This window comes from Nostocoides veronense, from assembly GCF_039531185.1.
GTDB lineage: Bacteria > Actinomycetota > Actinomycetes > Actinomycetales > Dermatophilaceae > Nostocoides_A > Nostocoides_A veronense.
In genome coordinates this window covers 5,564-62,028 of the sequence record NZ_BAAAPO010000047.1, presented here as the reverse complement: position 1 = coordinate 62,028, position 56,465 = coordinate 5,564, and the positions used below count along the sequence as shown (strand labels likewise).

General features: G+C 68.1%; 55 protein-coding genes (1 of these 55 cut by a window edge). 16 read left to right on the top strand and 39 right to left on the bottom strand.

Annotated elements, in window-relative coordinates; all coding sequences use genetic code 11:
- The 6 genes from ABD225_RS15715 to ABD225_RS15690 form a co-directional block, all read right to left on the bottom strand.
- On the bottom strand, positions 1–1,273 hold the 5' portion of the coding sequence (locus tag ABD225_RS15715; RefSeq protein WP_344087604.1) for an AAA family ATPase. It extends 1,169 nt beyond the left edge of the window; only the first 1,273 of its 2,442 coding nucleotides appear in the window; the start codon lies at positions 1,271–1,273; its stop codon lies off the left edge, out of view.
- Positions 1,274–1,343: 70 nt separating this feature from the next.
- On the bottom strand, positions 1,344–2,993 hold the full coding sequence (locus tag ABD225_RS15710; RefSeq protein WP_344087602.1) for a TniQ family protein: 1,650 nt from the start codon (positions 2,991–2,993) through the stop codon (positions 1,344–1,346).
- Entirely contained in the window at positions 2,990–3,541 is a 552-nt protein-coding gene (locus tag ABD225_RS15705) for a hypothetical protein (protein ID WP_344087599.1), read from the bottom strand. Before ABD225_RS15705 ends, ABD225_RS15710 begins: the two co-directional genes overlap by 4 nt.
- Positions 3,538–3,846, bottom strand: coding sequence for a hypothetical protein (locus ABD225_RS15700; RefSeq protein ID WP_344087596.1), 309 nt, complete (start codon positions 3,844–3,846; stop codon positions 3,538–3,540). The genes ABD225_RS15705 and ABD225_RS15700 overlap by 4 nt, the downstream gene beginning before the upstream one ends.
- 118 nt (positions 3,847–3,964) lie before the next feature.
- Positions 3,965–4,219: a hypothetical protein gene (locus tag ABD225_RS15695; protein WP_048548096.1), complete on the bottom strand. Its 255-nt coding sequence runs from the start codon at positions 4,217–4,219 to the stop codon at positions 3,965–3,967.
- Positions 4,216–4,425: a hypothetical protein gene (locus ABD225_RS15690; RefSeq protein WP_048548097.1), complete on the bottom strand. Its 210-nt coding sequence runs from the start codon at positions 4,423–4,425 to the stop codon at positions 4,216–4,218. Before ABD225_RS15690 ends, ABD225_RS15695 begins: the two co-directional genes overlap by 4 nt.
- Positions 4,426–4,499: 74 nt before the next feature.
- Here ABD225_RS15690 and ABD225_RS15685 point away from each other — a divergent pair, with 74 nt between their 5' ends.
- Positions 4,500–4,628 carry a hypothetical protein gene (locus ABD225_RS15685; RefSeq protein ID WP_268806971.1) on the top strand — a complete coding sequence of 43 codons (129 nt, stop codon included), beginning with the start codon at positions 4,500–4,502 and terminating at the stop codon, positions 4,626–4,628.
- A 64-nt stretch (positions 4,629–4,692) separates the two neighbouring features.
- A complete protein-coding gene (locus ABD225_RS15680) occupies positions 4,693–5,340 on the top strand; it encodes a DUF488 family protein, N3 subclade (RefSeq protein WP_201329103.1) in 648 nt (215 codons plus the stop codon).
- Here ABD225_RS15680 and ABD225_RS15675 read toward each other — a convergent pair.
- From ABD225_RS15675 to dnaB, 8 genes are all read right to left on the bottom strand, one after another.
- The gene (locus tag ABD225_RS15675; RefSeq protein WP_344087583.1) at positions 5,328–6,029 is read right to left on the bottom strand and encodes a hypothetical protein; all 702 of its coding nucleotides are present in this window, start codon (positions 6,027–6,029) and stop codon (positions 5,328–5,330) included. The genes ABD225_RS15680 and ABD225_RS15675 overlap by 13 nt on opposite strands.
- A 136-nt stretch (positions 6,030–6,165) precedes the next feature.
- Positions 6,166–6,981: an abortive infection family protein gene (locus ABD225_RS15670; protein ID WP_344087580.1), complete on the bottom strand. Its 816-nt coding sequence runs from the start codon at positions 6,979–6,981 to the stop codon at positions 6,166–6,168.
- Complete coding sequence (locus ABD225_RS15665) at positions 6,978–8,627, bottom strand: TniQ family protein (protein ID WP_344087577.1); 1,650 nt, start codon at positions 8,625–8,627, stop codon at positions 6,978–6,980. The genes ABD225_RS15670 and ABD225_RS15665 overlap by 4 nt, the downstream gene beginning before the upstream one ends.
- The gene (locus ABD225_RS15660) at positions 8,617–10,062 is read right to left on the bottom strand and encodes a TniQ family protein (protein WP_344087574.1); all 1,446 of its coding nucleotides are present in this window, start codon (positions 10,060–10,062) and stop codon (positions 8,617–8,619) included. The genes ABD225_RS15665 and ABD225_RS15660 overlap by 11 nt, the downstream gene beginning before the upstream one ends.
- Positions 10,059–11,081, bottom strand: a complete 1,023-nt coding sequence (locus tag ABD225_RS15655) for a TniB family NTP-binding protein (RefSeq protein WP_344087571.1) — start codon at positions 11,079–11,081, stop codon at positions 10,059–10,061. The genes ABD225_RS15660 and ABD225_RS15655 overlap by 4 nt, the downstream gene beginning before the upstream one ends.
- Before the next feature lie 80 nt (positions 11,082–11,161).
- Positions 11,162–13,450 (bottom strand): hypothetical protein, encoded by a 2,289-nt coding sequence (locus ABD225_RS15650; protein WP_344087568.1) that lies wholly within the window; start codon positions 13,448–13,450, stop codon positions 11,162–11,164.
- The gene (locus ABD225_RS15645) at positions 13,447–14,061 is read right to left on the bottom strand and encodes a TnsA-like heteromeric transposase endonuclease subunit (RefSeq protein ID WP_162199978.1); all 615 of its coding nucleotides are present in this window, start codon (positions 14,059–14,061) and stop codon (positions 13,447–13,449) included. Before ABD225_RS15645 ends, ABD225_RS15650 begins: the two co-directional genes overlap by 4 nt.
- A 350-nt stretch (positions 14,062–14,411) precedes the next feature.
- Positions 14,412–16,520, bottom strand: coding sequence for a replicative DNA helicase (dnaB, locus tag ABD225_RS15640; RefSeq protein ID WP_344087634.1), 2,109 nt, complete (start codon positions 16,518–16,520; stop codon positions 14,412–14,414).
- 497 nt (positions 16,521–17,017) lie between these two features.
- Here dnaB and ABD225_RS15635 point away from each other — a divergent pair, with 497 nt between their 5' ends.
- From ABD225_RS15635 to ABD225_RS15620, 4 genes are read left to right on the top strand one after another with little or no spacing between them, the layout of a single operon-like run.
- Positions 17,018–18,247, top strand: a complete 1,230-nt coding sequence (locus ABD225_RS15635; RefSeq protein WP_344087561.1) for an acetyl-CoA hydrolase/transferase family protein — start codon at positions 17,018–17,020, stop codon at positions 18,245–18,247.
- A 43-nt stretch (positions 18,248–18,290) separates the two neighbouring features.
- Entirely contained in the window at positions 18,291–19,859 is a 1,569-nt protein-coding gene (locus ABD225_RS15630; RefSeq protein WP_344087558.1) for an RCC1 domain-containing protein, read from the top strand.
- A gap of 56 nt (positions 19,860–19,915) precedes the next feature.
- On the top strand, positions 19,916–20,191 hold the full coding sequence (locus ABD225_RS15625) for a DUF2277 domain-containing protein (protein WP_344087555.1): 276 nt from the start codon (positions 19,916–19,918) through the stop codon (positions 20,189–20,191).
- Positions 20,192–20,201: 10 nt separating this feature from the next.
- Positions 20,202–20,903 carry a DNA alkylation repair protein gene (locus ABD225_RS15620; protein WP_344087552.1) on the top strand — a complete coding sequence of 234 codons (702 nt, stop codon included), beginning with the start codon at positions 20,202–20,204 and terminating at the stop codon, positions 20,901–20,903.
- 15 nt (positions 20,904–20,918) lie between these two features.
- On the opposite strand, the gene ABD225_RS15615 is transcribed toward ABD225_RS15620, so the two are convergent.
- Both ABD225_RS15615 and ABD225_RS15610 read right to left on the bottom strand, forming a co-directional pair.
- On the bottom strand, positions 20,919–21,911 hold the full coding sequence (locus ABD225_RS15615; protein ID WP_344087549.1) for a polysaccharide deacetylase family protein: 993 nt from the start codon (positions 21,909–21,911) through the stop codon (positions 20,919–20,921).
- An 81-nt stretch (positions 21,912–21,992) separates the two neighbouring features.
- On the bottom strand, positions 21,993–22,733 hold the full coding sequence (locus ABD225_RS15610) for a hypothetical protein (protein WP_344087546.1): 741 nt from the start codon (positions 22,731–22,733) through the stop codon (positions 21,993–21,995).
- Positions 22,734–22,904: 171 nt separating this feature from the next.
- Here ABD225_RS15610 and ABD225_RS15605 point away from each other — a divergent pair, with 171 nt between their 5' ends.
- The gene (locus ABD225_RS15605) at positions 22,905–24,239 is read left to right on the top strand and encodes an MATE family efflux transporter (protein WP_344087543.1); all 1,335 of its coding nucleotides are present in this window, start codon (positions 22,905–22,907) and stop codon (positions 24,237–24,239) included.
- Positions 24,240–24,401: 162 nt separating this feature from the next.
- Here ABD225_RS15605 and ABD225_RS15600 read toward each other — a convergent pair whose 3' ends face one another.
- From ABD225_RS15600 to rpsF, 6 genes are all read right to left on the bottom strand, one after another.
- On the bottom strand, positions 24,402–25,928 hold the full coding sequence (locus tag ABD225_RS15600; RefSeq protein ID WP_344087540.1) for a gamma-glutamyltransferase: 1,527 nt from the start codon (positions 25,926–25,928) through the stop codon (positions 24,402–24,404).
- A 180-nt stretch (positions 25,929–26,108) separates the two neighbouring features.
- Positions 26,109–26,675 carry an RNA 2',3'-cyclic phosphodiesterase gene (gene thpR / locus ABD225_RS15595; RefSeq protein WP_344087537.1) on the bottom strand — a complete coding sequence of 189 codons (567 nt, stop codon included), beginning with the start codon at positions 26,673–26,675 and terminating at the stop codon, positions 26,109–26,111.
- A 223-nt stretch (positions 26,676–26,898) separates the two neighbouring features.
- Positions 26,899–27,345 carry a 50S ribosomal protein L9 gene (gene rplI / locus ABD225_RS15590; protein ID WP_344087534.1) on the bottom strand — a complete coding sequence of 149 codons (447 nt, stop codon included), beginning with the start codon at positions 27,343–27,345 and terminating at the stop codon, positions 26,899–26,901.
- Positions 27,346–27,434: 89 nt separating this feature from the next.
- Positions 27,435–27,671: a 30S ribosomal protein S18 gene (gene rpsR / locus ABD225_RS15585; RefSeq protein WP_344087531.1), complete on the bottom strand. Its 237-nt coding sequence runs from the start codon at positions 27,669–27,671 to the stop codon at positions 27,435–27,437.
- 126 nt (positions 27,672–27,797) lie between these two features.
- Complete coding sequence (locus ABD225_RS15580) at positions 27,798–28,424, bottom strand: single-stranded DNA-binding protein (protein WP_344087528.1); 627 nt, start codon at positions 28,422–28,424, stop codon at positions 27,798–27,800.
- 25 nt (positions 28,425–28,449) lie between these two features.
- Positions 28,450–28,737, bottom strand: coding sequence for a 30S ribosomal protein S6 (gene rpsF, locus ABD225_RS15575; RefSeq protein WP_344087525.1), 288 nt, complete (start codon positions 28,735–28,737; stop codon positions 28,450–28,452).
- 198 nt (positions 28,738–28,935) lie between these two features.
- Here rpsF and ABD225_RS15570 point away from each other — a divergent pair, with 198 nt between their 5' ends.
- Positions 28,936–29,907: a phosphotransferase family protein gene (locus ABD225_RS15570; protein WP_344087522.1), complete on the top strand. Its 972-nt coding sequence runs from the start codon at positions 28,936–28,938 to the stop codon at positions 29,905–29,907.
- A gap of 104 nt (positions 29,908–30,011) precedes the next feature.
- Here ABD225_RS15570 and ABD225_RS15565 read toward each other — a convergent pair whose 3' ends face one another.
- From ABD225_RS15565 to ABD225_RS15555, 3 genes are all read right to left on the bottom strand, one after another.
- Positions 30,012–31,346 (bottom strand): hypothetical protein, encoded by a 1,335-nt coding sequence (locus ABD225_RS15565; protein WP_344087519.1) that lies wholly within the window; start codon positions 31,344–31,346, stop codon positions 30,012–30,014.
- Between the two features lie 4 nt (positions 31,347–31,350).
- Complete coding sequence (locus ABD225_RS15560) at positions 31,351–33,666, bottom strand: transglycosylase domain-containing protein (protein ID WP_344087516.1); 2,316 nt, start codon at positions 33,664–33,666, stop codon at positions 31,351–31,353.
- Between the two features lie 133 nt (positions 33,667–33,799).
- Positions 33,800–34,018: a hypothetical protein gene (locus ABD225_RS15555; protein WP_344087514.1), complete on the bottom strand. Its 219-nt coding sequence runs from the start codon at positions 34,016–34,018 to the stop codon at positions 33,800–33,802.
- 58 nt (positions 34,019–34,076) lie between these two features.
- On the opposite strand from ABD225_RS15555, the gene ABD225_RS15550 reads away from it, so the two are divergent.
- Positions 34,077–34,289, top strand: coding sequence for a hypothetical protein (locus tag ABD225_RS15550; RefSeq protein WP_344087511.1), 213 nt, complete (start codon positions 34,077–34,079; stop codon positions 34,287–34,289).
- A gap of 56 nt (positions 34,290–34,345) precedes the next feature.
- On the opposite strand, the gene ABD225_RS15545 is transcribed toward ABD225_RS15550, so the two are convergent.
- The 10 genes from ABD225_RS15545 to iolC all read right to left on the bottom strand — a co-directional run bounded on the left by ABD225_RS15545 (position 34,346) and on the right by iolC (position 45,133).
- Positions 34,346–35,353 (bottom strand): Gfo/Idh/MocA family protein, encoded by a 1,008-nt coding sequence (locus tag ABD225_RS15545; RefSeq protein ID WP_344087508.1) that lies wholly within the window; start codon positions 35,351–35,353, stop codon positions 34,346–34,348.
- Positions 35,354–35,434: 81 nt separating this feature from the next.
- Positions 35,435–36,088, bottom strand: coding sequence for a response regulator (locus tag ABD225_RS15540; RefSeq protein ID WP_344087505.1), 654 nt, complete (start codon positions 36,086–36,088; stop codon positions 35,435–35,437).
- Positions 36,085–37,398 carry a sensor histidine kinase gene (locus ABD225_RS15535; RefSeq protein ID WP_344087502.1) on the bottom strand — a complete coding sequence of 438 codons (1,314 nt, stop codon included), beginning with the start codon at positions 37,396–37,398 and terminating at the stop codon, positions 36,085–36,087. The genes ABD225_RS15540 and ABD225_RS15535 overlap by 4 nt, the downstream gene beginning before the upstream one ends.
- A gap of 10 nt (positions 37,399–37,408) precedes the next feature.
- Positions 37,409–39,505, bottom strand: a complete 2,097-nt coding sequence (locus ABD225_RS15530) for an MMPL family transporter (RefSeq protein ID WP_344087498.1) — start codon at positions 39,503–39,505, stop codon at positions 37,409–37,411.
- Positions 39,506–39,579: 74 nt separating this feature from the next.
- Positions 39,580–39,777 (bottom strand): hypothetical protein, encoded by a 198-nt coding sequence (locus ABD225_RS15525; RefSeq protein WP_344087494.1) that lies wholly within the window; start codon positions 39,775–39,777, stop codon positions 39,580–39,582.
- Positions 39,778–39,797: 20 nt separating this feature from the next.
- Positions 39,798–41,306: a CoA-acylating methylmalonate-semialdehyde dehydrogenase gene (locus tag ABD225_RS15520; protein WP_344087491.1), complete on the bottom strand. Its 1,509-nt coding sequence runs from the start codon at positions 41,304–41,306 to the stop codon at positions 39,798–39,800.
- Positions 41,307–41,352: 46 nt separating this feature from the next.
- Positions 41,353–42,360: a Gfo/Idh/MocA family protein gene (locus ABD225_RS15515; protein WP_344087487.1), complete on the bottom strand. Its 1,008-nt coding sequence runs from the start codon at positions 42,358–42,360 to the stop codon at positions 41,353–41,355.
- Between the two features lie 37 nt (positions 42,361–42,397).
- Positions 42,398–43,291, bottom strand: coding sequence for a 5-deoxy-glucuronate isomerase (gene iolB, locus ABD225_RS15510; protein ID WP_425564463.1), 894 nt, complete (start codon positions 43,289–43,291; stop codon positions 42,398–42,400).
- The gene (locus tag ABD225_RS15505; RefSeq protein ID WP_344087481.1) at positions 43,281–44,180 is read right to left on the bottom strand and encodes a Cgl0159 family (beta/alpha)8-fold protein; all 900 of its coding nucleotides are present in this window, start codon (positions 44,178–44,180) and stop codon (positions 43,281–43,283) included. Before ABD225_RS15505 ends, iolB begins: the two co-directional genes overlap by 11 nt.
- Positions 44,177–45,133 (bottom strand): 5-dehydro-2-deoxygluconokinase, encoded by a 957-nt coding sequence (iolC, locus tag ABD225_RS15500; protein ID WP_344087631.1) that lies wholly within the window; start codon positions 45,131–45,133, stop codon positions 44,177–44,179. The genes ABD225_RS15505 and iolC overlap by 4 nt, the downstream gene beginning before the upstream one ends.
- Before the next feature lie 122 nt (positions 45,134–45,255).
- Between iolC and ABD225_RS15495 the strand changes: the two genes are divergently transcribed.
- A complete protein-coding gene (locus ABD225_RS15495; protein ID WP_344087478.1) occupies positions 45,256–45,993 on the top strand; it encodes a GntR family transcriptional regulator in 738 nt (245 codons plus the stop codon).
- Between the two features lie 9 nt (positions 45,994–46,002).
- On the opposite strand, the gene ABD225_RS15490 is transcribed toward ABD225_RS15495, so the two are convergent.
- Complete coding sequence (locus ABD225_RS15490) at positions 46,003–46,809, bottom strand: TIM barrel protein (protein WP_344087475.1); 807 nt, start codon at positions 46,807–46,809, stop codon at positions 46,003–46,005.
- 73 nt (positions 46,810–46,882) lie between these two features.
- A complete protein-coding gene (locus ABD225_RS15485) occupies positions 46,883–48,070 on the bottom strand; it encodes a Gfo/Idh/MocA family protein (protein WP_344087472.1) in 1,188 nt (395 codons plus the stop codon).
- Positions 48,071–48,183: 113 nt separating this feature from the next.
- On the opposite strand from ABD225_RS15485, the gene ABD225_RS15480 reads away from it, so the two are divergent.
- The 4 genes from ABD225_RS15480 to ABD225_RS15465 all read left to right on the top strand — a co-directional run bounded on the left by ABD225_RS15480 (position 48,184) and on the right by ABD225_RS15465 (position 52,023).
- On the top strand, positions 48,184–49,269 hold the full coding sequence (locus ABD225_RS15480; RefSeq protein WP_344087469.1) for a transaldolase family protein: 1,086 nt from the start codon (positions 48,184–48,186) through the stop codon (positions 49,267–49,269).
- Between the two features lie 48 nt (positions 49,270–49,317).
- The gene (gene iolD / locus ABD225_RS15475) at positions 49,318–51,249 is read left to right on the top strand and encodes a 3D-(3,5/4)-trihydroxycyclohexane-1,2-dione acylhydrolase (decyclizing) (RefSeq protein WP_344087466.1); all 1,932 of its coding nucleotides are present in this window, start codon (positions 49,318–49,320) and stop codon (positions 51,247–51,249) included.
- Positions 51,250–51,346: 97 nt separating this feature from the next.
- Positions 51,347–51,631, top strand: a complete 285-nt coding sequence (locus ABD225_RS15470) for a ribbon-helix-helix protein, CopG family (protein ID WP_344087463.1) — start codon at positions 51,347–51,349, stop codon at positions 51,629–51,631.
- Positions 51,628–52,023, top strand: coding sequence for a type II toxin-antitoxin system VapC family toxin (locus ABD225_RS15465; protein ID WP_344087461.1), 396 nt, complete (start codon positions 51,628–51,630; stop codon positions 52,021–52,023). The genes ABD225_RS15470 and ABD225_RS15465 overlap by 4 nt, the downstream gene beginning before the upstream one ends.
- Positions 52,024–52,083: 60 nt before the next feature.
- Here the strand turns inward: ABD225_RS15465 and ABD225_RS15460 are convergent, their stop codons facing one another.
- Positions 52,084–52,992 (bottom strand): TIM barrel protein, encoded by a 909-nt coding sequence (locus tag ABD225_RS15460; RefSeq protein ID WP_344087458.1) that lies wholly within the window; start codon positions 52,990–52,992, stop codon positions 52,084–52,086.
- Positions 52,993–53,119: 127 nt separating this feature from the next.
- A complete protein-coding gene (locus ABD225_RS15455) occupies positions 53,120–54,346 on the bottom strand; it encodes a putative glycoside hydrolase (protein ID WP_344087455.1) in 1,227 nt (408 codons plus the stop codon).
- Between the two features lie 358 nt (positions 54,347–54,704).
- Here ABD225_RS15455 and ABD225_RS15450 point away from each other — a divergent pair, with 358 nt between their 5' ends.
- Complete coding sequence (locus ABD225_RS15450) at positions 54,705–55,304, top strand: PadR family transcriptional regulator (protein ID WP_344087452.1); 600 nt, start codon at positions 54,705–54,707, stop codon at positions 55,302–55,304.
- Between the two features lie 39 nt (positions 55,305–55,343).
- Positions 55,344–56,435 (top strand): inositol-3-phosphate synthase, encoded by a 1,092-nt coding sequence (locus ABD225_RS15445; protein ID WP_344087449.1) that lies wholly within the window; start codon positions 55,344–55,346, stop codon positions 56,433–56,435.
- Positions 56,436–56,465: the final 30 nt, after the last annotated feature.

Below are 56,465 nucleotides of genomic sequence, written 5' to 3'. Positions count from 1 at the left end.
CGCCCTTTTCTAGAACCCGGATGCGGTCGGCCTCGTTCTTGTCGATAAGGAAGGGGGAGTGGGTGACGTAGACAACCTGAACCGGACGTCGGGACGGGTCCTGCGGCGCGGCGAAGTCATCAAAGATTGCCAGAAGGTCCTGTTGGCCCGAGGCCGAGAGGAAGCGATCTGGTTCGTCCATGAGGAGGATCTCGGGCCGCCCGTCGCTTCTTGGTTGGTGCGCCAGGTATTGGACGAAGTAGCTGAGGAAGTACTTGAGACCATCGCTCCTCTCGTCGAAGCCGTAGCTGCGGCCAGTCCGATCACGGATCATGAAGACGAGGTCGAACTCGTAGAGGGAGACGAACAACTCGAACTGCGAGTCCTGCGACCACCAGTGTGGGAAGTTGAGCGCCTTGGCGAGTTCTCCGTTGATGGTGTCGACGATGCTGTTGGCGTATCCGTTCTTCGAGCGCACCGCATCTTGCAGTTCAACGAAAAGTGCCCGGCTGAGTCCAGCGACCTTCGTCAGGAGATCGTGGGCAAGCTTGTAGGTCTTCAGTTCGTCGTCAGTGGCGTCCCTTGTGTCCCTGAACAGGGATGAGATCTCCTTCGCTTTGGCCTGCACCTGACTGTCGCTGGCGAACCAGTCGCGGTTTGCCTTGACTCCGTCAAGGATCGCGCGGAGAGCATCACGGCCGATACCCGCCTTCTTGGCCCCGCTGGCGAGGAAGTCGATGGGAACACTGTCCGGTAGGGGCACGTCCGCATCGATCTCGAACGGGGCAGGGATGTTCAACTTGTCGAGGGCCGAGGGTGTTTTGATGTGAAGACCTTCGGACCACTTTCCCTCCTTTCGCACGTACATGCGGTGCTGAGGGGTCGTGTTCATGCGGAAGATGGCTACTTGGTCAGCGCCCGCGATCGATTTGTGCTCCGTCGCGCCCTGGATCACCTTGACGTCCTCGTCGTTTACGTCGGTGAACAGCGCGCCAAACTCCGGCTTCGTGATGGTCGGATCGACGCCGAAGAACCTGGAGTATCGACAGAAGTCACTCCGCTCGTACCCCGCGCCGGTGAGTGCAGCCGAGATGGCCCGGAGGATTTGGGTCTTCCCGGACTCGTTGCCGCCGACGACGGTGGTGATGCCCGGCCTCAGCTTGATCCGAACAAACGGGTAGTTCCCGCGTGGGGTTGGGTCCCAGGGGTCGGGCTCGTAGCGGCCATCAGAGGAGCGGATGAAGTCATAGTTGAGGGAGCGATAGAACCTGACGTAGATCGACTGCAGTTGCATGACGGGCCTTTCCTCGTGAGCCTCCAGTTATCTATAGCAGGGCCTACCGACAAGAGCACCGGCTCGGGAGTCACGCCCGCTTGTGCAGGGCGAGGGCGAGATCCAGTTGTTGACGCCCGTCGAGGGATGCGGCGAACTGACGGTAGTGGGCGCGGTCGTTGGCGGTCGGTCGCTTCCCTCGCCAGACGGGTGAGAGGTCGAGGTGGGCGTGGGCGACGTGGACCCACTGCAAGGTGAGGGCGAGGTCGTGGTCGCCGTAGCGGGCGTCGGGGCGGTTGCGGCGGGCCCATTCGTTGAACCATCGGGTCATGCCGAGCCGGTGGTGGATCTTGGCTTCGGTGGCTCGGTAGTCGCGCCGTTCGGTCTCTTTCCCGGCCCGCCAGATCCGGCTCTTCCACTCATCCGCGCTGACCAGCATGGTGGCTGAGCAGGCGCGGGCGCAGCGCACACCCATGGGGCCGGGCATGTTCAGCGCTTCGGCGGCCGCGGCCCAGGTCGTCACGTCCGGGTGGAGCCGCGCCAGGGACAGGGACGCGAACAACCGCACGGTGTCCTCGCTCGAGGTGGAGGCGCCGTCGAGGTGCTCGAGGTACTGGGCGTTTGGGATGACCTGCGGGATGAGGGTGAGGTTGATTGGCATACGCCCTCCAAGATGGTTGTCGAGGTGGTGGGACAGGCGCCGGTGCGGGGCGCGGGCGGCCATGACCAGGCGGGTCAGGGTGGGGGTCATGACGGTGCGGTCGGCGAGCCACCCGAGCGGGCCGTCGTTGGTGGTCGGGGTGAGCTCGGTCCACGTCGTCAGCCGGGTAGCAGCCTCGTCTACGTCGGCGGCGGTGAGGATGCCGTCGGCCGTCGCCAACGCCCCAGCGCGAAGTGCGGGGGGCTCGGGTGGGCGTAGGCCCCAGCGCGGTCCGCGATCGCGGCTTCGGGCTTCGGTTTCACCCTTGAGGTCGGTCACCCAGGGTGCCAGCTGTGCCGCGCCGGGCTGACCGGCGAGGTGAAGCAGGAGCGTGGCGAGGTGGCGCAGGTCTGAGAGGTAGGTCCTCGGCTTGGCAGCCTGTCCGAGCACGGTCACCTGTTGTCCTCCGAGGGCGCTGTTCACGCGGGCCTGCACGGCGATGACATCGTCGGTGGCCGAGGTGGCTTCGATGGTGGTGAGGTCGTGCTGGCACTGCCGGGTGGGGCCGGCGCCGAGCGGGTTTCCGCACACGGTGGCGGCGCCGACGCGGCGCAGGTGGGAGTGGCGCTGGTCCCGGAACGGTCGCCGACAGGACGGGCACCGGGCAACGAGCAGTGACCTGTGTTGTGTGCAGGTGGTGACGGTGAGGAGCCGCCACGCAGACTGCCAAGCACCGTCCGCGGCGAGGCATGCCGGGCAGATCTGGGTGCCGTGGGCGGGTGCCCAGCCGCGGGCGGCGACCTGCCGGTAGGAGTGCCGGTCGGCCGAGTCGAGTCCGGTGAGGTCGAGGGCGGTTCCGTCGAAGGCGGCGAGGGTGGCGGCATACACGTCCCGTTCATCGACGCGGGCGAGAGCCGCGAGACGGGTGATCGTCTCCGGTGACGGCGCGAGGGTGAGGTACCGGGTACCAGCGCGTCCACGACCTGTCGCAGTGAGGAGCTGGGCGGTGGTGAGGCCGTTGGCGTCGGCGAGGTGCTCGAGCCAGGACTCGATCGACTCCCCAGGGCGCGGCGCAACGGGCACCGGAAGGGCTGCGGTCATGGCGCGTCTGGGGGTGGTGTGCGCGACCCCCAGGCCCTGTCGTCCGGCAGGAGATCCTGGGGGTCACGTCCCGGTCCCTCGCGAGGGTAGGCGTCATGGGTCAGGCTACCCGAGCGCTGGCCGGTGAATTTGGCCGATGGCGTGCGAGCGGGGGCGTGGAGCCACCTCTCGAGAGCGCTGGCAGCGTCATCGATGGTGGCGGGGTTGCTGTCCCGGATTGCTTGGGTGGCGGCGTCGCCGATGTCGAGCGCCCAGACGAAGTCGTCAGACTCCAGCTTGCCCACGGGGTCAGCGCAGCCCGCCTGACGAACGGCGGCGCGAGCTGCAGCGTTGACGCCCTCGAAGAGTGGGTCCCAGATCGAACGCAGCGTCGCCGGGCAGCCGTGAGCGTCCACGAGGCGGGCCAGCAACGCGGCCGCGTCTGCGGGTTCCTGGACGACGGTGGCGCCCAGGACCTGACGTTCGGGAAGACCCATCACCAGCAAGACGAGAGCGTGGTCGCCGTCGGCGAGCCAGACATGGTTGGGGTAGAGCTGCCAGGCGCTCATGCCGACCTCCGTTCTCGCGGCGCACGGGCACGAGCAACGTCGGGCCGGCCGTTGCGGTAGCCCTCGCCGGCGGCGATGCCGGTGTAGCCGGAGAGCTCGGCGAGGTCGGCGCACTCTGCGGCGATCGGGCAGGCGGAGCAGACTGAGGCTGGCTCGGCCAGGGCGGCGAGGCGAGCCGCGGGGATGAGAGCGGCGGCATACATGTCTTCCCACCGACCCCACGCGATCGTGAGGTCTTTGCAGGAGCCGTCGGCCAGGGACCAGGCGGCGTCGCGGGCGAGAACCTCGCGACTGATCCCGCGCATCACCGCTCCCGTGCCGCAAAAGGTGGAGACGGTGGGGTGGACCAGCTTGCGCGCAGGTCCTCGATCGCGGTCGAGTCGAGACTGATCGGCGTGAACGCGAGATCAGGGATCCCAGCGGTCAGGGCAGCGGCGGTGGCGGTCGTGCAGACACCCACCACGGCCCCGTGGCGGGTGATGACCCAGGTCTGCTCCGGGAACGCCGGGGTGTGGCCGTGGTGGCGGTGAGCCAGTCCTCGACCAGGAGTCGGAGCTCTTCGTAGTGGTGCGGGTAGTGGAGGTGGTCCCGCTCGAGCGGGGTGTCGTCGATCGTGGTGAGCATCGCCGTGGTGCGCTGGTGCAGGTCTTCCAGGGCGGGATGGTTGATCGGTGTCATCCGTATCTCCTTGTGATGGCGGCCCAGGTGGCCTGGGTGGTGGGGATGGTGATGACGTCGGCGTCAGCGAGGAACTGCTGCCCGGTCTCGGCGAGGACCAGGCGGGTCTCGGGGTCGATGGCGGTGTCGAAGGCGCGCACGTGTCGGTCGGCGATGAAGGGGCGTGGGCCAGTGAACGCGGGCCCGTGAGTCAGCCGTGTCGACATCCACGCCAACTCGCGCCTTGGGGTGATCGTCGATGGCGGGGAGCCGGTCCTTGGCCAGGGGGCAGCCGCGGGGGGTGGGTGATGGGTCGCAGGGTGTCGCAGCGCTCCTTGTAGTCCACCAGCCCGGCGTCGACGAGGCCGGTGACAGCGTCAGTGAGCCGGGCGGCGTCGAGGTCGTGGATGCCGCGGCCGACGCGGGGTGAGGCACGAGCGCTCCTCTCAGCCCCGAGGCGGACTCTGTCGAGGTCGTAATGCTTTACTACTCTCGTGATCCCCCAGTCTTCCATTCATCCGTCCCGGAGTCAGGTGCTTGGGTCCGCGATCGCCCAAGCCCGTCGGGAGTTCGGCATCACACAGAGGCAACTCGCAGCGGCCTCGGGGGTGGGACTAGAGACACTGCGAAAGCTCGAGCAGGGGCACGTCGAACAGCCTGGAGTGTTTCGGATCGCCGCCATCGCGGACGCCCTGGAGACGACCGTGGACGCGCTGCTGCCGGCTCGGCCGAATCGGGTGTCTTCCGTCGGGTATGAAGGCTGCGAGATCGCAACGTTCGTCGACGCGATCCAAGCGGCCGGCATTGACCTGGTCGCCGACGTCCGCCTCACACCGTTGAGCCGGAAGCAGGGGTTCAGCAAGACGCGCCTGGGCGCGGCTCTCGGAGACATCGGGGTGCGATACGAACATCTGCGGTCTTTGGGCAATGCCAAGGAGAACCGGCCACTGTTTGCCGGCGCAGAGTTGGAGGTCGGGCGGGCACGCTATCGGGCTGGCCTTCGGACCCCCGAGGCGCGACGCGCGCTTGGTGAGCTCGCCTCTTGGAGGCAGGAGCATCATGTCGCCCTGCTCTGCTTCGAGCGGGACGAGGAGCGGTGCCATCGCTCAGTCGTGCTCGAGGAGCTCGCTCAGTTGGGGTAGTACACACCGAGCACATGGAACACGTGGCGGCGTTTGGCTTGGTTGCCCACAAAGAAGGCAGGTGCCCGGGGCGGCTTGAACATCATGTCGAAGAACTTCTCCTTGAGCGCGGCACGTACGGCGGCCGCGGGGCTGTCGCCGAGGCGGCGTTGGAGCGCGACGAACTCCCAGTCGATGATGCTCTGATCGTGGCCCTTGCATTGAGCGTCGTAGCACTTCCATCGGTAGTGACCCTCAAGTCGCGGGGCCTGCAGTGGGCTCTTGTCGGAGTCGTCGAACAAGTCCATCTGGTTGACGTAGGCGTCGATCTTGGCCTGTTCTTCTGGTGTCCAGCCGGCGTGGTCGGTGATCCGCAGATCGAGCACTTCCCGTACAGGGACGAGCCCTAGCGATGGCGCCACCGCTGCCCGCTGGTTCTGCCGGTTCAGTTCGCACATGGTGTCCGAAGCCGTTGGGTCGAGAAGTGCTCGACGACGCTTCCAGGGATCGAGGTGGTCGATAACCACCATGGTGGACATGTCCGGTTGCCATGACTCGACGCGGGAGTCGCCGGTGGCGGGCACGGCCCTGACTCGGATGATGTCGTACTTCTTGAACTTCTGGTCCTGCTCAAGGAATCGGAAGTTGATGGGGTACAGGCGGATCCACCGCGCTTCTGTGCGGCCGCGGGACAGCCCCAGTCCGGCCACGCATACCGTCTCGCCCGCTTTCGCTGAAGGGTTGGGCGCAGCTTTGACGGTGATGAGGACCTCCAGTTCGTCCGGGCGGGAGGGCTTTGGAACATCCCGATCTGGCCCGCCGAACAGGGCACCTTGGCTAGGCACGTCAGCCCTTCTCCCGATCGAGTCTGGCGAGCATGTAGTCCGCGACGGTGGCGGCTTCACGCACGACGAGCATTGCCAGATCCTCGGACACACCAGTGGGCAGGGTCCGGCCGTGGCCGGTTCCCTGGAGGTTCCGGAGCTTGTTGACCTGGTCGGCGATGTTCCAGGTTGACTGATGGATCGCGCGAATGGCATCGACGCCCGGCAGGTTGGGGTCGACCTGCTGGGGCAGCACCCCGAGCCGCTCCCTAGCGAGGTGCCATAACTGGTCGTAGGACATCTTGTTGCCCACCGGCATGCCGAGCTCTTCGAGGACGAACTTGGATACGGACTCGAGGAGCTCCTTGGCGGTTCCAATGAGAAGGGCGGGATCGGCAGTGGAGCGGCGCAGACGCTCGAGCTGCTCGTCCAGGGCGGGGCGACCGCCGGTGTCCAGGTCAACATTGCCGAATGGTTGAAGATGTCCGTCGTCGGTGAGGTACCAACCGGCGGAGCGCAGGGCCCGGTTGAGACGGTCAACATCTTCCCCGGCAGCGTCGCTGCCGATAAGGCCCGCTACACGGAGGGCAGATAGCAGCTCATCAACGAGGTGTCGGGCACGTGCTGGCTCTCGCTGCGCGATCCGCAGGGCCTGGAGGACTCTCTGCTCCTTGTTCTTGCCCTGAATACTGGGCGTGTAGACGTAGTCGTCCCCGTAGCCGGAACCCGTCAAGACGGTCGTGATTGTAGTGTGGCTGGGGCCAGCACCTCCGTGGAAGAACATGGCGAGGGCCGCGCTGATGTCGCTGTTGAGCGGGATCGTGGCTCGTGGGCTCATCTGGACTCCTGTGTAGTGTGCGGCGATGTCGCGATCGCGCCGGCCAAGGTTGTGGCCTGCTCCTCGGTGAGGAGCCGGGCGAACTTCCGATAGGACCGAGGGTTGGCCGCGACCGCGACCGTCGCGGGGTGACCGTGCGCGACCTCCAGCCACAGCCAGCGCAGGGCGTAAGCGCGGCTCCCGGGGCGGGTACCTCGGCAGTTGTGACGAGACCATCGACGGAACCAGCGTTTGGTTCGTGCGAGGTGTTGGACGCGGTCCTCCATCGCCCGGTAGTCAATCTCGAGCCGGCGAGCAGCCCGGGCGAGGGCGGCTGCGACGTCGGCGGGCGACGCGGTCATCGACGCTGAGCAGGCGCGGGCGGTGCGTTCGCCGAGTTCGGGTGGCAGCCGGAGTTCTCGCGCGGCGTCGGCCCACGAGTGGACGTGCGGGTGGGTTTTGGCCAGGCAGAGGGATGCGAACAGGCCGATAGTCGCGGGGCGGGAGTCGAAGAGCCCGCCGAGGTGGTCCCGGACGAGGTGCTGGGGAAGGACTTGCGGGATCTGTCGGGTCGAGGCGGTGAGCGGTGGTTGCTGGTCGAGGAGATGGGACAGGCGACGGCGCGGTGCGTGGGCGGCCATCACGAGCCGCGTCAGGGTCGGTGTCATGCGGGTGTGGTCGGCCAGCCATCCAAGCCGGCCTTCGGGGACGTCGTGGAGGTGCTCGAGCCAGGACCCGAACCGGGTTGCCGCGGTGTCGAGGTCCTCCGAGGCGAGGATGTGGTCGGCTGCCGTGAGCGGGCGTGAGCGGAGGACGGAGTCTTGGGGTGGGCGGATGCTCCAGCGCCGAACCCGAGGTGTGCCGGCATCGGCGACGTCGCGTGCCCAGGAGGGGAGGTTGACGGGCGTTCGGGACGCTGCGGCGAGGTGCAGAAGGAGTGCGGTCAGGGATCGGAGGGTGGTGGTGAACTCGGGCGCGGCGAGTTGGCCAGCGAAGGTGGCGACTGCCCCGGCGGCGTCGGCGGTGTCTTGCCGGGCTTGGCGTTGGAGGCAGGCATCGTCGGCCGGCTCGGCGGCGAGCGTGGTGAGGTCGACGCGGCATTGCTTGCGTGGGCCTTGGCCGAGAGGGTTGCCGCACAACGTCTGGGAACCAACGATGCGCAAGGGTGAGTGTCGCTGGTCGCGGAAGGGGCGCTGGCAGCCGGGGCACGTGGCGAGCAGGTAGGTGCCGTGGGTGCGGCATACGGTCGTGGTGGGCAGACGCCAGGTGGTGCGCCAGACGCCGTCGTCGGCGAGGCATGCCGGGCAGATCTGGGTGCCGTGGCCGGGGATCCAGCCGCGGGCGGAGATGGTGCGGAAGCTGGTCTGGCGGGCGGGGTCGAGCCCGCGCAGGTCGAGGCTCGTTCCGTCAAATGCCGCCAGGGTCGCGTTCTGCAGGGCGGCGGTGTCTGCTCCGGTGAGGCGGGCGATCCGCTCAAGGGTCACCGGTGTGGGGGCGAGCATGAGGTACGCAGTGGTGGTGTCGTGCCCGGCCCGCACCAGCTCCATCAGGCGAGCCGTCGTGAGGTAGTTGGCGTCAGCAACGCGTTCGAGGTAGGCATCGAGGGCCTCGCCGGGAGCGAGGTCGACGAGGGTCGGCAGGTAGGTGTCGGCGTTGTCAGCCAGCATCTCGACTCTCCTCGGTTGCATCAGCTGGCGAGGCGGATTCGTCGGCCGTGACCAGGTCGCTGCTGCTGGCGAGCCGGTCCTGCCACCAGGCGCGCAGGTGGAGTTTCGTTTCGGGGTCGAGGGCGGTATCGAAGTCCATGATGTCGGCGGTTGCTCGGCTTGGGTGGGGCCCGCCGGCAGGCCGGCCCACGGTGGCGTCGAGCCACACCCAGGCAGCCGCGACCTCGCGATCGATGCGTTCGCCGCCGCCTCGCGGGATATCTCGGAGGGCGCTGGACGGGAGACGTTGGATTCCGCGCAGTTCTGCACGGGCTTGAGCCCGGTCAAGCAGGCCTGCGGAGTGCAGTCGGTCGGCATGCACGGCGAGTCGGCGGAGCGCATGTGTGTTGTCGAGCAGCCGTGTTGCGACGCGTTGGGCGCGGGAAGAGGAGTCGGCTGCGTGGACGGAGGCGGCTGCGGCGATCGTCATTGGGGTGCCGTGGGCTTGGCTGGCTAGGGCGGTCAGGGCGAGGGCTTCGGCGGTTCGGTGGGTGCGGTGGTGTTCAGGAAGGATGATCGGGTCATCGGTCAAGCGCAGGATGCTGGGGACGTGGCGTGCCTGAATGCCGAGGTTCTCCAGTAGGTCGAGTAGACCGTCTCGAGCGTCGAGTGGGTTGCGCCAGTCCGGCATCTCTTGGGCATCGGGATCCCACGGGTCGGCCATGATGGCGATGTCATCGAGCATCGCTTCTGCGGTGGCTCGATCGGCCGATGCATCCCAGGTCAGGGTGAGCAGGGTGGCGGTAATCGAGGGCGGACGAGCGATCGTGTACCGGCCGGTGATGACGTTCCGGTCGACCCAGCGCACCGCACGAGTTCTCCATAGCTGCGTTTCCCCGTCGAACCGCGGGGGCCAGTTCCGCCAGAGGGCGAGTTCGACCTCGGCCATGAGCGACTCCAGGCGCCGGAGCCGATCGCGAGCTGACTGGCTGGACGTGGTCGCAGCCAGGGTGGCCATCACCTCTCGGTGGACATGGCGGATTCGGGCAGGGGCTGGTGGTGGGGTGGGGTCGAGACGATCGATGAAGAGTTCTTCGCAGTTGGTGCAGAGCACAACGAGGTTGAGCCGGGCTGCGACGGTGTCAATGCACCCGCGGGGACACGTGGCGGGTTGGCCGGCATACCGGCGCCCGGTCCGGGCACGTCCGAGCGCCATCCCCGGGTAGGCACCCTGGAGCGTGGCAGCCCGCAGGCGTTCCACGGTGACCCCGGTGATCGAAGCGAGCCGCGCCAGCAAATGATGGCCTGGGTTCTCCCAGACTCGGGCGGTGCGCCGGTGGCCCGTCAGGACGGGAAAGTCGAGGTAGTTGGCGTCGGCGACCCGTTGCAGGAAGGCGGCGATGTCCTCCCCAGGCTGGATGTCGACAGCGACGGGGAGCTGGCTGGCGTCGTTCATCCGGTGACCTGCCCGTGCTGGGTGACGTTGACCGTGGGGTGGAGCTGGGTCGGCTTCGCGGCGGCTTTGTCCGCCTTCTTGGCGAGTTCGTCGACGGTGAGTTTGGACGCGGGAACGGCCAGCACATGTTTCTCGGTGACCGCCCAGGCGCCGTCCTCGATGGCCTCGACGGTGGCTCGGCGCAGGAGGTTGACGATGGCCTGCATTCGTCCGTGGGTGCGTTCCAGGATCAACCCGGGCAGGTCGTTGTGCAGCATGCCCGGCTCGGCGGCGGGGAGGAACGGGGTAATGACTTCGCCGGACTCCTTGAGGAACCGTTGCCACGCCAGCACCTGGTCGCGGGTGTCGGAGCCGTAGGGCGAGACGGTGATCTCGTAGGCGCGGCCGGTGATCTGGGGGTCGCTCATCACCTGGTGGTCGTGCAGGTTCGCGCCACTGAAGATGACCGTGATGCCGTACTCACCCAGGGCGGTCACGATCGCTTTGAGGTGGTCCAGGGCGTACCGGCCGAGGCGTTCGGTCAGGATCAGCTGGTGCAGGTCGTCGATAGCCAGCAGCCGCACCCCGTGCTTGAGGACCAGGTCGAGAGTGGAGGCCTTCTTCGCGGTGCTCTTGTCCATGTCGAAGGCCTCGACGACGAGCTCGTTGAACCGGGTGACGGTGGTCGCGGCTTCGAGGGACAAGAACAGCACCGGAGCGTGGGTGGGGTGGATTTCCTGGTCGCGGCCCCCGAACCGGCGGGTCGTGGTTCGCCGCGCCATACGTTCGGGGTCACCGTCAGGCCCGACGTGGTGGCGGTGCACGGCATACGACAGCTGGTAGAGGACCGTGGACTTGCCCAGGACGTTGAAGCCGGTCAGGAGTGCGACCTCCCGGGTCCCGGTCAGCATCTCGGCGTTGTCTTCAATCAGGTCATTGAGGACCTGCCGGATCCGACGATCCCGCTCGGAGTCGAAGTAGTGGCCGTTGAGGTAGCGGCGTACCTCACGGGCATACTCACGACGCTTGGCCTCCGACATTGCCCCGGCCTCAGCCCGAGTCAACGTCGGCGGCGGTGTCAAAGGAGGTGCGTAGGCCTGCGCGTGCAGGCGTGACGCCTTCACGGCTCCCCCTCCTGCGACTCCAGCGTCGGCCACGCCGTCTGTGTCGGGTCAAATGCTGGCGGACTGCTCGACCTGCTCGCACCGGCGCGGGTTCCCTTTGAAGAGGCACCGCGGCTGGTCCGTCGGGTGCCGCGGGCGCCAGCTTCGGCGGCTTCGGCGTGGTCGAACTGGGATCGTGATTCGCGCAGGTGGGCCGCCGCGACCTTGTTGGGTTTCCAGTCGACCATGTCCGGGTTGGCCCGGAGGCGGTCGATTGAGGCGATGTCGTTGACGGCCTCAAGGATTTCCCGCTGAACGCTGTCCTTGTTGATGGTGGTGTTCGTGCCGCCTCGACGTTTCACGGCCTGGGTGGCAGCCTTGAGGACCAGGTCGGTCATCGGCGCCTGCAGCTGGAATGCTCGCCGCCAAGGGACCTCGACCACGGCGCCGGTGTCAGGTCGACGGAACCACAACCGCGAGAGGTCCCGCGGATCCATGAAGAAGGGCGCGGCACGGTCCTGGTCGCGGAAGAACCCCTTGGGGACAGAGCGGAAGTCGTCCAGTTCCGCGCAGTCGAACGTCAGGTCTTTGTACTCGACGCCGTCGTGGCGGATCGTCAGCCACAGCTGTGGCAGCAGGTCATAGAGCAGGTCCGGGCGCTGGAGGACGTGCAGCCGGCCCACAGCGGCCAGGAGCGCGTCGAAGACCTCCAGCGGAGTCATCCCCACCGCCGGTGAGCGGTCTTCCATGGTGCGGTCGACGACCGTGAGACCGCCGTGGCGGGTGCGGTGGTAGTCGGTGCAGATGAACTCCCGCAGCCGTAACTCAAGCTCGCGCGGAGTGAGGCCGGGCCCGTCGCCCTTGAAGACGGCGCGGCCCTTCTTGTCGACGACGATCTTGCCGGCGTCGCTGCCCCGTTGGGACACGTTGCGGCCCTTGTGGCCGGACAACTGCAGCAAGCAGCGCTGCAGGGTCTCGTGCCAGCGCTCCACAAACGCGTTGTCGGTGGGCTTCTTCCCCCGGGAGAGCAGCAGGTGGATTCCCAGGAGGGTGCACACCTCGCGGAAGTAGCGGCCCGTGAAGATGCTGCCCTTGTCGGCGCGGATCGCATCCGGGAGCAGGCCGGGGATCGGATGCTCGCCCAGGAGGGGCCGGGCGGAGAGGCGCTCGGCCTCGGCGACGGCGTCCTCGATCGAGCCGATGGTCTCTGGCACACCGGCCCAACGCCAGTCGTGGACCTGGCCGGGTTCGACGACCTGGCTGAACGGGCGCAGCACGTCATAGAGGATCAAGCCGGCCTCGATCGCGTTCGCGCTGCGGGGCACGACCCGTAGAGCCAGGACGACACGCGTACACACGTCCAGTGCGGTGATGATCTCGACCGAGATGGGTTTGCCAGTCCACGGGTCGACGCAGAACGTGTCGCTGCGGGTCACATCGATCGCGACGACTTGGCCCGGTCGAAGGGCGGGGTAGGCCGTCAGGGCCAGGACACCTCGCAACTTCTTCGTCGTATGGGAGCGAGTTGTGCGCCCGGCGGCTTGAGCAGCCTGCGTCAGGTAGGTCCGCAGGGTCGACTCCGGAGGGTCGAGTGAGTCCAAACCCTCGGCTTTGAGCGCCAACAGCGTGCGTCGGAGAAGTTCGTCGATCGAGCGAACCGCTTGGGTTCCATCGATGCGGGCGGCGATGTCGTCGGCGATGCGTCGCACCTCAGGATCGAGACCTCCGAAGGCGGAATGCCGGCGAACGCGACGCTTGTCCACCAAGGCCAGGAGCCCACCGTTGATCGGTCGGTCGAAGTCGGCCAGCCAGTTCATCAGCTGACGCTGCGAGACCGCGCCAACCCTCGCCCGAGGTGTGGCTTTGCCCGCCTCCAAGTTGCGTTGACGACGTCGATCGAGCAGCGCCTCCCGGGCAAGGATCGTGGCCATCGCCTCGCACTTCTTGCTGTCCGAGACCTTTCGGGCCGGGTTGAACAGCGAGTATGGCTCCCCAGGTCGCGCGAGAGCCGGGTGCCCGAGAGCGAAGCCCGTGCGCATGGTCAGAACGACCTCCAGCTTGTCCAGCGACTCTTGGAGAGCGTCATCGCTCAGCCCGGACAAGACGGCCATCAACGACTCAGCCACCGCGTCCACCCGCCCGTCGACAATGGCGCGTGCCGGCTGGACGTCGGTCCACGACACCTCGTGGACACCGCCGGTGACATCGCGGACCGTGTACCCAAACGGGCCGACCGCGACCACGATTCGAGGTCCCTCCGGGAAGAGGATGTTGGCGCCCTCGTACAGCGTCACTCGGGCGTTCATGTCCGCACCTCATCGGTTGCCCACGCCAGGCGCGAGCGCTGATCCCACGGGGCGTTGAGGTCCATCTCGATCTCACCCGACCAGACCAGGTGCCACATGGCTGACGTCAGGAACCCTCGATCGTCATCGGCCTCGATGACATCGCCAACACAGCCGCCACCATCGGCCAGGACACCCTGCAGAATCGCCTTGGCAGGCGTGAGCCACTCCGGCGCTCTGCGCGCCGACGCAATCCAGCGCAGGTTCAACGACGCCACCGGGTCGAGACCACCGAACAGCTCGTAACGCCAGCCGACCTTCGCGCAGGCTGCCCGAGTACGCGTCGACATCACCATGAACGTGTCATCGCGTTCTTCCGGAGCTCGGACGTCCCAGATCGTCACCGAGCCATCCCGGTGCGCGCTCAACACGTCGGGGAAGTGCTTCGTTCCGTCCCCCCAGCGCAACAACACGGGTTGACCGACCAGCCACGTCACATCACGCTGACGGTCCAGCCACGTTGCGAGCTCGTGCTCGAGACCAGACTCGAGAAACAGCCACCCACCCGTCGTCGTCGACATCGCCTGCACCGGGATGTTTCTCGACAGCCGGCCAGACCTCGTCTCCCGCACCGGCTGCAAGCTGCGTGGATCGGGCGGCCCCGCGACCCATGACCACTCGGATCGCGAACCCCCAGCACACCGAAACGACCACGTCGCTTCACCCACTTGGGAACCGACGGGCCGTAGCCCTACACTGGGCATGACGACACCTCCTGTCTCCTCACCCGGATCAGGTACTTGTCTTACGAGGGCGCTCCGCTGGAACGGGGCGCCCTCGACGTTTGTCTAGTGCGTTGAGCGTAGACCTTCCCCTCTCGCGCCGGGTAGCGCAGAAATCACGATCTGACAAGAAGACACGCCGTGAACCCCCCTATGAAACATAGGTGGCGGTTTATGAAAAGTAGGACCCATCTCGACAATCAGAAGCTGCTCGAAGCGGCCATGTTGGAGAAGCGGGCATAGTGGCCTTGGAAGCCCAGGACGAGGTCCTTGGTGGGGCCGTTGCGGTGCTTGACGACGAGGACGTCGGCCTCACCTTCGCGCTCCTTGTCCTTATGCAACAGGATCACGACGTCTGCGTCCTGCTCGATCGATCCACTTTCGCGGAGGTCGGACATCTGGGGGCGCTTGTCGGTGCGCTGTTCGGGGCCACGGTTAAGCTGCGAGATCGCGATGACGGGCACTTCGAGTTCTTTCGCCAGCAACTTCAGGGCCCGGGAGAACTCGGAGACTTCTTGCTGGCGGGACTCGACCTTCTTGCCGGAGCTCATCAGCTGGAGGTAGTCGATCACGACGAGCTTCAAGCCGTGCTGGGTCTTCAGACGCCGGCACTTAGCGCGGATCTCCATCAGCGACATATTCGGGGAGTCGTCGATGAACAGGGGGGCCTTCTCGATGCGAGAGACGACCTTGGCGAGCTTCTGCCAGCCCTGATCGCCGACCGTGCCCTTGCGCAGGTCCTGCAGCGACAGCGAGCCCTCGGCCGAGAGCACACGCATCGAGATTTCGGTGCGGCTCATTTCCAGGGAGAAGAAGGCGGCCGGCATCCCGTGCTTGATCGCCGCCGCGCGGGCAATATCCATGCCGAAGGTCGAGTTGTGAGTGGGCACCATCTCGCGTCCGGCGAGGTAGAGGTGGTCGGCGTTGTCGACCTCGACGCAGCGAACTGGGACGCTCTCCACCGAACGCACCACCGTCACACGACGAGCAGCAGTCACAGGCTGGCGAACCTCCTTGTGCGCCAGAGCCTTTGCGTGGTTGTGGAAGACTTCCTGGTCGGATGCGAAAACCACCGCCGCGTCGATTCGTCGAGCCGCGTGCCCCAGCGATGCCAACAACTCCAGGACGTCGGCGACCAAGGCGGGGGACTCGCAGGAGACAGTCACCGAGCCGTCGGCCCCGGCAACACCTGCCACGTCGAGGATCCCGGCGAGCAGCTCCTGCCGCTGGGCGTGGCCGGAGCGCAAGTAGGCCACGGGAATCGACCCGGCCACGGCGCCCTCAACCTGGTCCACGTCCCCCATCAGGGCCTCAAGACGCATCTGCGTTTCTCGGTCCCTACCAGGCCCGCCCATGGCGAGGACGCCCACGGCATACGGGCTGATCGGCAGGTCGATCACCGGCAGGTCGAGAGGAGCGGCGAGCCCGATGGCGAGCGAACCGGCAGGCGCGGCAGCAAGCTGGGTCGTCGTCAACACGCCGCGCCCCTCAACGGCCCACTGGTGGTTGGCGTCGGCGATCAAGCGGGCGCCGTCGGAGAACTCGACCTCGAAGCACGGGCGGCCCAGCATGACGTCGGTAGCCTGGGTGACGCGGGTGGGGCGGCCGGCGGCGTCGAGGAGCCAGTCGCCGACGGCGACCTCGCCCATCGTCGTCCAGCCGGTGGGAGTGGGGAGCGGGGTGTCGAGGGCGAGCGCCTTGCCGACAGCGGGCCTGGCGGCGACGACGATCATCTGGCCCTTGTGCAGGCCGTGCAGGAGCTCGTCGAGCTCGGTGAAGCCGGTGGGGACGCCGGTCATCTCGTCGGTGCGGCCGCCGGCGATCTCCACCTCGTTCAGGGTGGCTTCGAGGGTGTCGCCGAGGCGGACATAGTCTTCGGTGCCGCGCTTGTCCGCGACGGCATACACCTCCGCCTGGGCGCGGTTGACGATCTCGTCGACATCGCCCTCGCCCTGGCCATAACCCAATTGCACGATGCGGGTGCCGGCCTCAACGAGGCGGCGCAGCAGGGCACGCTCGGCGACGATCTCGGCGTAATAGCCGGCATTGGCGGCGGTGGGGACGGCCTGGATCAGCTCGTGGAGATAGGCCTGGCCGCCCACCCGCTGCAGGGTGCCGCGCTTGGTCATCTCGTCGGCGACGGTGATGGCGTCGACCGGCTCGCCGCGGCCGAACAGGTCAATGATCGCGTCGTGGATCAGCTCGTGCGCGGGGCGATAGAAGTCCGCCGACCGCAGCACCTCGGCAACATCGCCGATGGCGTCCTTGGACAGCATCATCGAGCCGATCACCGACTGCTCGGCGTGCACATCCTGCGGCGGGACCCGGTCGCTGCCGGGCCCATCGGGCGACCCGAACGCCCCCACATCGAGTTGTGCGACGCTCACCCGTGACCACCTCTCCAGACCGCTTCGCCGACCACGGAATCCAGTCAATCAGCGCCCACCGACAACCCTCCGAAGAGGCCGCCCGACGGGGGAATCACGACACCGTAGGCCACCCCGCCGGTCACCACAAAGCCCCCCTGTGTATGCCATGTGGACAGCTTGTGGAACACGCCCAAGAGCGTTGTGCACACCCCGTGGATAACTCTGTGGAGACTCGCGAGTAACACGAAGTACACGTCGCTGACCTGCGGTGATGCCGCGAGCCCCGTGTGGACGAGAGATTTTTCCGAAGTTTCTCATCCACAGGTCACCCGCCCCGCACCCCCCGGAAAGAGCACGATTCGCCGCGTATTGGGCAACGTGAACGACCCAGGACAACCTTGCTTGGACCGGCGCCGCCCACGGGCCAGGATGGAGGTATGCAGATCGTCTCGACGCAGGCCCTCGCCTCCGTCTTCTCGGCCCTCCCCGACAACCCGCGCATCGTTGTCAGCGGCAATGCCGCCACCCCGCCGGTCGCGATCGGCATCATCGACGCAACGCTGGAGCGCTACACCATCCACGCCCTCAACGCCGGCAAAGGGGTCGCCCCCGAGCGCGAGGGCGTGACGGCCGAGACCTGCTTCGTGGGCGGGGGTATGCGGAAGCATCCGGGCCTGTCATACGTCCCGGCGCGCCTGTCGCTGGTCCCGCGCCTCTTCCAAGGCCCACTGCCCCCCGACGCGGTCATCCTGCATTGCGCGCCAGCGCGCGAAGGCCAGCTCAGCCTCGGCATCGAGTGCAACATCCTGCCGTCGGCGATCGAGGCCTGCCGGGCCCGATCCGGGCGCATCATCGCGGTCATCAACGACCAGATGCCCTACACCTATGGCGACGCCCAGATCCCCGTCGACATCGTCGACTACGCCATCGAAGTCAGCGCCCCCCTGCCCGAAGTCCCGCCGGCCACCCCCGACGAGGCCAGCACCCGCATCGGCGAACTCGTCGCCGCCCGAGTCCCCGATGGCGCGACCCTGCAGGCCGGCATCGGCGCCATTCCCGACGCGACGATCGGCCAGCTCGGCGGCCACACGGGCCTGCGGATCTGGACCGAAACCTTCTCCGACGGCGTCCTCGCCCTCGACCGCGGCGGCGCCATGGACCCCAACCAGCCGCTCACGACGAGCTTCATGATCGGCACGCGCGAGCTTTACGACTGGGTCGACGGCAATCACCGCGTCCGCATGATGCGCACCGAGCGCACCAATGATCCGTCGATGATCGCCCTGCAGCGCTATATGACGAGCATCAATACCGCCCTCGAGATCGACCTCTTCGGCCAGGCCAATGCCAGCCGCATCAAAGCCCGGATCTACTCCGGCTTCGGCGGGCAGACCGACTTCATCGTCGGTGCCCTGCACTCCCCGGGCGGCGCCGCCTATATGGCGTTGCGCTCCTGGCATCCGAAGGCCAATGTGTCGACGATCGTGCCGCTCATCGACGAGCCGGTGACCTCCTTCCAGCAGTCCGCCGTCGTCACCGAAAATGGTGTCGCCGAGCTGTGGGGATACAGCCAGCAGGCGCAAGCCCGCCACCTGATCCGCGACGCCGCGCACCCGGATGTGCGCGAGGAGTTGTGGGAGGAAGCGGCCGAACTCGGATTGGCCTGAGCCAGCGGTCGCCCATGACCCCGATTGCGGGCAGGATCAGGTCGTGCCCGCACCGCCCGAGGAGTTCGCCGCCGACCTCGCGGCACGCCTGGGCGAGCACTCGGTGCGCCAGCTCGCCAGCATCTCGGGCTGGGGTCGCACCACCGTCGCCGACATCCGCGCCGGCCGCCAACTGCCCACCCCCGACCAATTGCGCGACCTGCTCATGTCGGTTGGCGCCGACACGGACGAGGTCGCCGCGTGGCAGGCCCGACGCGAGGCCATCGCACCCGCCCCCTTGCAGACCCCCGCGCCACCCCCTACCCCCGCGCCGCTGCATACCCCTGAGCCGACCCCCGAGTCCGCGAGCGCCCCAGACGGCGCCGCCACCGACGACCGCACCCCGAGGCGGCGGCTCGGCCGCCTGCTCGCCGGGCTCGTCGCCGCACTTCTGCTTCTGGCCACCGGCTTCGCCGGGGGGTATGCCGTGCGCGGACGCACCCTGCAGCACGCCGTCGACCTCTCCTCGGCCACGACCACCGGGCCGGTGTCGGGGGCACGCAGCCGGGTGGCGCGCGTGGTGCAAGGGGCGACGCATACGTGCGCGCTGACCGAGGGCGGAGCGGTGTGGTGCTGGGGCCGCGATGATGTCGGGCAACTCGGCGACGGCAAACACACGGCCACCGCTCGGCCCGTCCAGGTCACCGGCCTCCTGGCCGATGTCCTCGATATCGCCGCGGGCGGCCGGACCACCTGCGCCATCACGTACGCGCGAGCCGTCCGTTGCTGGGGCCACAATGCGTATGGGCAGTTGGGGGACGGCAAGGAAGTCCACCAGACCGTGCCCGTCGCCGTGCGCGGCTTGCCCGGGCCAATCGCCAAGGTCGCCGTCGGCACCCTGCACGTGTGCGCCCTGACGACCGGCGGCGATGCGTACTGCTGGGGCAATGACGAGCACGGCCAGCTCGGCATCGGGACGATCGCGCGCAATGTCTATGAGCCCACGCTCGTCAAGGGCATCGGCGAGCAGCTCGCCGATATCGTCGCGGGCAGCGACTTCACCTGTGCCTATTCCATCCGGCGCGAGGTCTATTGCTGGGGTGCCAACGCCCACGGACAACTCGGGATCGGGACGCGTGAGGACAGCGCCAAACCGGTGCGGCTGACGGCATACCCCCTGGGCGTCTCGGCTCTCGCCGCTGGCGCGGAGCACGCGTGCGCGATCGCGCCCGCGGGGGGCGTCGACTGCTGGGGTCGCGGCGATCTCGGGCAGCTCGGAGACGGCCGCTCCACCGACTCGTCAGTGCCGGTCCCCGCGAAGGGCCTCGACTCCGGTTTCGTCCATCTCACCGCGGGCTCCGGGCATTCGTGCGCCGCGTCGGCCACCGGCGAGGTGAGCTGTTGGGGCGACGGGCGCGCTGGCCAGCTGGGGCTCGGTCTCGGCCAGTCCACCGCAGTCCCCGTCACGGTCCCCGATGTGCACGCCGGAGGGCTCGGGCTGTCGGCGGCGGCCGAGTCGACGTGCGCTCTCGACACCGAGGCCCTGTGGTGCTGGGGGTCGAGCCGGTATGGCGAGATCGGCGCCGGCGCCGCGGAGAGCCTGGCCCGGCCGCACCGCATACCCATCGCCTGACTCGCGCGGCCACTTCGCTCCCGAAGGGTCGGCGGCGCGTGGCTACCATTCGGTGCATGTGCCGCAATATCAGGCCCCTGAACAATTTCGAGCCGCCGGCGACATCCGATGAGGTGTATGCCGCGGCGCTGCAGTATGTCCGCAAGGTCGCCGGAACGACCAAGCCGTCGCAGGCCAATCAGGAGGTCTTCGACAAGGCCGTCGCGGAGATTGCGCACATCACGGGGCACCTGCTGGAGGATTTGGTCAGCTCCGCGCCGCCGAAGAATCGTGATGTCGAGGCCGCGAAGGCGCGGGCTCGGGCCGCCGTGCGGTATGGGCGACCGGCCTGAAACTGCCTCTGTGACAATACATCCCATCGTTTCGGCGCTGCGCTCCGCGATTCGTGCCTCGGGTGATTCGTCGCGGGCGCAGGCCCAGCAGAAGTACATGAAATCCGAGATGCCGTATCGCGGGATCACCAGTGGTGAGCTGACCCGGTTGGTGCGGGACGTGTTGGCGACGACGGCTTTCCCCCCGTCGCGCGAGGAGTGGGTGGGGGCGGTCCGGTCGCTGTGGGATGACGCGGAGTTTCGTGAAGAGCGTTATGCCGCAACGACTCTCGCCCAGCACCGGTCCGCCAAGACATGGCAGGATCCGGTGGCGCTGGCGTTGCATAAGCACCTGATCGTGACCGGGGCCTGGTGGGACCACGTGGACACTGTGACGTCCAAGTGCGTGTCACCGATCCTCGCCGCGCATCGGCCGATCGTCACGCCGATCATGCGCGCCTGGGCGGTCAGTGACGACTTATGGCTGCGGCGCGCTTCCATCATCAGTCAGCTTCCGCATCGCGAGAGGACCGACACCGACCTGCTGACTGAGGCGATCCTCGCGAATGTCGAGGGGACGGCATATGGGCGAGAGTTCTTCGTGCGCAAGGCAATTGGCTGGTCGCTGCGGCAGTATGCCCGCACGGATGCCGAGTGGGTTGAGGCCTTTGTCGCCGAACACGGCGACCGCCTGTCCGGGCTGAGCCGGCGCGAGGCGCTCAAGCACCTCTGAGCGCCGTGGTCGCGGTCAGCCGCCCGGCAGCCGGTTCCAGGTCCGGGCCATGTCGGCGAAGGAAACATTGGCGACGGAGCGGTCTCGCCGAGCCAGTGCACTCAAAAGCGTGTTGCGGCAATAGTTTTCGGGGATTCCCGTCCACCGCTTGCGCCAGTCGGGACTCGTGCAATCCCAGGCCGTCGCCTGACCGAGCGTGCCCGACTTGCCCTCGACAAGCCGGAACATCTGGATCACCGACCACTGTCCGGCGGGCGGGTTCAACGCCTTGACGATCTCGTCGGGCGAGTGCGTGATCCGGTTGTTGCGCACCGTGATGTTGTGGCACGGCAGCGTTTCGTCGGCGCACCGCCCACCGAGGGGGGTGTAGACGAGAACGGTGTACGGAAAAACCGTCGAGGAGGCTTTGGTGTTGTACGCGGCAACCAGCGTGTAAAGGCGCCCGAAGGCGAAATACTTCGACACCATCTGCTGGGAGGGCACATCCTGGGAGTCATCGGGATAGAAAAAGGCTCCCCAAGCTTCCTTGTGACCACGCTTGGCGAGCAGCGGCAGCGTCGCCCCCGACTCCTGGTAGCGCTGCGCGTCCGTGGTCAAGGTGGCCATCCGGGCATACGTCATGCTCTGGCTGATGAAGGACCAGCCGTATGCCGTGCGTAGCCTCGCCAGGTCCGCCCAGGTGGAGTTCGTGACCCCGCGCTCGCACGTGCGGGTCCCGGAGGTGCGCTTCACGACAACACCGCCAACGCCTTTGAGCCCGAACGCTTTCAAGTCCTGTGCGTCCTGCTCCAGGGTCCGGACGCCCTTAGCCGGCGTGCCCGGATTGCAGCCATTTGCCCACAGGCTGCGACCCCAGGCGAAGGTGACATAGCCGGCCGCCGGGGCGGCGCCGGCGACCGCGTGGGGGGCGCGGTCTGGCGCCACCGAAGAAGCCGACGGGGCGGCATACGCCGAACCTGCGAGGGCAAGAAGCGCCCCGGCGAAGGCGACGGAACGACATACGAACATGGGGAATCCTCACATGTGACGAGGGTGGGCATCCGCACGCGCGGACGCCCACCCTCTCGGTAGTTGGCTGACCGGATGCGATCAGGCGGGCGCCATATTGACGCTGCCGCCGAGACGCGGCGTGCCGGAGACGCCGGTGTGGCGTCGCGAGGACCGGCTGTTCAGGATGGTCAGGTTCGCGTAGTCGACGAAGGTCTCGGAGTACTTCCCGGGCTCGGTGTAGATGCTCAGGCCGACATTGCCGAAGGTCGGACCGCCGCTGTCGCCGCCCCCCCACAGGTGTGATCCGTTGATGTGGAAGTCGAGATAGCCATCGCTGTAGGCCCACACCTCGACGATGTTGTAGCCCGTCCTGTAAACGGCGGAGGTCGTCGCCCAGGGGACGACGCCTGTGTAGCTCCCATCAGCGTTGTAGCGGTAGACGGAGTACCAACCGGAGTTCGCATACTGGAAGAGGTAGCTGGGTTTCCAGTTGCCCATGGTGTCTCGGGACGACGGATTGCCGCGCAGGACAAGCGCATTCGCCGCCACACCTGTCGAGTTGCCGCGCCGGCGCATGCGGACCTTGTAGTACATATTCGTGTAGTTGTTGAGGTGCTTGACCGAGGTGCGCTTGCCGGCGATGCCGTAGTTGTAGAGATTGCCGGGCTTGAGGGTCCAGTTCCCCACGACATTTTGCCAGCCGGACTTGCTGCCATTGAAGCTGCTGGCGAAGCCCGCCAACCGCTCATCTTCCGCCGCCTGCGCGGCCTCGGCCAGGGTGGCGCTCCCCCCGACGATTAGGCCGCTCGCCGCGACCCCCATGAACTGCCTGCGATCCATTCCCTACTCCTCCCGGTGCGAAGAACGCCCGCTGATCGGGCACCCTTAGAAGCTCTGAGACCACGGGACGCTCGGTGATACACCACGGTCGTGGCGGGTGTCCGCCAGCGGCCCGTCCGCACATTGAGTGGCCCGTGTCGGATCCGTGCCAACGCGGCAGACTGTGCGCCTGTGGCCGCACCTGAGCAGGGGTATGCCGGTCAGGTCCTGCGCCTGGCCGTCCCCGCCTTCCTCGCGCTGATCGCCGAGCCGCTTTTCCTGCTCGCCGACACGGCGATCGTCGGCCATCTCGGCACGGCACAGTTGGCCGGTTTGGGCTTGGCTTCCACGGTCTTGCTGACGGTCGTTGGCATCTTTGTCTTCCTCGCCTATGGCACGACCGCCGTCGTCGCCCGGCAACTCGGGGCGGGCTCGCGGCGAGGCGCGCTGGAGGCGGGCGTCGATGGTGCATGGCTGGCGATTGCCCTCGGCCTCGCCGTTGCCCTGCCCCTTGCGCTCGCCGCGCAGCCGGTATGCCGTGCCCTCGGCGGCAGCGGAGCCGGGCTGGACGCGGCGGTGAGCTACCTTCGGATCGCGGCCTTCGGCATACCCGCGATGCTCGTGACGCTCGCCTGCACCGGGGTGCTTCGGGGGTTGCAGGACACGCGCACGCCGCTGGTTGCAGCGGTCGCCGGCTTCTCGTCCAATGCGCTGCTCAACGTGGTCTTTGTCTACGGATTCGGTTGGGGCATAGCGGGTTCCGCGATCGGCACGGTGATCGCGCAGCTGGGTATGGCGGCCTGGCTGATCCTTGCGCTGCTGCGCCAGGTGCGCGCGGAAGGGGCCGGTCTCCACCCGCATCCGGGACGGATCCTCGGGGCGGCGCGCGACGGCATACCCCTGCTTGTGCGGACGCTCGCGCTGCGAGCCGTGCTGGTTCTGACGACCTGGGTCGCGGCGGGCATGGGGGTTGTGCCGCTGGCGGCGCACCAGGTGACGGCGACGATCTGGTCTTTCCTGGCGTTTGCGCTGGATGCGATTGCCATTGCGGCGCAGGCGCTGACGGGGCGCGCGCTTGGGGCCGGCGATGCGCGGGAGGCGCGGGAGTTGACGACGCTGATGGTGCGGTGGGGGATCTGGTGCGGGGCGGGGCTGGGGGTGCTCGTGCTGGCGGTGCATCGGGTGCTGCCGGGTCTGTTCACCGGCGATCCGGCGGTGCGCTCGGCGGTGGCGGCGGGCCTGATCGTCGTCGCGCTCGGGCAGGTGGTGTCGGGCTATGTCTTCGTTGTCGACGGCGTGCTCATCGGGGCCGGCGATGCGCCGTGGCTGGCCCGGTCGATGATCGCGGTGCTGGTGGCGTACCTGCCGATCGTGCTCGTGGTGCGGGCGTCGGCGCCTTCGGGTGCGGTCGGCGCGGTGACCTGGCTATGGGTGGGATTCACCGGCTTCATGCTCGTGCGCGGGGCGCTGCTGTGGTGGCGCGTGCGATCGGACGGCTGGCTGGTCCTCGGTGCCGCGCGGCGCTGAGGTGGGCGGGCGAGCGAGCGGGCGAGCGAGCGGGCGGGCGGGCGAGCGGGCGAGCGGCATACAAATCCAACATTCGGTCATAACCCCACCGATTGGTCGTGGATCCCACCGCCGGATGGGGGAGTCACGACCAAACGCGCGATGTGTGCCCGAATGTGTGACTCAGGCGACGCCCGTTGCGGCCTCGCGGCGCGGGTCGCCGGCCGCGAAGAGCACGCCGGTGGCGCTGCGCGCCGCGCCGCCGACGCCGCCGAAGAACATGGCCTGCGGCTCGTGCTCGTTGCCCCGCAGGCCCTGGCGGGCGATGACCTCGGCGATGGCGCGGTCGCGTTCGTACTCGACGCGCAGCGGCTCACCTTTGACGACGCGGACGTGGACGCGCGGGGCGGCGATGGCCTCGCCGAGCGGCATACCCAGCAAGCAGTGCCGGGTGAGTACCTGCATAAGGGCGGTTGTGATTCGGTCGGCGCCCGGGCTGCCGATCGCGAGCACATCGCCGCCGCGGTGGCGGGCGACGGAGGGTGCCATATTGGAGGCGAGGCGGGTGCCGGGGGCGAGCACATGCAGGCCGAGGCGGTTGAGTTCGGGCTCGCCGAGGCAATTGTTGAGGAGCAGTCCGGTGTCCGGAACTGTTGCGCCAGAGGAGTATCCACTAGATGCGGTGATTGCGCAGGCGAGTCCGTCGCTGTCGACGGCCGAGACGTGCGCGGTCGATTGTGAGGTGTTTAGGCCCTTGAGGCCGGAGCGGCGGACCTCCTCGAGCATCGTGTAGCCGTCCTCCTCGAGGTCGGCGGAGAAGTCATGAACCTCGCTGCGATAGGTCAGCACGCGACGCTGCACATCGATCGTGTCGGCCCACGCGTAGCTGCCCCGCCGCGCCATCTCGGACAGCATGACCGCAAGCATCGGGCCGCCGACGCTGGGCGGCGGGTTGGTGGCGATATCCCAGTCGCCGAGCTGCTGGCGCAGCGGGGTGCGCACGACGGGGCGGTATGCCGCGAGGTCGGCCTCGGTGATCAGCCCGCCACCATCCGCGCAGGCTCGCGCGATGCGCTGGGCGATCTCGCCCGTATAGACATCCTGGGCACCGTGCTCGGCGATCCGACCCCAGCTGGTGGCGAGGTCTGCGTCGACGATGCGGTCGCCGGCCTGCAGGTGGCTGCCGTCCTCGCGGGTCAAGGTGGCGTTGGTTTCGGGGTCCCAGCCGAAGAGGTTGTCGGTGGTGAGGGCCAGATAGCTCGCGGCGGCCGAACCGAGCCGGAAGCCGTCGGCGGCGGCGAGCCGAGCGGGTTCGATGGCCTGCGCCCACGCGCCGGAGCCGTGCCGGTCGTGCGCGAGCTGCAGGGCACTCAGGGCGCCGGGGAGGGCGGCCGAGCCGTAGCCGCCGAAGATCGTGATGCCGCCGCCATAGCTCAGGTGGATCTCCCGCAGCCCTTGGCCGAAACGCTCGCTCGGGGCGCCGCGGCCGGGCATTTCGACATTGCCGTCGATCGTCTCCGGCTCCCCGTCCACCGGCCAGATCGTCACAAAGGCGCCGCCCATGGGGCTGACGACACCCGGTTCGGTGGTCATGGCGACGCACATGGCCGCGATGGCCGCATCCACCGCATTGCCGCCCGCCCGTACGGCGGTCAGGCCCGCGTCGACAGCGACAGGTCCGGTGGCGGCAACGGCGACATGTGACGGCATACGCCCGATTCTCTCCCGTCCGCCCCGGTTCGCGCCGCCTCGCCCCAGGAGTTGACCCATTTCTCTCCGGATGCCGAAAGTCTGCGCTTCACCCTGCTTTAAAGCGTGGGTGAAGCGCAGGGTTTCGGCATCCGGAGAAAAATGAGTGACTGGCGCTCGCCGCCTATGCGGGCCGCGCGGTCAGAGCTCGGCGGGGGCCAGCGGGAGAGTCGCGACCGGGGTATGCCGCGGACGGCCTTGCCGGCCCTGGCCGAGTTGTGAGTGCACCAGGGTGACGGAGTCGGCCACCCAGCCGGGCGACTCATACGCCTGCAGGATCCGGATCCACCGGGTCGCCTCGATCGGCCGGCGCATCCGGGCGAGCGTGATGTGCGGGTGGAAGGGCCCGCCGTCGACGGTGGCCCCCGCGTGCGAGGCCGTATGCCGCACCGCTCGCGCCAGCGTGGCAAGCCAGGGCTGCGGCTCGGCGCCCGCGAAGAGCACGCGGGCGGCATACGGATTGGGGAAGGCGCCGCCGGCGACCAGCCGGACGGCGGCGGGGTCGATGGCGCTCAGCCGCTCGCCCAGCGCCTCGGTCAGCCGGTCGAGCCCGGCTTCCGCGACCTCCGGCAGGAAGGCCAGGGTCAGGTGAATCTGCTCGTCATCGGTCCAACGCAGGTCCGTCCCTGCCTCCCGACGCGGCGCGAGGAACTCGCTCAGGTCCTCGACCACTTCCGGCGGCGGCACGAGCGCCACGAACATCCGCATACCGACGAGCGTAGGCGCGGAGGGCGCCGCTGATCTTCGGATTTCCGCGCAGCGACGGTGCCCAGCCACCTCGTGGGAGAGAACCTGGACATACGCAACGGTAATGATCCGTTGCGTATGTCCATGTTCCGGCAATGGGCGGGAAAGTGGCACGTCAACCCGGCCCGGGGAAGGCGAAGCCCCCGCGGCCACGGGGGCAGCGGGGGCTTCGGGGGTATGCCGGTCAGCCGGCGATGACGTCCAGCGTCAGGCTGGCCTGGACCTCCGGGTGGAGGCGGACCAGCGCGGTGTGGGCGCCGGTGGCCTTGATCGGGGTGGGCACCTCGATCTTGCGCTTGTCCAGGTCGGGCCCGCCGGCAGCCTTGACGGCCGCAGCGATGTCGGCAGTGGAGACGGCGCCGAAGAGGCGGCCCTCCTTGCCAGCGTGGGCGGCGACCGTGACGGCCTTGGCCTCGAGGTTGCCCTTGATGGACTGGGCCTCTTCGAGCGACTTCACGGCGCGGGCTTCGCGGCCCTTGGCGATGGCGTCGATCTGCTTCTGCGCGCCCGCGGTCCACGCGGTGGCCAGGCCACGGCGGAACAGGAAGTTGCGGGCGTAGCCGGGCTTGACGTCGACGACATCACCGGCGGTGCCGAGGCCGGTGACCTCGTGGGTCAGGATGACCTTCATGTTTCATGACTCCTTAATGTGATCCCGCCCTCGGGGTCCTCGCGAAGTATCGGAGCGAGGAACGAGCGCAGAACTTCGTGGGGGTGGGATCAGCGGCTGGAGCTGCTGTAGGGCAGCAGCGCCATCTCGCGGGCATTCTTGACGGCCTGGGCAATGAGGCGCTGCTCCTGGACCGACACACCGGTCACGCGGCGGGCGCGGATCTTGCCGCGGTCGGAGATGAACTTGCGCAGCAGCGCGGCGTCCTTGTAGTCGATGTTCTCGATCTTCGCGGACTTCAGGGGGTTGGCCTTCTTCTTCGGCCGACGCACAACGGGCTTAGCCATCGTGGTGCTCTCCTTTGGGGATGAGCCCGAGATTCATAACTCGGGATGGGTTGATGTGTTTTGGTGAGTGAGGCTCGCTAGCAGATCGCCCGAGGCGAAGAGGAGCGGGCGCCAGAGGACTCAGACTCAGAACGGGGGTTCGTCGTATGCCGGGGCGTTGCCCCAGCCACCCGAGTTGCCGGAGTTGCCCGAGCCCTGGTTGCCGGCGGGCGGGTTGTTCCAGCCACCCTGACCGCCACCCGAGCCACCGGAGCCACCTTGGCCACCCTGGTTGCCGCCCCAGCCGCCCTGGCCACCGCCAGAACCGCCGGATGAGCCACCGGAATTGCCCTGCTGGCCGCTCCAGCCGCCGTCGTCCTGGCCGCCGCCGAAGTTGCCGCCGCCACGCTGGGTCTTGGTGACCTTCGTGGTGGCATAGCGCAACGACGGGCCGACCTCGTCGACGTCCATCTCGATGACGGTGCGCTTCTGCCCCGTCTCCTTGTCGTCCCAGGAGCGCGACTTCAGCCGGCCCGAGACGATGACGCGCGTGCCCCGGTGCAGGGACTCGGCGACATTCTCGGCCGCTTCACGCCAGACCGAGCACCGCATGAACAGGGTTTCCCCGTCCTTCCACTCGTTGCTCTGCCGGTCAAACGCCCGCGGCGTCGAGGCCACGGTGAAGTTCGCGACGGCAGCGCCCGAGGGGGTGAAGCGCAGCTCGGGGTCACCGGTGAGATTCCCGATGACGGTGATCGTGGTTTCGCCAGCCATGTCAGCTCTCCTTCGAGTGGACGAATCAGGCGTCGGCGCGCAACAGCTTGGTGCGCATCACCAGTTCGGACAGGCCGAGCTGGCGGTCCAGCTCCTTGGCCGTGGCCGGCAAAGCGGTGAAGTTGGTGACGACATAGCTGCCCTCATCCTTCTTCTTGATGGGGTACGCCAAGCGGCGGCGGCCCCACACGTCGATGTTGTCGACGCTGCCACCATCGGTCTTGACCACGCCGAGGAATTTCTCCATCGTCGGGCCGACCTGACGGTCGTCGAGCTCCGGGTCAAAAATGACCATGAGTTCATATGGACGCATGCTGAAAACCCGCCTCCTTCGGTCTGTAAGCGGTCACGGTCGGTCCGTGACAGGAGGGTTGTCATGCTCCCGGCCGCGCTGAGCGCGTCCCGGGCAACCTCACAAGGGTATCGGAGCGGCTGCATACGACCCAATCCGTTGTCCACAGGGTCGCAATCTCGGTTGCGGCCGCGCCGCCTGCCCGACCACGCTGGTCGTATGCCGTCCGCTCCCGTCGACTACACGCGCACCTCCGCGCGCCCGGCCTTCGCGGCGCTGCCCGAGCCGGTGCGAGCCGAGATCGCGCGCCTCGCGGGTGCTCCCGTGCAAGCCGCGGACCCACCGGTCGGGTCGGGCTTCACCGGGTCGTATGCCGGGGTGCTGCATCTCGCCGATGGTCGCCGGGTCTTCGCGAAGGCGGGCGGGCCTGCGATGCCGCATGTCATCACGGGCCTGTGCCGGGAGGCCGAGGTGGTGCCGCTGCTTGCCGGCCTGCGCTGTGTGCCCACCCTGATCGGAGCGGCGCAGGTGGATGGTTGGGCAATGCTCGTCCTGGAGCACATCGACGGGCACCAGCCTGGTATGCCGTGGAGCGCCCGCGACGCCGATCTCGCCCACGCGGCGTGCCTCGAGGTGGCGTCACTGCCGCCCGAGCGGCTCGAACCCCTGCACCTGACGGGCCTGGTGGAGGATGTCGCCGCGAACTGGGGCATCGACGGGGCCTTCGGAGCCTTCGCCCGCGGGCAACGGGACTGGCCGCACGGCATACGCCGGCCGTCGCCGGAAGAGCTCGCCGAACTTGCGGCGCTCGCCGGTCGGGCCGGCACGGCCCTGCGCGGAGATGCGCTCTGCCACAACGATGTCCGGCCCGACAACCTGCTGATCACCGCCGACCGGGCGATGCTCGTGGACTGGAATTGGGTGCGCGCCAGCCCGCCGTGGTTCGACCTGGTTGGGTTGTGGCCGCAGATGGCGCACGACGGGATCGATCTGGCCCGCTTCGATGACTCCCCGCTGCTCGCGGACGCCGATCCCGAGGACATCGACTGCTTCCTCGCGGTGATCGTGGCCTACATGATCGAGGACGTCGACGCGCCGCCGCCGCCCGGCTGCACCGACGCCCTGCGCCGCCACCAACTGTGGCAGGCCGCCCTCTTCCTCGACCTCCTCGCCGCCCGCCGCGGTTGGTGAATGCGCTATCGCCCGCGCTACCGCCTGGTATTGGTCGCGATCACGGCCGATACCAGGCGGTAGCGCGATAGTTAGGGCCGGGCGCGCGGGGGTCGGAGGGTGGTCTAGGCCGACGCCGGTTCGGGCTCCGGCGCCGGCTCTGTCTGGGGTGCCGGGTCGGGCTGGGGCGCGGGCTCGACCGGGCGCTCGTGACGGGCGGGCGGATAGAGCGCCGTCTGCCAGACGCGGGTGACCAGCCAGGTGATGCCGGCGACGCGAATGAAGAGGAAGACGACATACCAGGGGCCGGGCAGGGCGCGGTCGGGGGTGGTGAGCGCGCCGACATACAGCCAGACCGCCCCAAAATGCAGGGCCTCGCAACCGGCCCAAATCAGGTGGTCACGCCAGCGCACGCCCGCCATCGCGGCCAGCGGGAGCAGCCACAGCGCCGCCTGCACCGGCACGGCCTTGCCGAACATCATCCCCATCCCCACGACCACGAGGGAGAGCTGAGCCCAGCTCGGCGCGTGGAAGGCGTCCCGCACGAGCACGCGACCTAGAAGCAGCGCCAATCCCCAGCCGAGCAGCGCCAGCAGGGCGACCGACCACGGCGGCAGGGCGTGCCCGCCGATGGAAGGGATCAGCCAGAGCGAGCCATAACCGGCCTGCCCGTTCCACCAACTCTGATAGGGCGCGAGGAACTGGTCGGGAGCCACGATCACAAAGAAGACGAAGAGGGCCAGCACCGTCGTCGTCGCCGCAAGCAGCACGCGCCGCGCCGCCGGCATCGCCTCGACCCGCCACGCGTGGACGAGCAGCGCGAGGACGACCGCGACGACATACCCCCTGGTCAGGACCCCAAAGCCGAGGAGCACACCGGTCAGGGCCAGACGCTCGCGCTGCCACGCGACCATCGCCGCGGCGACTAGGGCCACGGCGAGCGCGTCGCTGTTCAGCACGGCGGCCAACGCGATCACCGGCGACAGCGCGACCTGTGCCGCCGCCTGCAGATCGCTCGGCACCACCTGGATCGTGCACCACACGCAGGCCGCGAGCAGGAGAGTGACCAGAGCAACCCAGTAGAGGAAGTACCACCGTTGCTCCGAAAGCGCCGACCCGGTCGGCACCAACCCGCCGAGAGCGCTCATCACAGATCCGGCGACGACCGGCTGGTCGAGGACGGCCTCGCCGCGCAGGTATGCCGCGATCCCCCCGTCCAGCGGGGCCAGGGCGTACTGCGCGGGCAGATCGGAGAAACACATCCGCCAGAACTGATCGCTACCACCCCACCCGAACCGGATGCAGTGTTCGCGCTGCAGCACGGCGAGCGCCATCGGGATCGCCGTCAGCGGCACCAGCCAGGTGGCGACGGATCGCCACCAGCCGTTGGTGCGGACATACCGTCCGGGGGGGCCGCCGATCAGCCGGGTGGCCCGAGCCGGGAGTATGTCGTCGCGCACGCGCTCAGTCTGCCCTGCGGCCCGCGGGCGAGGTGGTCTCGGTGCCCGTCGCCGGGGCCGAGGCGGTCTGGGACGGCGAGGCCGACTGCGTCTCGCTCGCCGGGGGCGGCGTGGTCGCGGTGGTCGTGCTCTCCGACGGCGGAGGCGTCGTCGGTCCGGTCGTGGAGGTCGTCGTGCCCGGGTCGGTCGTGGTGGTCGTGTCCGATGGCGTGGTGCTGGTATCGGAGCTGGTCGAGCTGGAATCGCTGCTCGTCGAGGACTCCGAAGTGCTCGATGTCGATGAACTCGTCGACGTCGAGGTGGAGGTCGTGGACGGCACCGTCGTCGCGACGGTCGGCGTGCCGCCGCTGACATTGCCCATCGGCGGCAGGGCGGCGATCGGAGCACCCTCGAGGGCACCGCGCATGAAGTCGGTCCACACACCGACCGGCACCGTGCCACCGGTGAGTTCGCCGACGCCGGGGATGTTGTTCATCTGGTTCTCGGGCTTGAGCGACCCATCACCCTTGTAGATGCCGACGGCCGCGGCGAGCTGGCCGGGCGTGAAGCCGTCGAACCACGCGGAGTAGTTGTTGCTCGTCGTGCCGGTCTTGCCGGCCGCCGGGCGACCGAGCGCCCCGGCCGCGGCAGCGGTGCCGCCCGGCAAAGTCGCGGCATTCATCGCGTGGATGGTGTCGCGCATGACCGCCTCATCGAAGACCTGCTTGACGTCGGGCTTGGCCTTGTAGTTCAGCTTGAAGGCGCCATTCGCCTTGACCGTGGCCAGGAGGTATGGCGTGGCGCGCTTGCCCTGGGCCGCGATCGTCGCGTAGGCGTTGGCTTGGTCGAGGACGGTGACGAGGTCGGTGCCGAAGACATTGGCGTAGTTGGTGCCGAATTCTTTTTGGGCACCGGCGGCGTGCAGGCCGGCCTTTTCGGCGGCCTCGCGGGTGCGCTCGGGCGTGACCTCGATATTGAGTTGGGCGAAGTAGGTGTTCGCCGACTTGGCGGTGGCCTGCGTCATGTCGAGAACGCCATAACCGTGGTTGCCGAAGTTGACGACCTCACCGGCCTGGGCCGCCGCGGTCGCGCCCGGCTCATTGCTCTTGAACTGATCGAAGAACATCGGCGAGCGCGCATCGAAACGGGTCGAGAGCGGAAGCCCGCGCTCTAGGGCCGCGACGAGGGTCCAGATCTTGAAGGTCGAACCGGCCTGCATACCCGCCTTCGTGGCGACATTGAAATAGCCGAGGTCGCCGGAGCCATAGGTCCCGCCGCCATAGAGGGCGCGGATGGCGCCGTCGCCCGGGGCGATGGCGGCCAGGCCGACGTGCAGATCGGTGACGCCCTGCGGCATCCGCGCCGCGACGGCGGCCTTGGCCGCGTCCTGGGCGCGCTTGTCGATGGTCGTCGTGATGCGATAGCCACCGCGGGCCAGGTCGTCATCAGTCAGGTCCAGCTTGGAGCGCAACTCACCGCGCACCATCTCGGAGATGAAGCCCTCGGGTCCAGTGGCCGTGCGCGTTGCGGCGGGCTTGATCGTCGTCGGGAACTTCGCTTTCGCCCGCTCGGCTGGCGTGAGCCAGCCCTGCGAAACCATCCCGTCCAGGACGTATGCCCAGCGTTCCTGGGCGTTGCGCTTCTGGTCGGCACCAAGGCGCGGGTCGTAATACGACGGGCCCCGGATGACGCTGGCGAGGAGCGCCCCCTGGGAGACGTCGAGGTTTTGGACGCTGGTGCCGAAGTAGGCGAGCGATGCCTTCTGGATGCCCGAGGCGCCGCGGCCGTAATAAATGGTGTTGAGGTAGTTCGCCAGGATCTCGTCCTTGGAGAGTTGCTGGTCGATCTTGATCGAGATCAGCACCTCCTTAGCCTTGCGCTGCAGGGTGCGGTCCTGGGTGAGGTAGTAGTTCTTGACGTACTGCTGCGTGATCGTCGAACCACCTTGCTGCGGCCCGCCGCGCAGCCCCACCCAGACCGATCGGGCGATGCCCTTGGGCGAGATGCCGTTATTGGAATAGAAGCTGCGATCCTCGGCGGCAAGGAAGGCCTCCTGAACCGGCTTGGGTATGCGGTCGATCGGCACGATCGTGCGATTGCCGTCAGCCTCCGCGAACCGGTCCAGGACGGTCTTGCCATCGCTGTAATAGATGATCGATTCCTGCTGCAGCACCTGCGGGTTGGGCTTGGGGATGGGCGTCATCGCATAGGCGACGACGAGCCCGGCACCGCCGAGCAGCCCGAGGGTGAACAGGGTCCACAGGGTGCGCCGCAGCCACCGCCGCTTGCGCTTGGGCGGCGTGGCCGCGGTGGTCCTGGAGGTGGTGCGAGGGGAGGGCATGGTGGCTTCCGGAGTCGGGGCACGAGGTAAAGGCGCTCCGCGTCGGGCGCCTGATCAGTATGACGCCGCACCCTGACAACGGGTTGCCCCCGCGATCGTGTGACCCCCGCCGCACCCGCCATATGCCGATCGCTCAGCGCCGCTCGAAGACCAAGAGTGTCGTGCCTTCTCGGGTCCGCACGATCAGCTCACGGTCAGTGCCCATCCAGTATTGGTACGCCTCATCCAGCGCCATCTCCACCAAGCCCGGCAGCCCCGGGCAGGCAAAGGGGAGGCTGAAACCCAGCGGTTCGCGATCCGCGACATACCCATCGATGACCAGGGCAGTGCCTTGGCCACCACAGCCGCTCATAGTCCAGTACCGAGCGGTATTGCTCGTGCGGCACGTGGCTCTGCGACACCTTGGTCCAGTGGCGGTAGATGTCGGTCAGCGTGTCCTGCAGCAGATCGTCGGCGTCGTGCCGGTTGCCCGTGAGGAGGAAGGCGAGGCGCAGCAGGGCGTGACCGTTCGCGGCGAGGAAGGCCTCGAAGGCGCGCCGCGGCAACTCGCTCACGCGTCCTCCCGTCACCTCGTGTTGGCGTGTGCCCATGTCCTGGCTCCGATGATCACTGATCCCACATGAGAAGAGACGCAGCGAGATGCCGGATCCGCTGCTTCGCGGGCCAGGGGTGACGATTGTCAGGGCAGAGGGATGCCTACCTGGGCGCGGATCTCGTCCATCACCCGCAGCAACCGGATGGAGTCCGCGAGCGGGCGCACCGGGGAGGAGGTTTCGCCGGCGGCGATATGCCGGGCGACGGCGGCCGCCTGGAAGTGCAGGCCGCCTTCGTGGGCGGAGCGCTCCTCGTCATACCTCAGGCGCGCGCCAGCGCGAGTGGTGTAGGTGAAGCCGCCCGGTTGGTAGAACGGGCCGTCGACGACGATGGTCGCGTCCAGGCCGGCGAAGGTCGCCGTGGTCGGGGTCTCCCCGACGATGGAGGTATGCAGGGCGGCCAGCCCCCCGCGCGTCGACTCCATCGTGATGGCGAGCTGGCCGTTGATGCCATTGGGCGCAGGCGCACCATTAGCGCTGATCTGCGCCGGGTCACCGAGCGCCCAGAGGGCGATGGAGAGCGGATAGGTCGCCATATCGAAGATCGGGCCGCCGGCGAGAGCGGGATCGAAGATGCGGTGATCGAGGGTGAAGTATTCGCCCATGTCCGCGAGCACCGCGTCGATCGCCATGTCGGCCATCAGCTGCGTGAGCACGTCATACTTCGGCAGGAACAGCGTCCAGAACGCTTCCATGCAGAAGACTCCTGCTGCCGCAGCGCGATTCGCGATGTCTTGGGCCTCGGACTCACTGACGGCAATGGGCTTCTCGATCAGGACATGCTTGCCCGCGGCGATGGCAAGCAGCGCGTGCTCGTGGTGGAAGTTGTGCGGCGTCGCGACATAGATGATGTCGACGTGCGGGTCGGCGACGAGCGCTTCGTAGGTCCCGTGCGCGACCGGTGCGCCCACGGCCGCGGCGAAGCGGTCCGCGCTGGCCTGAGTGCGCGAGCCCACGGCATACACCTGCTGGGTCGTATGCCGTCGCAGCGCCGTCGTGAACTTCTCCGCGTTCCAGCCGGTCCCGAGGATTCCCCAGCGCAGCGCGGGCGCTTCGCGGGGATCGAGCGTGCGCGCGACGGGCAGGCTGGGCATCGGGAGTCCTTTCGGCGGGCTATCGACTTGAGCAAATGTTAGGACATTTGCCGTGCTGGCGTCCAGGATCGAGGGGCGAATTCACAGCCAACCGAGGTCGCGGGCGACGGCGAAAGCGGCGGTGCGGCTCGTGGTGCCGAGCTTGTCGTTGATGTGCGCGAGGTGGGTCTTGACCGTGGCTTCGCTGACGAGCAGTGCCTTGGCGATCTCACGATTGGACAGGCCCGCACCGGCCTTCGTGAGGACATCGACTTCGCGCTCACTGAGGGCGCGACTCGGGGCGGTGCGCATGGTGGCGACGACGCGCTCGGTCTGGTCGGCGGAGAGCACGGTCTCGCCTGTCGCGGCAGCCCGGATTGCGTCGATAATCGCTTGGGGCGCAGCATCTTTGAGGAGGTACCCAGCGGCTCCGGCCTCGACGGCGCGCACGATGTCGCGATCATGGTCGTAGGTCGTGAGGATGAGGACAGCCGGGGCGTCGCGGCCGCTCAGCGCGGCGGCGACACCCACGCCATCGACGCCATCGCCGAGGCGCAGATCGCAGAGCACAACGTCGGGGTTGAGCGTTCGCGCGAGGGCGATCGCCTCCGCGCCGGTCTGGGCTTCGCCGACGATGTCGAGGTCTGGTGACGCAGTGAGCAGGAGGCGCAGGCCGGCCCGCACGACCGGATGGTCGTCGACGAGAAGTACCTGGATCGGCTCGTATGCCGTTGTCCCGGCATGGAATTCGTTCACTTGGCTCCACCCGTGTTGGGTGGGCCAATGGGGAGCAAGGCGGAGATTGCCGTGCCGTCACCTAGCTCGGATTCGACAATCACGTCGCCGCCGCGTTCACGAAGCCGGGCGCGGATGACGTCAAGGCCGTAGCCGCCGCTCGACAGATCGCGCCCAGTCGGATTGGTCTGCGCCGCGGCCCAGGCAGCGGCGTCGAATCCGCGCCCGTCATCGACGATGTCGAGCCTCGCCTGAGTGGCCGATCCACCGAGGGTCAGGGTCACGGTGGTGGCGCCGGAATGGGTGCGCACATTAGCCAATGCGCCCTGGGCGACGCGGAGCAGCACGACCTGATCGGCAACGACTAGTTCCGGTACGCCCGCCTCGACCCGCACGTTGGCCATGATGTCGGTGTCGGCCGACAGGTCTGCCGCGAGACGCTCCAGGGCTGCGGCAAGTCCGTTGTCCGTCAGCGATTTTGGCGCGAGGGCGGCGACGATGCGGCGCGACTCGGCGAGGTTGTCGCCAGCGGTTGCCTCGATCCGCCCGAGGACGTCACGCAAAGGCTTGTCCCCGTCGACGGACCGCGATCCGCGGGCCAGCAGCAGGATGGAGGAGAAGCCCTGCGCCAGGGTGTCGTGAATGTCGCGGGAGAGCCTGGTGCGTTCGGCCAGGGCGCCGGCTTCACGCTGGGCATCGACCAATTGTGCTTGCAGCGCCGCGGATTCGGCTTGCGCGGCCACGAGTGAGTCGACCAACCGGGCGCGTTCCAGCGCATCGCGGGCGAGCAGCACCTGCCCGCGCGAGAGGGCGAGCGCAAAGACCGCGCCGACGCTCGGGCCAATCACTCCCGCGAGCCGCCACGGCTCGCCGGCGAGCGGCGGGGCGACGACGACGATCAGCAGGGTGACCACGGTGAACAGCAGCGCGCCCCGGACAGGCAGCAGGTGTCCCGCGAGCAGCCAGAGGGCAAAGGCAACCCAGACGAAGGCCGACGAGACCACGACCGCCACCGCCCACAGGACAGCGACCCCGAGAAGCCAGGCCACGGCATACCGATAGGGCTCGGGCGAGGACTCAGCGGACGCGAAACGTCCGGGCGGTTCGGTCGGCGTGGTGAGTGCCGAGCCGTGGCGGACGGTGCGGCGGGCGCCCACGGCATACACCCCGAGCAGGCAAACGGTGACCAGCGCGACCGCGACGCGCGGGGCGTCGCTGCGCCATGCTTGCGCGGCGCCGATGAGGACGAGCGCGGCGAAGAGGATGTGCTGGACGACCGTCAGCCGCCGCAGCAGGGCGCTGGGCGGGCCGACGGTCGGCGAGGTCTGCACGGAAACGAGGCTACGCAGCGCGCAGGCGGCGCGGCCAATAGGCGCGGTCACCCAGCGCGGCGATCACGCCAGGGACCAACAGGGCGCGCACGAGGAAGGTGTCGATGAGCACCCCGAGGCCGACGATCAGGCCGAGTTGGCCGAGGACGACGAGTGGCAGTACGCCGAGCGCAGCGAAGACCCCGGCGAGCACGACGCCCGCGCTGGTGATGACGGCACCGGTATGCCCGACGGCGCGCGCCATCCCCTCGCGCACGCCGTGGGTGCGTGCCTCGTCCTGGGCGCGGTGGACCAAGAAGATCGTGTAGTCCACGCCGAGGGCCACGAGGAAGAGGAAGGCGATGAGCGGCACCTGCACGTCGAGCGCTGGGAAGCCGAAAACCGTTCTCCCGAGCCACGATCCGACACCGATGGTGGCGAGGCTGCTCGCGATATTGATGAGCAACAGGACCAGAGGTGCGGTGACGGCGCGCAGCAGCAGCATTAGGACCACAGCGATAAGCGCGAGGATCACCGGGGCGATGACGCGCAGGTCGCGGTCGGCGGCGGCGCGGGCGTCGAGAAGCTCTGCGGGTGACCCGCCAACGCGCGCATCGGCGGACGGAATCGCGTGGACGGCCTCCCGAGCCTGCTCGACGAGTGCGTCGCTCGCGGGCGTCCCGGCGAGCGGCTCGCCGATGACGGTGAGCACCATCCGGCCGTCGTATGCCGTGCCCCCCGGCGCCACGGTTACCACGCCCGGGACTGCCCGAAGAGCGTCCGTCACCGCGGCCGTCGAATCGGCGGCGGCGGTCACGGTGAGTGGGGCCGCCAGCCCACCCGGGAAGTGCTGCTCGATGACGCTCAGGCCGCGCTGGGAGTCCGAGCCGACGCGGAACTGCTGGCCCTGGTTGAGGCCGATCCGCGTGCCCACCAGGCCGGTGGCGAGGAGCGCCAGGACGAGGAAAGAACCGGCGATGACGCGAACCGGTTGCGCGGTGACCCACTGCCCGAGGCGCGCCCACCAGCCGTCGCGAGCGGGCGGCATACCCGGGACGGGAATGAACGGCCAGAAGATGCGGCGACCCACGAGAGCGAGCGCAGCCGGGAGGACGAACGTGGCAGCTGCAAGCGCGATAACAAGCCCGGTTGCTCCGGCGAGGCCGAGGCCGCGGGTGCCGGGGACTACCGCGAGCAGAAGAGTGAGCAGGGCCAGGACGACCGTGAGATTGCTGGCGACGATGGCCGGCAGCGTTACCCGGCGCGCGGTGGCGAGGGCGGCGCGGTGGTCGGCCTCGCGGGCGAGTTCCTCGCGGTAGCGGGAGATGAGCAGGAGCGCGTAGTTGGTGCCGGCACCGAAGACCAGCACCGAGACGATTCCCGCGTCGAAGGTCAGGCGACTCGCCTCGCCGACGGCCTTCGTGACGACGCCCGCGAGTTGGTCTGCGAGGCCGACGACGGTCAGCGGGATGAGCCAGAGGATGGGTGACCGATAGGTGATGAGCAGGAGCACCGCGACGACGCCCACGGTGACGGCGAGCAGCCGGAAGTCGGCTCCCGAGAAGGCATTAGCGATGTCGGCGCCGAAGGCCGGGCCGCCCGTGACGAGGACTTTCAGGTCTCCCGGCCTGGCCTTGTCGACCTCGGCGCGCAGGTCGGTGATTGTCGCGATGTTGTCGCTATTCTCCGCGCCGGTGCGGACGGGGATGAGGGTGTATGCCGCGCGCCCGTCCGCGGACACCGTCGCCGTGGGTGGGCCGACCGGGGGCAGATCCTGCGGGGCCACGCGCGCGGTGAGGCCGGCGAGGGCCTTCTGGTCAGTGGCGCTCAGCGCCGCGCCATCGGCCCGGGTGGCGACGAGGAGGACCGGGGCCACGTTCGAGCCAGGCCGAGCCGCCAACTCCGCGGCGACAAGGGCCGACTCGGCGCTCGCCGGGACCGGCTCACCGCGCGGCGGGATCTGGGCGTCCCGGAAGATCCCCATTGCCGCCCCCAGCACGGCAAGGAAGAGCACCAGGATCGCCGCCGCCCCGCCGTGCCGCAGGGTCCCCGGAATCGGTTGCGCCCCAACCGCTTTGGGCGGCGTCGAGGAGCGGGAGACGGTTGGCGGGGCGAGCGTGCGCGGCATACCTCGACGTTAAGAAAACAGCCCTCACCCCCTCGATCCGCGCGCATCATCCCTTCGGATGATTCGTAGTGCGGCTAATAGTCCGTCTGTTGCGGCGTGGAGCGGTGGGGGAAGCACGGAGGGGCAGTCGAGGAGCGCGTCGAGCGAGGCACGAGCGAGCGCAGCGACGAATCTCCTGCCCCGAAGGCTTCTCTCAACCGCTCACCTAGGCCGTCGAGCTGACCTAGGCCACCGCCATACGTATGCCGCCCGCTCGGGTGAGCGGGCGGCATACGGCGAATCGTGTTGCGGCTCAGACGTTCTGGGGGAAGCCCAGGTTCAGGCCGCCGTGGGACGGGTCGAGCCAACGCGAGGTGACGACCTTGCCGCGGGTGAAGAAGTGCACGCCCTCCATGCCGTGGGCGTGGGAGTCGCCGAAGAGCGAGGCCTTCCAGCCGCCGAAGGAGAAGTAGGCCATCGGAACGGGGATCGGCACATTGATGCCGACCATGCCGACCTCGACCTCGTTCTGGAAGCGGCGGGCGGCGCCACCGTCATTGGTGAAGATCGCCGTGCCATTGCCGAACGGGCTGTCGTTGATCAGCTTCAGGCCCTCGTCGTAGGACGCGACGCGGACCACGGACAGGACCGGGCCGAAGATCTCGTCGTCATACTGCGGCATCCCCGGGGCGACCTTGTCGATGAGCGAGGGGGCGAGGAAGAAGCCGTCACCATCGGCGTCGAAGTCGGCCTCGCGGCCGTCGACGAGCACCTCGGCGCCGCTGCCCTCCTCGACGTCGAGGTAGGAGGCGACCTTGTCGCGGTGTTCGCGGGTCACGAGCGGGCCCATGTCGGTGCCGCGAGTGCCGTCACCGGTGACGAGCTTGCCCATCCGGTCCTTGATCTTCTCGATCAACGGGTCCGCGACGGGCTCGACCGCGACCAGAGCGGAGATCGCCATGCACCGCTCACCGGCGGAGCCGAAGCCGGCGTTGACGGCCGCGTCGGCGGCGAGGTCGAGGTCGGCGTCGGGCAGGACGAGCATGTGGTTCTTCGCGCCGCCGAGAGCCTGGACACGCTTGCCGTTGGCCGTGCCCCTTTCGTAGACGTACTTCGCGATCGGGGTCGAGCCGACGAACGAAACCGCGCGGACATCGGGATTGTCCAGGAGGGCATCGACCGCCTCCTTGTCTCCGTGGACAACATTGAGTATGCCGTCGGGAAGCCCGGCTTCCTTCCACAGGGCGGCAACGGCGTTGACGGCCGAGGGGTCCTTCTCGGACGGCTTGATGATGACGGCATTGCCGCACGCGATGGCGATCGGCACGAACCACAGCGGCACCATGGCGGGGAAGTTGAACGGGCTGATCACCGCGACGACGCCGAGGCTCTGGCGAATCGAGTAGACATCGACCTTGGTCGAGACATTCTCGGAGAAGCCACCCTTGAGCAAATGCGGTATGCCGCAGGCGAACTCGGCCACTTCCAGGCCACGCGTGACCTCACCGATCGCGTCGGAGAGGACCTTGCCGTGCTCGGCCGTGATGAGCGCGCCGATCTCGTCCTTGCGCGCGTTCAGCAACTCACGGAAGGCGAAGAGCACCTGCGTGCGCTTGGTCAGGGAGGCGTTCTGCCAGTTCGCAACCCAGGACGTCTTGGCGTTCGCCACGACCTCATCGATCACGGCCTTGGAGGCCAGGTCGAGCACGCCGGTCTGTTCGCCCGTCGCGGGGTTGTAGACCGGGCTGGTGCGCTCGGCGGTGCCTTCCCAGGGCGAGCCGGCGATCAGGTGGGTGATGCGGGCGGGCGAGCTCACGGACATACTCCTTCAGCAGGGACTTTGTTATTACATATTAGCATATGCAGCTTCAGCCGAGACCCGGGATCTCGCTGAGCGCCACCGGTCGGCCCGAGTCCTTCGATCGTTGCGCAGCCTCGGCGATCCGCGCCGCTGCAAGGCCGTCGGCGACGGTGCACGGAGAAGGCGCGGCGCCGCGAGCGACGTCGACGAAGTAGGTCAGCTCGGCGACATAGGCCGGCTGGAAGCGCTCCATGAAGGACTGGTGCGCCGGGCCGGCCGGGAAGGTGGCGCCGGGTTGCGCCGAACGGATCGCGAGGGTGTCATCCAGGCCCGCGGCCATCGCGCCCTCGCTGCCGTGCACCTCCATGCGCACGTCGTGACCCGCGCCGTTGTAGCGGGTCGCGGTGACCGTCACCATCGTGCCGTCGTCCAGGGTCAGGATCGCCGCGCCGGTGTCGACATCGCCGGCCTCGCGGAAGAAGTCCGCGCCCTTGTTGCCACCGGTCGCGAAGACGCTAGCCACCTCCCGGCCGCTCACGAATCGGACGATGTCGAAGTCGTGCACCGAGCAGTCCCGGAAGATCCCACCGGAGGTGGGGATATATGCCGCGTGCGGCGGCGCCTGGTCGTGCGTCGCCGCGCGGATGGAGTGGACGAAGCCGAGTTCGCCGGAGTGGACGGCATCGCGCAGGCGGCGATAGCCGGCATCGAAGCGGCGCTGGAAGCCGATGTGGACCGGGGTTGTGGAAACGGCCTCCAGCCGCGCCAGATCGATGGCCTCGCCCAACTCCGCGGCGACCGGCTTCTCACAGAAGACAGGTATGCCGGCCGCGAGCCCCGCGCGCACCGCGGGGGCGTGCGCGGAAGACGAGGAGGTGACCACGAGTGCGTCGACACCGGTCGCGAGGAGAGCATCGAGGTCCGGGACAGCGCTCTGGCCGAGATCCGCAGCAACCTTGGCCGCTGACTCGGGCACGAAGTCCGTGACGACGAGCCCGTCGACTCCCGGCACGCCGAGGAGGGTCTTGGCGTGGAAGGCGCCGATCCGGCCGGTGCCGGTGATGCCGATGCGCATGGGGAAAGCCTTTCTGTCCGTGTCGATTTCAAAGGGTTTAGGTCAAGCGCGGATCGATGGGCGTGCTCGACCAGGACTCGCGGACCCACGAATGGGCGGGATCGTCACAAATCAGCCAGGCCCGCTCGGGACCTGGGCCGGCCATGACATTGAGGTAGTAGAGATCGGCATCGGGCGCGGCGATCGCCGGGCCGTGCCAGCCGTGCGGGACGAGCACGACATCGCCGGAGCGCACCTCGGCAAGAACATCGATGGGACGCTCGCCCGCTGCATACACCCGCTGATAACCCATCGGATCGCTGCCGCGGGGGTCGGTGGATCGGGTGCGGAAGTAGTAGATCTCTTCGAGTTCCGTCTCGACCCCCGGCCGCTCGTTGTCGTGCTTGTGCGGTGGCCACGAGGACCAGTTGCCGGCGGGGGTGATGACCTCGCAGGCGATCATGCGGCGGGCGTCGAGGACGCCGGGGACACCGAAGTTGCGGACTTGGCGGGACGCGATGCCAGCGCCTCTTAGCTCGACCGGAACATCTTGCGCGGCAACGTGACTCGGCTGCGGCCCGGGCTCGGTGGCGGAATCGGCGGCAAGACAGATGGCGACCTCGGCCGGGGCGTCGGCGGTCAGCGTCAGGCTCGCGCCGCGGGGGACGTAGGCGACATCGGTGGGTCCACTCCATACGGACTCGCGGCCCGCGAGCACGATCTCCTGGCTGACGCCGTCGTGCGTCACGGTGAGCCGTACGCCACCGGCGAGCGGAACCACGACCGCCTCGTGGGCGCTGAGATCGACCGAACGCGTATCACCCGCCGCCAGCCGCGCCGTCAGCAGGCCGGTGTGCACCCAGCCGTCGACGTCGTCGCCGATCGCTGTGTCCCACAACGCATCCGCCACGCTGCCCGCTGGGCGAACCCACCGCGTGTTATCACTGCCCATACTCATGTGAGCCTCCGTGCACCAACTCGGCGGCCGCGTCGACAGCGCCCGCAACATCATCACCCTGCGGGAAGAGCAAGGCGCGCCCCACCACCAGGCCCACGGCGCACGGGTGCGCCAGAGCGGACCGCCAGCCTGCGCGCGTCGCCGCCGGATCGGGCCCCGGATCGCCGCCGAGCAATAGGGTCGGCAGCGTGGTCGCGTCGAGAACGCGGGCCATGTCCGAGACCACCGGCAGCTTCAGGATCGTGCGCGCGCTCGTCGCGCCGAGACCGCTCGCGATGTGGATCGAGCGAATCACCGAATCGGGATCGAGGAGATTGCGGACGCGTCCGTCCGCCCCGCGGTCGCTGAGGAAGGGCTCGACCATCGCGTAACGGCCTCGTGCCGCGAGGTCGGTGACGGCAGCGCCGCAGGCCTGCAGAGTTGGAGCGGTGGCCGGATCGTCGAGAGCGATGCGGGTCAGCATCTTGCCGCCGTCGAGTCCGTGGGCGGCAATCGTTGCCGCGTCGTATGCCGTGAACCGGTCATCGACCTCGAAGCTCGCCCCTTGCAGCCCACCGCGATTCATCGATCCGAAGAGGATGCGGCCCTCCAGCAGGCCGAGCAGAAGCAGGTCTTCCAAGACATCGGGCGTCGCGAGGACGCCGTCCACGCCGGGGCGCGTCAGGGCGGTGGCGATCCGGGTGAGCAGGTCGACGCGGTCGGCCATCGTCATACCGGCTTCTCGGACCCCCAGGGCACCGCGGGCCGGGTGATCGGCGGCGATGAGCAGCAGCCTGCCGTCCGTCGGAAGGGCCCCTGGCCGCCGGGCCGACCAGGCCTCGGCTATGCCGTCCGGTGTGCGCCATCGCGCGCGCACCAGGGCGGCTCGATCGATCGTCGTCATCGGTGCTCATCGCCCGCGAGCAGGACCTCGACCTCGGCCTCGGTCGGCATGGCGGCCGCGCACTCGAGACGGGCGGCGACGTGCGCCCCGGCCGCTGAGGCGAACCGGATCATCCGCTCCAACCCCCAGCCGGAGAGCAGCCCATGGCAGATCGCGCCGCCGAAGGCATCGCCGGCGCCGAGGCCGTTGACGACCTCGACGCGCTGCGCTGGGATTTCTATGCGCTCGTCGGGCGTGGCCGCCAGGACGCCGCGCGGCCCTTGCTTAACGATCGCCAGCTCGATGCCGCGCTCCAGCAGCGCGTCGGCGGCCCGGTTGGCCAGGGTCTCGCCCACGGCCACGCGGCACTCTTCGAGATTGCCGACGGCCACGGTGCTGGCGGCCAGTGCCACCTCGGCTGCGCGGGTGGCATCAGCCTCGGTCAACCAGAAGACGTCGCGATAGTCCAGATCGATGACCGTATGCCGCGCCCGGTCCCGCACAGCCCACGCCTCGACATGGGCGCTGCGGCTTGGCTCGGCGGACAGGCCCGTGAGGGTAGCCCACAGGAGTTGCGCCTCCCGGACGGCGACGGGCGGCATATCGCCGGGACTGATGCGCAGGTCAGGCGCCGTCGGATAGCGATAGAAGTAGAGGGGAAAGTTGTCTGGTGGGAAGAGTTCGCAGAAGGTGACCGGGGTCGGCAGCGTGGGATCGGCACGGACATACGCCGTCTCAACCCCGAACTCTGCCAGGCTCTTTCGCACGAAATCGCCGAACGGGTCGTCGCCCGTGCGGGAGATCAGAGCGGATCTGTGGCCATAGCGGGCCGCCGCGACGGCAACATTCCCGGCGCTCCCGCCAAGGAACTTCTCGAAAGTCGACACCTCGGCCAGTCCGCGGCCGGACTGCATGGGATACAGGTCGACGCCGACGCGGCCGATGGCGAGCACCTCGGTGCTGGCTGCTGGCATGACCACTCCCGTCCGGCGGCGACCGGCACGGCCGGCTGTCGCGATCAGCATACTCACCCTTGGCCATTTGTAAGAACATTTATGATCCGCTTTGTTCGCACCACCTGACATACTCTGACTTTGTGCAACAGATCCCCGTCGCCATCGACCGTGGCAGCCCGGTGCCGCTCTATCACCAGCTCGCCGAGCAGTTGACCGCTGCCATCGAGAGCGGGCGGCTGCAGCCGGGCGATGCTTTCGAGAATGAGGTCGCCCTCGCCGAGCGCCTCGATCTGTCCCGGCCCACCGTGCGGCGAGCCATCGCCGAACTCGTTTCCCGGGGACTGCTGGTCCGCCGGCGCGGCGTCGGCACGACGGTCGCGAGCACCGTCATCCATCGCCGCGACGAGCTGACGAGCTTGTATGACGATATGGCCCGCCGCGGCCAGCGACCCACGACCACCGTGCTCGACTTCGAGCCGGATGTCCTCAATCCTGTTGCGGCACATGCGATGGCACTTCCTGAGGACACTCCGTTGCTGCATATCGCGCGCCTGAGATCGGCTGGCGAGATCCCCACCGCCCTCATGCACAACTGGTTGCCCCCGCGCTTCGCGGCACTCACGCGCAAAGACATCGCCAAGGGCTCGCTGTATGCCGCCCTGCGCGCCCTCGGCGCCCACCCCGCCGTCGCGCACCAGACGATCGGCGCCCGCCGCCCGAGCGCGCGCGAGCGTAAGTTGCTGAGCCTGGCCAGCGGCGACCCGCTGCTGACCATGAGCCGCCGCGCGTATGCCGCCGACGGCAGCCCCGTGGAGTATGGCGATCACTGCTACCGCTTCGACCAGTACGCCTTCGACGTGACGGTCTACGAGCGCTGACCAGCACCGTCATCTGAAGGCTTCGCGGAAGGCGGCGAGTGCCGACTCGGGGTCGCCGGAGGCGAAGGACTCCAGGCCGACCACACCGGCATACCCCAGGTCGATGAGCGCACGGGCGATGCCCGCGTAGTTGATCTCACCGGTGCCCGGCTCGCATCGGCCGGGGACGTCGGCGACCTGGATCTCGCCGATCCAGGGCAGGGCACGGCGGCAGAGGTCGATGAGGTTCCCCTCGCCGATCTGCGCGTGATAGAGGTCGAGGTTCAGCCGAAGGTGCGGGCTATCGACGGTCGACACGAGGGCCATCGTGTCGGCGGCGGTCGCGAACGGGACGCCCGGGTGGTCGACAGCCCGGTTCAGGTTCTCCAGCACGAAGGTGACGCCCTCGCGCGCGCCGAGTTCCGCGATGCGCGTGAGGGTGTCGTGCGCTTGCTCCCACATTGCGGCGTCTGGCTCCTGCCCCTCGGCAAGCGCGACAACGCTCAGCCCGCGCTCGTCGAGTCCGGTGCCGTGCAGGTTCAGCGCCCAGGCGCCGATCCGACGGGCCACCGGGATCGATTCCGCTGCTGTGGCGAGCAATTCGTCGGCACCGGCGCGATCGCCGAGCGTGCCGCGGGTGTAGCCGGTCATCGACGTGAAGGTCACGCCATCGCGATGCAGCCGCGATAACTGATCCAGATCGTGACGACGCCAATCCCAGATTTCGACGTGGAAGCCAGAGTCGTGCAAGCGCCGAATGCGTTTCTCCATCGGCAGATCGACGAACAGCATCTCCGCCGAGGCGGCGAGGACAAACGGATTCCGAGGCCTACTCATGCCGACGCTCGCACGGTCTGAGCTTTGGCACCGTATGTGGTGCTAAACCTCAGACCTACTGGCACGTAGTTGGTCATCGGGGGAGGTCGACCCACTGTCCGGTCTCGTGTGATTCGACCATCGCATCCAGAGCCGTAGCGCTGGCGACGGCGTCGGCGAGGGTGGCGTGCGCGCTCTCGGCGTCGCCGCCGACGTGCCCCGCGGCGATGGCGGTCAGGAAGTTGCGGGCCTCGACGACTTTGGTGTCGTCATAGCCCATGGCGATGCCCGCGCCGGGCTGGAAGGCGGCATACTCCCCGTCGCCCGGCTCGCTGAAGATGGTTGCGGTGGGCTGTCCGGCGTATGCCGTGCCACCGGACACGGCCAGCTCACCCGGGCGTCGGAAGTCCCACCGGATCAGACCTTTCGTCCCGTGGACTTCGAGGGCGTAGTTGTTCTGCTCCCCAACGGCCGCTCGGTTGGCCTCGCAGACCGCGAGCGCGCCGCTGCGTATCCGCAGGAGTGCGACGACATAGTCCTCGTTCTCGACGTCGCCGAACTCGACGCTGGGATCCTCAGTGTCGACCACCGAGTAGTGGCCCTGCGCCTCCACTAATGGTCGCTTCGGGATGTGGATAGCCGTCTGTGCGACAAGGGAATTCACATCTCCGAGGACAAACCTGAGCAGGTCGACACCGTGCGACGCAAGGTCACCGAGCACGCCGTGGCCGCCGCGGGCCACGGCATACCGCCACCCGAAGGGGCTGCCCGGGTGCGCGGCATAGTCGGTGAACAGTTGCACCCGAGCATGCGTGGGTATGCCGATCCCACCGTCTTGGATGATGCGGCGAGCTCGCGCGACGGCGGGGACATTCCGGTAGTTGAAGCCGACACACCCGACGACGCCATTGGCCTCCACGGCATCGCGGACGGCCTCAGCGTCGGCGCGGGCCAGGCCGACCGGCTTCTCGATCCACAGGTGCTTGCCGGCCTCCGCGACGGCAACGCCGATTTCGCGGTGCAAGAAGTTGGGGGCGGTGACGCTGACCGCGGCGATGGCCGGGTCGGCGAGCACCGCTCGCCACTCCTCGTGCACCGCGACGTCACCGTGGGCCGCGGCGAAGGCCTGCGCCGCGCTCGGCACCGCCTCGGCCACGGCGGCGACCCGAGGACGAAGGGGAAGGGCGGGCCAGTGCTGGACCACCCGGGCATACGACCGGGCATGAACATGACCCATCCAGCCGGCACCGATGACGGCCACGGGAAGTTCGGCGGAAGGCATGGGCACTCCTGGTCCGGCTCGAGAGCGACCACCTCGCGGTCGGTCACTGGCAAATGTTCTGACATTCTGTCATTATCGACAGCGACACGTCCACCATCTCAAGGGGATTTCTCGTGACCAACCACACCAGCCCGCTGGAGCAGATGACCCGCCGTGAGGACACCGTGCTGTGGAATGACAGCGCCGACCCGCGCGAACTCGCCCAGTCCATCGCCTGGGGCGCGGTGGGCGCCACGTGCAATCCGGTCATCGCGGTGCAGTGCATCAAGAACGACCTGCCGCGCTGGACGGCCCGGATGGGCGAGATCGCCGCCGAGAAGCCCACCGCCACCGAGTCCGAGATCGGCTGGCAGGTCGTTGAGGAGATCTCCCTCGAAGCTGCGCAGCAGCTCGCGCCGATCTTCACCGAGCACAACGGCCGCAATGGCCGGCTCTCAATGCAGACCGATCCGCGCCTGGCCCGAAGCCCCAAGGCGTTGGCTGACCAGGCCGAGTACTTCGCCTCCCTCGCCCCCAACATCATCGTCAAGATCCCGGCAACCGCGACGGGTGTCGAAGCCATCGAGGACGCCGTCGCGCGTGGCGTAAATATCAATGTCACTGTGTCGTTTTCGGTCCCGCAGGCACTGGCGGCAGCGGAGGCGATCGAGCGCGGCATGGACCAGCGTGCCGCCGCCGGACACGACATCTCACAGATGGGGCATGTCGTCACGATCATGGTCGGTCGCCTCGACGATTGGCTCAAGGACCTCGCCGCCCGTGGTCAGGTCGAGAATGACGTCCACCTTGAGGAGGGCGATCTGGAGTGGGCCGGCATCGCCGCCTTCAAGCGGGCATACGGCATCTTCCAGGAGCGCGGCTATCGTTCCCGCCTGCTGTCCGCGGCCTTCCGCAGCACGGCGCAGTGGAGCGAGTTCGTCGGCGGCGATGTCGTCATCTCGCCGCCGTTCGCGTGGCAGGAGAAGATTCAGGCCACCGGCATAGAGCCCGTCGACCGGATGCAGATCCCCGTCGACCCCGCCATCATCGACCGCCTTGAGCGCGCCTTCCCCGACTTCCGCCGCGCCTACGAGCCGGACGGTATGACGACCGCCGAGTTCGACACCTTCGGTGCCACGCGCAAGACGCTGCGGCAGTTCCTCGCGGCGGATGAGGAGCTCGACCAGATCGTGCGCGACGTCCTCATCCCGGCCCCCTGAGGCGACCCGAGTCCGCATACCCCCGCTTCCACCAGAGAGACTGCACACATGAGCCAGACCGTCCGGTTGACCGTCGCCCAAGCCGTCATCCGCTTCCTCGGCGCGCAGTATTCGGAGCGGGATGGTCAGCGGCAGCGCCTCGTCACCGGAATGTTCGGGATCTTCGGCCACGGCAATGTCTGCGGAGTGGGCCAGGCCCTGCTGGAGGACCAGGTCGCCTTCGAGGAGACCGTCACCGCGAATGGTGGTGAGGCGGTCGATCCGCTCGCCCACGGCCATGTGCCCTACTACCTGATTCGCAACGAGCAGAGCGGCGTGCACGCGGCGACGGGCTTTGCCCGCGCGCGCAATCGCGCCCAGGTCATGGCGGTGACGACGTCGATCGGCCCGGGCGCCACGAATATGATCACCGGCGCGGCCCTCGCGACCACCAATCGGATTCCGGTGCTGCTCTTCCCCTCCGACCAGTTCGCGAGCCGGCTCCCCGATCCCGTTCTGCAGCAACTCGAATCGCCGCAGACACTCGACACCGCAGTCACCGATTGCTTCCGCCCGGTCTCGCGCTTCTTCGACCGCATCACCCGGCCCGAGCAGCTCATGCCATCCCTGATGAACGCGATGCGCGTCCTCACCGATCCCGCCGACACCGGCGCGGTCACCATCGCGCTCCCTCAGGATGTGCAAGCCGAGGCGTATGACTGGCCGCTCGCCTTCTTTGCCGAGCGCACGTGGCATATCGCTCGCCAGGTGCCCGAGGCGGCGGCGCTCGCGCGGGCCGTAGATGTGATTCGCAGCGCCAAGCGGCCGCTGATCGTCGCCGGTGGCGGCGTCGTGTATTCGGAGGCGTCGGAGCAGCTGCGAGGGTTTGCGGCGGCCACCGGCATCCCGGTCGCCGACACCCACGCCGGCAAGGGCGCGATCAACTGGGATCACCCGAGCGCCGTCGGTGGTGTCGGATCGACCGGCACATCCGCGGCGAATGCCCTTGCGGCAGAAGCGGATGTCGTTATCGGCATCGGCACGCGCTATTCGGACTTCACGACGGCAAGCCACACGATCTTCGCCGCGGAGGACGTCCGCTTCGTCAATATCAATACCCTCGGTTTCGACGCGGCCAAGCACGGCGCGACGATGCTCCAGGCCGATGCCCGCGAGGCGCTCACGGCGCTCACCGACGCGCTGGCCGGATGGGAGGTCGACGCGGCATACCGGCAGCGGGCCATCGATCTCGACGCCGCGTGGCAGCGCGAGGTGGACGCGTGTTATCACCGCGACCACGCGCCGTTGCCCGCGCAGACCGAAGTTTTCGGCGCGCTGAACGAGCTGATGGCCCCCGAAGATGTTGTCATCAATGCGGCCGGCTCGATGCCCGGCGATCTCCAATGCCTATGGCGCGCAACGACTCCCAGCCAATACCACGTCGAGTACGCCTTCTCGTGCATGGGCTATGAGATCCCCGCCGCGCTGGGCGTCAAGCTCGCGGTCGGCGATGAGCATGAGGTCGTCGCGATCGTCGGCGATGGCACCTATCAAATGCTCCCGATGGAGATCGCGACGCTTGTCTCCGAGGGCCTGAAGGTCATCATCGTCCTGCTGCAGAACCACGGCTTCGCCTCCATCGGCGCCCTCTCACAGTCGCGCGGCTCGCAGCGGTTCGGCACGGCATACCGCATGCGCGACGGTGGCACCGGACGACTGGACGGCGCCGAGGTTCCCTTCGATCTCGCGGCCAATGCCGCGTCCTGGGGCGCGGATGTGCTGCGCTGCAACGGGATTGCCGAGTTCCGGGCAAACTGGGAGACCGCCCACGCCGCCGACCGGACGACCGTGCTCTACATCGAGACCGACCTGCTCGGCCCCAACCCGCCCGGCACCGCGTGGTGGGACGTCCCGGTCGCTGAGGTCTCCACCCTCGCCTCCACCCAGCAGGCGTATGCCGAGCACGTCGCCGCCAGGGCAGCCCAGCGCCCCTACCTCTGAGCGCTCAGGACGAGGTTCGGCGGGTCCTGGCCCGCCGAACGTCGTCCTTAACGACGGCCTGAAGTGTGCATACACACTGCATGTGTATGCTGAGGTCATGTCAGTCCTTGAACGTCGCTTGCAGCTGCTGTTGAGCCACGATCAGTACGACCGTGTCGCCGCGGAGGCGGGGCGCAGCGGACGGAGCGTCAACGCCGTGGTGCGGGATGCCTTGGACCGTTACCTGGAGCCGGAGCATTCCTGGGCCGATGGAATCACCGTCTTCCTGGCTCTGACCGAGGAACCCGGCCGCGACCAGGCGCAAAGCCCAGGCGACCTGGCGACCGAACTCGATGAGCAGTTCGACCGGGTCGTGCTCGCGGCTCCGGGGGACCGGTCGTGAGCTGGTTCATCGACTCCACGATCCCCATCTATGCGATGGGAGCTGACTCGGCCTGGCGACCCCGCTGCCGAGCCTTCCTCGCGCGGGCAGCGGCGGAGCACCGACCGCTCCATTGCAGTGTCGAAGCCTTGCTGGAGGTGCTCTTTCATCGGCTGCGCCGCACCTCCCGAGAGCAGGCCCTAGCCGAAGTTGCCGCCCTAGAATCGAGCGTCGTCGCCCACGACTTCTCCCTTGACATATGGCGCAGCGCCCGGCAGCTTGTCGCGGAAAACGACCTCCGCGGACGGGATGCCATCCACGCGGCGACCGCGCTGGCCCTCGGATTCACGCAAATCGTCTCGATCGACGCGGACTTCGACGGGGCACCTGGTCTGCAACGCGTCAATCCCTGAACGCTCAGTACGACATTCGGCGGATCCTGGGCCCGCCGAAATGTCGTACTCAGCGTCGTGTCAGGGGAGGCGGGGGACGACGGCGGTGCGCAGGTAGTCCAGGCAGGCGCGGACGTCATCGATGGGGCCGCTGCCCTCGGCCGGCAGCCCGGTCGTGAGGGCGATGTCCTGCTCCAGGACATACCAACCCTGATAACCGCTGTTCTCCAGCGCGACGACGGCGTCGTCGATGGCGACATCGCCGGTCCCGAGGGCGCGAAACATACCGGCCTGGACGCCCTGCAGCAGGGTCAGTTCGCCGGAGACGACGCGATCGGCCGTCGCGATGTCGACATCCTTCAGGTGCACGTGGCCCACCCGGTGGCCGTGCTCCTTAGCGAAGGCGACCGGGTCAACGCCGCCAATCTGCAGGTGGCCGGTGTCGAGGCACCAGGCGACATCGGTGTGCTCCAGCGCCAAGGCGACATCGGCGGCTGTCTCGACGATGGTCCCGACGTGCGGGTGGAGCACCTGGACCAGTCCGTGCTCCGCGCAGATGGCGTCGACCTCGCGCAGCCCCTCACCGACGATCTTCATGTCCTCCGCCGTGGGCGGCACCGGCGCCGACCAGTCGTAGTCCTGGACCAGGGCGGTGACGAATCGCGTGCCGCCAGCGGCCTGGAACAGCTTCGCGACGGCGGTCGCCCGAGCGAGCGCATCGGCCCGTTGGTCCGGATCCTGCAGCACGAGCGGCACGAAGCCGCCGATCATCGCGAGCCCATAACGCCCGAGCAACTCGCTCAGCTCCGGCTCGGCTTCGGGCAGGAACCCCGGAGCGCCGAGTTCGGTTGCGGGGAGGCCGAGTTCGCGCATCTCGCTGAGCACCCGCTCCGACGGCATCATCTCGCCCCAACCCGGGACCTCACAGATCCCCCACGAAATGGGGGCGGCCGCGACGCGACCCTCGAGTGCACCGAGCGTGGCCGACATACGAACTCTCCTTGAGCGCAGGCCGGGCTCAGGCCGAGCCCGGGGATGGCTTAAGCATCCCGCCCACACCCGATGGAGGTCAAGTTAATGTCCTGACATTCTCTCATTCTGGCCAAGCGGCCGGAGTTCAGAAACGCAGGATCTTTGCCGTGTTCGGGGCGAGCGTGACGGAGCCGGTCACGCTCTCGCCGCGCAGACCGACATGCGCCCGACTCAGCGGCACCGTCGCCGCGACCTTGGTGGGGTTGACCAGAACCAAAGCCTGCGTGAAGTCCCGCTTGTACACGCCACCTTCGAGCCGGTACGCCCCGAGCGGCGTCCCAGGGTCGATGAGGTTGAAGGGATGGTTCATCTGCGACGCGTCCGCCGTGCGATCCCGCAGGAAGAAGAATCGGGACAAGCCATTGCTGCCGAGCAAGAAGGTTGACAGGGTGTATTCATGCCATGAATCTTGTTGCGCTGCAGTCGCACTCGTCCACAGCTTCGTGATGGTGAGCATGCCCTTGCCCTGCGCCTCGGCGTCGACGAGCATGTCGACATCCTTCTTCCAGTCGGCCTCCTTGCGGTATGCCGTGATGCTCGCCTTCGCATCGCGCACGAAGCCCTCGGCCGCGATCTGGTCCGTCGCGGCGACCAATGGGGCGGACGTCGCGGTGGTGCTGAAATAGCGCCCGCCATGTCCGATGCCATTACCGGTGACATCACCCGTGCCGAGTGTCGGGCGAATGGTCGACGCGAGCTTGCTCGTCGCCGTGATCCACTGCGTCGGCGTCCACAAGGATCCGTCCGGATTGACCGGCTTGCTGGACAGATAGACCGACGTGAGCGGCCCCGAGCCGAGAACGTCGAGGTAACAATCGTCATACCCGCTGCGCGCAATCAAATCCCGGCAACTGGCCCCGACGGCAGCGGTCCAGCCGGCGGAGTCCACTTGCATGAGATAGGTGCTCGGCCAGCCGAGCGCATAGATCTTGGCGCCTGAGGCATTGCGCGCATAGAGGGATTCGTCGAGGCCAGCATTCCCGAAGGTCGCATTGCGATAGACCCCGAGCCGCAGGTCTGGATTGGCGGCCCGCATCGCAGCGAGCGTCGTGCCGGAGAACTTGCCCTTCATCGTCGCGATGTAATCGACGCGCTGCGCCAGCGCGACCGCCTGGTCCTGGGTGTAGGTCCCGTGCTTGGCCATCCACTCGGCCGTCCACAGCTTGAGGAAACCGGTGCCGGTGCGCTGGCTCGGCAGGGGATCAGAACTCACCGGGGTGGCCACCGCGGCCGCGGCGCTGAGGGTGACCGCGGCGATGGCGGGGAAGGCGGCAGCCCGAAGGCGCGAGAAGTGCAGGCGGTATGACGACACAGGGGGTCCCCTGGCGGGGCGCGGGGGGGCGGATCGGTCGTCCTTGACCGTTCCAAAGAGGGGGTGCCTTCAGAGTGACAGCAGGCCAGGCTCAGCCGTCAAGAAGTTGCACGGCTGTAATTTCCGCAGGTCAGAGCCCTCGTGCGGCGCTAACGCTCGGCCTAGCCTCTAACGCTCGCCCTACCGCCTGGTATTGGTCGCGATCACGACCGGTACCAGGCGGTAGACGAGGCGGTAGGCGCGCCATGCGGGGGTCTTCCGGCACGCTACGCCAGGCCGACACGACCCTCAATGTGACAAAGCGCGTCAAGTGTTTGTTAGACTCGATGTATCGCGTGGATATATCGAGAGGAGAATCGTGGCCGCCAAGCGTCAGCAATTGCTCGACTTCGCCGTCCTCGGGCTCCTGCACGAGGCACCAATGCATGGGTATGAAGTGCGCAAGCGCCTCGACCTCGCCATCGGTCCCTTCCGCGCGCTGTCCTTCGGGACGCTCTATCCCGCACTGCGCGGGCTGGTGGCCGAGGGCTACTTGAGCGAGCGCGCCGCAGCCACGCCGACCACCTCACGCCGGCCGCGCATCGTCTACCAACTGACGCCGCTCGGTCGCGAACGGTTCGCCGAGTTGGCCCGCGGGGCTGACGAGGCGGCATATGACGACGAGGGGTTCGCCCTGCGCGTCGCCTTCTTCTCTCGCACCGAAGGCAGTGTGCGCCTGCGCATCCTCGAAGGCCGGCGCGCCCGGCTCGAGGAGCGACTGGCCACCCTGCGCGAGGAGCACGGCAGCGGCGACACCTGGAGCCGACTGCTCACCCGGCATACGGAGGAAAGCCTGCAGCGCGACCTGCGCTGGCTCGCGGATCTCATTGCCGCAGAACGGGGTTCACCGGTCCACCCGGGGACCCTCACCGACCCGAGCCACCCGGCCTTCCAGGCCCCGGGGCGGGCCACCACCTGACCACACCGCATACCCATCCATCACTAAGGAGCACCACCCATGGGTTCGATCCGCGTCGCTATCGTTGGCGTCGGCAACTGCGCGAGCTCGCTCGTGCAGGGCGTCGAGTACTACAAGGACGCCGACCCCGCCGGCACCGTCCCCGGTCTGATGCACGTGACCTTCGGCGACTATCACGTCAACGACGTCCAGTTCGTCGCCGCCTTCGATGTCGATGACAAGAAGGTCGGCAAGGACCTCGCCGAGGCCATCAACTCCTCGGAGAACAACACGATCAAGATCACCGAGGTGCCCACCACGGGCGTCACCGTGCAGCGCGGCCACACCCTCGACGGGCTGGGCAAGTACTACCGGCTGACGATCGATGAGTCGCCCGCCGAGCCGGTCGATGTCGTCGCGGCGCTGCGCGAGGCCAAGGTCGATGTGCTCGTGTCCTACCTGCCGGTGGGTTCCGAAGAGGCCGACAAGTTCTATGCGCAGTGTGCCATCGACGCGGGCGTCGCCTTCGTCAACGCGCTGCCGGTCTTCATCGCCTCAGACCCGGAGTGGGCGGCGAAGTTCGAGGCCGCCGGCGTGCCGGTGATCGGCGATGACATCAAGTCCCAGGTCGGCGCGACGATCACCCACCGCGTGATGGCCAAGCTCTTCGAAGACCGCGGTGTGGTGCTGGATCGCACCTACCAGCTCAATGTCGGCGGCAATATGGACTTCAAGAACATGCTCGAGCGCGAGCGCCTGGAGTCCAAGAAGATCTCCAAGACCCAGGCCGTCACCTCCAACCTCAACGGCCCGCTGGCCGGCAAGAAGGAGGACCGCAATGTCCACATCGGCCCGTCCGACTATGTCGCGTGGCTCGATGACCGCAAGTGGGCGTATGTCCGCCTCGAGGGTCGCGCGTTCGGCGACGTGCCGCTGAACCTGGAGTACAAGCTGGAGGTCTGGGACTCCCCGAACTCCGCTGGCATCATCATCGACGCCATCCGCGCGGCGAAGATCGCCAAGGACCGCGGCATCGGCGGCGCCCTGCTCTCGGCAAGCAGCTACCTGATGAAGTCCCCGCCCGAGCAGCGCCCCGACGACATCGGCCGCGCCCGCCTCGAGGCCTTCATCGCCGGCACCGAAGAGCGCTGACGCGCGCCCCGGGCGCCGAGGTCAGCGCAC

Bases quoted from the DNA above. Each gene is read 5' to 3' on its own strand.
- ABD225_RS15710 (WP_344087602.1), bottom strand. From the start codon at position 2,993: ATGACCGCAGCCCTTCCGGTGCCCGTTGCGCCGCGCCCTGGGGAGTCG.
- ABD225_RS15705 (WP_344087599.1), bottom strand. From the start codon at position 3,541: ATGAGCGCCTGGCAGCTCTACCCCAACCATGTCTGGCTCGCCGACGGC.
- ABD225_RS15700 (WP_344087596.1), bottom strand. From the start codon at position 3,846: ATGCGCGGGATCAGTCGCGAGGTTCTCGCCCGCGACGCCGCCTGGTCC.
- ABD225_RS15695 (WP_048548096.1), bottom strand. From the start codon at position 4,219: ATGACACCGATCAACCATCCCGCCCTGGAAGACCTGCACCAGCGCACC.
- ABD225_RS15690 (WP_048548097.1), bottom strand. From the start codon at position 4,425: ATGTCGACACGGCTGACTCACGGGCCCGCGTTCACTGGCCCACGCCCC.
- ABD225_RS15670 (WP_344087580.1), bottom strand. From the start codon at position 6,981: ATGAGCCCACGAGCCACGATCCCGCTCAACAGCGACATCAGCGCGGCC.
- ABD225_RS15665 (WP_344087577.1), bottom strand. From the start codon at position 8,627: ATGCTGGCTGACAACGCCGACACCTACCTGCCGACCCTCGTCGACCTC.
- ABD225_RS15660 (WP_344087574.1), bottom strand. From the start codon at position 10,062: ATGAACGACGCCAGCCAGCTCCCCGTCGCTGTCGACATCCAGCCTGGG.
- ABD225_RS15655 (WP_344087571.1), bottom strand. From the start codon at position 11,081: ATGTCGGAGGCCAAGCGTCGTGAGTATGCCCGTGAGGTACGCCGCTAC.
- ABD225_RS15650 (WP_344087568.1), bottom strand. From the start codon at position 13,450: ATGAACGCCCGAGTGACGCTGTACGAGGGCGCCAACATCCTCTTCCCG.
- ABD225_RS15635 (WP_344087561.1), top strand. From the start codon at position 17,018: ATGCAGATCGTCTCGACGCAGGCCCTCGCCTCCGTCTTCTCGGCCCTC.
- ABD225_RS15625 (WP_344087555.1), top strand. From the start codon at position 19,916: ATGTGCCGCAATATCAGGCCCCTGAACAATTTCGAGCCGCCGGCGACA.
- ABD225_RS15615 (WP_344087549.1), bottom strand. From the start codon at position 21,911: ATGTTCGTATGTCGTTCCGTCGCCTTCGCCGGGGCGCTTCTTGCCCTC.
- ABD225_RS15610 (WP_344087546.1), bottom strand. From the start codon at position 22,733: ATGGATCGCAGGCAGTTCATGGGGGTCGCGGCGAGCGGCCTAATCGTC.
- ABD225_RS15600 (WP_344087540.1), bottom strand. From the start codon at position 25,928: ATGCCGTCACATGTCGCCGTTGCCGCCACCGGACCTGTCGCTGTCGAC.
- thpR (WP_344087537.1), bottom strand. From the start codon at position 26,675: ATGCGGATGTTCGTGGCGCTCGTGCCGCCGCCGGAAGTGGTCGAGGAC.
- rplI (WP_344087534.1), bottom strand. From the start codon at position 27,345: ATGAAGGTCATCCTGACCCACGAGGTCACCGGCCTCGGCACCGCCGGT.
- rpsR (WP_344087531.1), bottom strand. From the start codon at position 27,671: ATGGCTAAGCCCGTTGTGCGTCGGCCGAAGAAGAAGGCCAACCCCCTG.
- ABD225_RS15580 (WP_344087528.1), bottom strand. From the start codon at position 28,424: ATGGCTGGCGAAACCACGATCACCGTCATCGGGAATCTCACCGGTGAC.
- rpsF (WP_344087525.1), bottom strand. From the start codon at position 28,737: ATGCGTCCATATGAACTCATGGTCATTTTTGACCCGGAGCTCGACGAC.
- ABD225_RS15570 (WP_344087522.1), top strand. From the start codon at position 28,936: ATGCCGTCCGCTCCCGTCGACTACACGCGCACCTCCGCGCGCCCGGCC.
- ABD225_RS15560 (WP_344087516.1), bottom strand. From the start codon at position 33,666: ATGCCCTCCCCTCGCACCACCTCCAGGACCACCGCGGCCACGCCGCCC.
- ABD225_RS15555 (WP_344087514.1), bottom strand. From the start codon at position 34,018: ATGAGCGGCTGTGGTGGCCAAGGCACTGCCCTGGTCATCGATGGGTAT.
- ABD225_RS15545 (WP_344087508.1), bottom strand. From the start codon at position 35,353: ATGCCCAGCCTGCCCGTCGCGCGCACGCTCGATCCCCGCGAAGCGCCC.
- ABD225_RS15530 (WP_344087498.1), bottom strand. From the start codon at position 39,505: ATGCCGCGCACGCTCGCCCCGCCAACCGTCTCCCGCTCCTCGACGCCG.
- ABD225_RS15525 (WP_344087494.1), bottom strand. From the start codon at position 39,777: ATGCCGCCCGCTCACCCGAGCGGGCGGCATACGTATGGCGGTGGCCTA.
- ABD225_RS15520 (WP_344087491.1), bottom strand. From the start codon at position 41,306: ATGTCCGTGAGCTCGCCCGCCCGCATCACCCACCTGATCGCCGGCTCG.
- ABD225_RS15515 (WP_344087487.1), bottom strand. From the start codon at position 42,360: ATGCGCATCGGCATCACCGGCACCGGCCGGATCGGCGCCTTCCACGCC.
- iolB (WP_425564463.1), bottom strand. From the start codon at position 43,291: ATGGGCAGTGATAACACGCGGTGGGTTCGCCCAGCGGGCAGCGTGGCG.
- ABD225_RS15505 (WP_344087481.1), bottom strand. From the start codon at position 44,180: ATGACGACGATCGATCGAGCCGCCCTGGTGCGCGCGCGATGGCGCACA.
- iolC (WP_344087631.1), bottom strand. From the start codon at position 45,133: ATGCCAGCAGCCAGCACCGAGGTGCTCGCCATCGGCCGCGTCGGCGTC.
- ABD225_RS15490 (WP_344087475.1), bottom strand. From the start codon at position 46,809: ATGAGTAGGCCTCGGAATCCGTTTGTCCTCGCCGCCTCGGCGGAGATG.
- ABD225_RS15485 (WP_344087472.1), bottom strand. From the start codon at position 48,070: ATGCCTTCCGCCGAACTTCCCGTGGCCGTCATCGGTGCCGGCTGGATG.
- iolD (WP_344087466.1), top strand. From the start codon at position 49,318: ATGAGCCAGACCGTCCGGTTGACCGTCGCCCAAGCCGTCATCCGCTTC.
- ABD225_RS15470 (WP_344087463.1), top strand. From the start codon at position 51,347: ATGTCAGTCCTTGAACGTCGCTTGCAGCTGCTGTTGAGCCACGATCAG.
- ABD225_RS15460 (WP_344087458.1), bottom strand. From the start codon at position 52,992: ATGTCGGCCACGCTCGGTGCACTCGAGGGTCGCGTCGCGGCCGCCCCC.
- ABD225_RS15445 (WP_344087449.1), top strand. From the start codon at position 55,344: ATGGGTTCGATCCGCGTCGCTATCGTTGGCGTCGGCAACTGCGCGAGC.